At 38.7% G+C, this 57671-nt stretch carries 53 protein-coding genes and 2 pseudogenes (1 of these 55 running past the window's edge); 24 read left to right on the forward strand and 31 right to left on the reverse strand.

Features of this window, described 5'->3' with window-relative positions:
- Positions 1 to 156: 156 nt before the first annotated feature.
- The 8 genes from H5090_RS11865 to H5090_RS11900 form a co-directional block, all read right to left on the reverse strand.
- Positions 157 to 687, reverse strand: coding sequence for a peroxiredoxin-like family protein (locus H5090_RS11865; protein WP_039489283.1), 531 nt, complete (start codon positions 685 to 687; stop codon positions 157 to 159).
- Positions 688 to 800: 113 nt separating this feature from the next.
- On the reverse strand, positions 801 to 2198 hold the full coding sequence (locus H5090_RS11870) for a sigma-54 dependent transcriptional regulator (protein ID WP_082007326.1): 1398 nt from the start codon (positions 2196 to 2198) through the stop codon (positions 801 to 803).
- 9 nt (positions 2199 to 2207) lie between these two features.
- Positions 2208 to 2582, reverse strand: a complete 375-nt coding sequence (locus H5090_RS11875) for an Hpt domain-containing protein (RefSeq protein WP_039489282.1) — start codon at positions 2580 to 2582, stop codon at positions 2208 to 2210.
- 108 nt (positions 2583 to 2690) lie between these two features.
- Positions 2691 to 3431, reverse strand: a complete 741-nt coding sequence (locus H5090_RS11880; RefSeq protein ID WP_039489281.1) for a bifunctional diguanylate cyclase/phosphodiesterase — start codon at positions 3429 to 3431, stop codon at positions 2691 to 2693.
- 500 nt (positions 3432 to 3931) lie between these two features.
- On the reverse strand, positions 3932 to 4222 hold the full coding sequence (locus H5090_RS11885; RefSeq protein ID WP_182695800.1) for a hypothetical protein: 291 nt from the start codon (positions 4220 to 4222) through the stop codon (positions 3932 to 3934).
- A gap of 695 nt (positions 4223 to 4917) precedes the next feature.
- Entirely contained in the window at positions 4918 to 7728 is a 2811-nt protein-coding gene (locus tag H5090_RS11890; protein ID WP_182695801.1) for a PAS domain-containing hybrid sensor histidine kinase/response regulator, read from the reverse strand.
- A complete protein-coding gene (locus H5090_RS11895) occupies positions 7721 to 8332 on the reverse strand; it encodes an isochorismatase family cysteine hydrolase (RefSeq protein ID WP_182695802.1) in 612 nt (203 codons plus the stop codon). The genes H5090_RS11890 and H5090_RS11895 overlap by 8 nt, the downstream gene beginning before the upstream one ends.
- A 22-nt stretch (positions 8333 to 8354) precedes the next feature.
- Positions 8355 to 9392 (reverse strand): response regulator, encoded by a 1038-nt coding sequence (locus H5090_RS11900; RefSeq protein WP_024595980.1) that lies wholly within the window; start codon positions 9390 to 9392, stop codon positions 8355 to 8357.
- 258 nt (positions 9393 to 9650) lie between these two features.
- Here H5090_RS11900 and H5090_RS11905 point away from each other — a divergent pair, with 258 nt between their 5' ends.
- The 3 genes from H5090_RS11905 (at position 9651) to H5090_RS11915 (ending at position 12746) form a co-directional block, all read left to right on the forward strand.
- A complete protein-coding gene (locus H5090_RS11905; RefSeq protein ID WP_024595981.1) occupies positions 9651 to 9914 on the forward strand; it encodes a GrxA family glutaredoxin in 264 nt (87 codons plus the stop codon).
- A 160-nt stretch (positions 9915 to 10074) separates the two neighbouring features.
- On the forward strand, positions 10075 to 11919 hold the full coding sequence (locus H5090_RS11910) for a DEAD/DEAH box helicase (protein ID WP_024606656.1): 1845 nt from the start codon (positions 10075 to 10077) through the stop codon (positions 11917 to 11919).
- Positions 11920 to 12155: 236 nt separating this feature from the next.
- Positions 12156 to 12746 carry a membrane protein gene (locus H5090_RS11915; protein ID WP_024596511.1) on the forward strand — a complete coding sequence of 197 codons (591 nt, stop codon included), beginning with the start codon at positions 12156 to 12158 and terminating at the stop codon, positions 12744 to 12746.
- A 76-nt stretch (positions 12747 to 12822) separates the two neighbouring features.
- On the opposite strand, the gene H5090_RS11920 is transcribed toward H5090_RS11915, so the two are convergent.
- From H5090_RS11920 to prmB, 9 genes are all read right to left on the reverse strand, one after another.
- Positions 12823 to 14376: an AbgT family transporter gene (locus tag H5090_RS11920; protein ID WP_182693393.1), complete on the reverse strand. Its 1554-nt coding sequence runs from the start codon at positions 14374 to 14376 to the stop codon at positions 12823 to 12825.
- Between the two features lie 142 nt (positions 14377 to 14518).
- Positions 14519 to 14794 (reverse strand): YfcL family protein, encoded by a 276-nt coding sequence (locus H5090_RS11925; RefSeq protein ID WP_024596509.1) that lies wholly within the window; start codon positions 14792 to 14794, stop codon positions 14519 to 14521.
- Positions 14791 to 15954, reverse strand: a complete 1164-nt coding sequence (locus H5090_RS11930; RefSeq protein WP_154903375.1) for an ATP-NAD kinase family protein — start codon at positions 15952 to 15954, stop codon at positions 14791 to 14793. Before H5090_RS11930 ends, H5090_RS11925 begins: the two co-directional genes overlap by 4 nt.
- Complete coding sequence (locus tag H5090_RS11935; RefSeq protein ID WP_182695803.1) at positions 15944 to 16498, reverse strand: elongation factor P hydroxylase; 555 nt, start codon at positions 16496 to 16498, stop codon at positions 15944 to 15946. The genes H5090_RS11930 and H5090_RS11935 overlap by 11 nt, the downstream gene beginning before the upstream one ends.
- Positions 16499 to 16616: 118 nt before the next feature.
- Positions 16617 to 17078: a zinc-ribbon domain containing protein gene (locus tag H5090_RS11940; RefSeq protein WP_220490762.1), complete on the reverse strand. Its 462-nt coding sequence runs from the start codon at positions 17076 to 17078 to the stop codon at positions 16617 to 16619.
- A gap of 61 nt (positions 17079 to 17139) precedes the next feature.
- Positions 17140 to 17787 (reverse strand): glutathione S-transferase family protein, encoded by a 648-nt coding sequence (locus H5090_RS11945; RefSeq protein ID WP_182695804.1) that lies wholly within the window; start codon positions 17785 to 17787, stop codon positions 17140 to 17142.
- A 106-nt stretch (positions 17788 to 17893) separates the two neighbouring features.
- Positions 17894 to 18271 carry a DUF4112 domain-containing protein gene (locus H5090_RS11950; RefSeq protein ID WP_024591638.1) on the reverse strand — a complete coding sequence of 126 codons (378 nt, stop codon included), beginning with the start codon at positions 18269 to 18271 and terminating at the stop codon, positions 17894 to 17896.
- 119 nt (positions 18272 to 18390) lie between these two features.
- A complete protein-coding gene (gene aroC, locus H5090_RS11955; protein ID WP_002962170.1) occupies positions 18391 to 19488 on the reverse strand; it encodes a chorismate synthase in 1098 nt (365 codons plus the stop codon).
- 64 nt (positions 19489 to 19552) lie between these two features.
- Positions 19553 to 20488, reverse strand: a complete 936-nt coding sequence (prmB, locus tag H5090_RS11960; RefSeq protein ID WP_007377743.1) for a 50S ribosomal protein L3 N(5)-glutamine methyltransferase — start codon at positions 20486 to 20488, stop codon at positions 19553 to 19555.
- A 152-nt stretch (positions 20489 to 20640) separates the two neighbouring features.
- Here prmB and smrB point away from each other — a divergent pair, with 152 nt between their 5' ends.
- Both smrB and H5090_RS11970 read left to right on the forward strand, forming a co-directional pair.
- A complete protein-coding gene (gene smrB, locus H5090_RS11965) occupies positions 20641 to 21198 on the forward strand; it encodes an endonuclease SmrB (protein ID WP_007377742.1) in 558 nt (185 codons plus the stop codon).
- A 27-nt stretch (positions 21199 to 21225) separates the two neighbouring features.
- Positions 21226 to 22167, forward strand: a complete 942-nt coding sequence (locus H5090_RS11970; protein WP_182695805.1) for an AEC family transporter — start codon at positions 21226 to 21228, stop codon at positions 22165 to 22167.
- A 52-nt stretch (positions 22168 to 22219) separates the two neighbouring features.
- Here H5090_RS11970 and H5090_RS11975 read toward each other — a convergent pair whose 3' ends face one another.
- On the reverse strand, positions 22220 to 22570 hold the full coding sequence (locus H5090_RS11975) for a RidA family protein (protein ID WP_024604476.1): 351 nt from the start codon (positions 22568 to 22570) through the stop codon (positions 22220 to 22222).
- A gap of 18 nt (positions 22571 to 22588) precedes the next feature.
- Positions 22589 to 23059 (reverse strand): phosphohistidine phosphatase SixA, encoded by a 471-nt coding sequence (sixA, locus tag H5090_RS11980; protein WP_024593905.1) that lies wholly within the window; start codon positions 23057 to 23059, stop codon positions 22589 to 22591.
- A 191-nt stretch (positions 23060 to 23250) separates the two neighbouring features.
- On the opposite strand from sixA, the gene H5090_RS11985 reads away from it, so the two are divergent.
- Positions 23251 to 25974 carry an insulinase family protein gene (locus H5090_RS11985; protein WP_182695806.1) on the forward strand — a complete coding sequence of 908 codons (2724 nt, stop codon included), beginning with the start codon at positions 23251 to 23253 and terminating at the stop codon, positions 25972 to 25974.
- A gap of 54 nt (positions 25975 to 26028) precedes the next feature.
- The gene (locus H5090_RS11990; protein ID WP_154903373.1) at positions 26029 to 28281 is read left to right on the forward strand and encodes an EAL domain-containing protein; all 2253 of its coding nucleotides are present in this window, start codon (positions 26029 to 26031) and stop codon (positions 28279 to 28281) included.
- Here the strand turns inward: H5090_RS11990 and H5090_RS11995 are convergent.
- Complete coding sequence (locus H5090_RS11995) at positions 28278 to 28472, reverse strand: hypothetical protein (RefSeq protein WP_182695843.1); 195 nt, start codon at positions 28470 to 28472, stop codon at positions 28278 to 28280. The genes H5090_RS11990 and H5090_RS11995 overlap by 4 nt on opposite strands.
- Before the next feature lie 139 nt (positions 28473 to 28611).
- The gene (yeiP, locus tag H5090_RS12000) at positions 28612 to 29184 is read right to left on the reverse strand and encodes an elongation factor P-like protein YeiP (protein WP_002962153.1); all 573 of its coding nucleotides are present in this window, start codon (positions 29182 to 29184) and stop codon (positions 28612 to 28614) included.
- Positions 29185 to 29378: 194 nt separating this feature from the next.
- Here yeiP and H5090_RS12005 point away from each other — a divergent pair, with 194 nt between their 5' ends.
- Positions 29379 to 29765, forward strand: coding sequence for an MmcQ/YjbR family DNA-binding protein (locus tag H5090_RS12005; protein WP_024596739.1), 387 nt, complete (start codon positions 29379 to 29381; stop codon positions 29763 to 29765).
- Positions 29766 to 29800: 35 nt separating this feature from the next.
- Here H5090_RS12005 and H5090_RS12010 read toward each other — a convergent pair whose 3' ends face one another.
- The 3 genes from H5090_RS12010 to fadI all read right to left on the reverse strand — a co-directional run bounded on the left by H5090_RS12010 (position 29801) and on the right by fadI (position 33902).
- Positions 29801 to 30310, reverse strand: coding sequence for a GNAT family N-acetyltransferase (locus H5090_RS12010; protein WP_024596740.1), 510 nt, complete (start codon positions 30308 to 30310; stop codon positions 29801 to 29803).
- 74 nt (positions 30311 to 30384) lie between these two features.
- Complete coding sequence (gene fadJ / locus H5090_RS12015) at positions 30385 to 32592, reverse strand: fatty acid oxidation complex subunit alpha FadJ (RefSeq protein WP_182695807.1); 2208 nt, start codon at positions 32590 to 32592, stop codon at positions 30385 to 30387.
- Positions 32592 to 33902, reverse strand: coding sequence for an acetyl-CoA C-acyltransferase FadI (fadI, locus tag H5090_RS12020; RefSeq protein ID WP_004335629.1), 1311 nt, complete (start codon positions 33900 to 33902; stop codon positions 32592 to 32594). Before fadI ends, fadJ begins: the two co-directional genes overlap by 1 nt.
- 306 nt (positions 33903 to 34208) lie before the next feature.
- Here fadI and H5090_RS12025 point away from each other — a divergent pair, with 306 nt between their 5' ends.
- The 9 genes and pseudogenes from H5090_RS12025 to H5090_RS12065 all read left to right on the forward strand — a co-directional run bounded on the left by H5090_RS12025 (position 34209) and on the right by H5090_RS12065 (position 43502).
- Positions 34209 to 35165, forward strand: a complete 957-nt coding sequence (locus H5090_RS12025) for a MoxR family ATPase (RefSeq protein WP_007377762.1) — start codon at positions 34209 to 34211, stop codon at positions 35163 to 35165.
- Positions 35166 to 35168: 3 nt separating this feature from the next.
- Positions 35169 to 36113: a DUF58 domain-containing protein gene (locus H5090_RS12030; RefSeq protein WP_004335626.1), complete on the forward strand. Its 945-nt coding sequence runs from the start codon at positions 35169 to 35171 to the stop codon at positions 36111 to 36113.
- Positions 36114 to 36115: 2 nt separating this feature from the next.
- A complete protein-coding gene (locus tag H5090_RS12035) occupies positions 36116 to 36550 on the forward strand; it encodes a DUF4381 domain-containing protein (RefSeq protein ID WP_004335624.1) in 435 nt (144 codons plus the stop codon).
- Positions 36543 to 37529: a VWA domain-containing protein gene (locus H5090_RS12040; protein ID WP_182694054.1), complete on the forward strand. Its 987-nt coding sequence runs from the start codon at positions 36543 to 36545 to the stop codon at positions 37527 to 37529. Before H5090_RS12035 ends, H5090_RS12040 begins: the two co-directional genes overlap by 8 nt.
- Positions 37529 to 39460 (forward strand): VWA domain-containing protein, encoded by a 1932-nt coding sequence (locus H5090_RS12045; protein ID WP_004335620.1) that lies wholly within the window; start codon positions 37529 to 37531, stop codon positions 39458 to 39460. Before H5090_RS12040 ends, H5090_RS12045 begins: the two co-directional genes overlap by 1 nt.
- Positions 39454 to 41112, forward strand: coding sequence for a BatD family protein (locus H5090_RS12050; protein WP_182695808.1), 1659 nt, complete (start codon positions 39454 to 39456; stop codon positions 41110 to 41112). The genes H5090_RS12045 and H5090_RS12050 overlap by 7 nt, the downstream gene beginning before the upstream one ends.
- Positions 41113 to 41173: 61 nt before the next feature.
- Positions 41174 to 41731, forward strand: a complete 558-nt coding sequence (locus H5090_RS12055; RefSeq protein WP_032827217.1) for a sigma-70 family RNA polymerase sigma factor — start codon at positions 41174 to 41176, stop codon at positions 41729 to 41731.
- Complete coding sequence (locus H5090_RS12060; RefSeq protein WP_182695809.1) at positions 41731 to 42483, forward strand: DUF3379 family protein; 753 nt, start codon at positions 41731 to 41733, stop codon at positions 42481 to 42483. The genes H5090_RS12055 and H5090_RS12060 overlap by 1 nt, the downstream gene beginning before the upstream one ends.
- A gap of 164 nt (positions 42484 to 42647) precedes the next feature.
- Positions 42648 to 43502: pseudogene (locus H5090_RS12065) on the forward strand (Tim44 domain-containing protein).
- A 47-nt stretch (positions 43503 to 43549) separates the two neighbouring features.
- Here H5090_RS12065 and ggt read toward each other — a convergent pair.
- Entirely contained in the window at positions 43550 to 45223 is a 1674-nt protein-coding gene (ggt, locus tag H5090_RS12070) for a gamma-glutamyltransferase (protein ID WP_182695810.1), read from the reverse strand.
- Between the two features lie 98 nt (positions 45224 to 45321).
- Positions 45322 to 45864, reverse strand: a complete 543-nt coding sequence (locus H5090_RS12075) for a GNAT family N-acetyltransferase (RefSeq protein WP_182695811.1) — start codon at positions 45862 to 45864, stop codon at positions 45322 to 45324.
- A gap of 51 nt (positions 45865 to 45915) precedes the next feature.
- On the opposite strand from H5090_RS12075, the gene H5090_RS12080 reads away from it, so the two are divergent.
- Positions 45916 to 46281 carry a hypothetical protein gene (locus H5090_RS12080; RefSeq protein ID WP_024596750.1) on the forward strand — a complete coding sequence of 122 codons (366 nt, stop codon included), beginning with the start codon at positions 45916 to 45918 and terminating at the stop codon, positions 46279 to 46281.
- 101 nt (positions 46282 to 46382) lie between these two features.
- On the opposite strand, the gene fabB is transcribed toward H5090_RS12080, so the two are convergent.
- The gene (gene fabB / locus H5090_RS12085; protein ID WP_004335606.1) at positions 46383 to 47594 is read right to left on the reverse strand and encodes a beta-ketoacyl-ACP synthase I; all 1212 of its coding nucleotides are present in this window, start codon (positions 47592 to 47594) and stop codon (positions 46383 to 46385) included.
- 179 nt (positions 47595 to 47773) lie between these two features.
- Here fabB and mnmC point away from each other — a divergent pair, with 179 nt between their 5' ends.
- A complete protein-coding gene (gene mnmC / locus H5090_RS12090; protein WP_182695812.1) occupies positions 47774 to 49783 on the forward strand; it encodes a bifunctional tRNA (5-methylaminomethyl-2-thiouridine)(34)-methyltransferase MnmD/FAD-dependent 5-carboxymethylaminomethyl-2-thiouridine(34) oxidoreductase MnmC in 2010 nt (669 codons plus the stop codon).
- Positions 49784 to 49840: 57 nt separating this feature from the next.
- Here mnmC and H5090_RS12095 read toward each other — a convergent pair whose 3' ends face one another.
- Positions 49841 to 51322 carry an OmpA family protein gene (locus H5090_RS12095; protein ID WP_182695813.1) on the reverse strand — a complete coding sequence of 494 codons (1482 nt, stop codon included), beginning with the start codon at positions 51320 to 51322 and terminating at the stop codon, positions 49841 to 49843.
- A 318-nt stretch (positions 51323 to 51640) separates the two neighbouring features.
- On the opposite strand from H5090_RS12095, the gene H5090_RS12100 reads away from it, so the two are divergent.
- Positions 51641 to 51964, forward strand: coding sequence for a hypothetical protein (locus H5090_RS12100; protein ID WP_182695814.1), 324 nt, complete (start codon positions 51641 to 51643; stop codon positions 51962 to 51964).
- Positions 51965 to 52147: 183 nt separating this feature from the next.
- Positions 52148 to 52783 carry an NAD(P)-binding oxidoreductase gene (locus H5090_RS12105; RefSeq protein ID WP_182695815.1) on the forward strand — a complete coding sequence of 212 codons (636 nt, stop codon included), beginning with the start codon at positions 52148 to 52150 and terminating at the stop codon, positions 52781 to 52783.
- Between the two features lie 176 nt (positions 52784 to 52959).
- Here H5090_RS12105 and H5090_RS12110 read toward each other — a convergent pair whose 3' ends face one another.
- A complete protein-coding gene (locus H5090_RS12110; RefSeq protein WP_182695816.1) occupies positions 52960 to 53718 on the reverse strand; it encodes a sulfite exporter TauE/SafE family protein in 759 nt (252 codons plus the stop codon).
- Positions 53719 to 53904: 186 nt separating this feature from the next.
- On the opposite strand from H5090_RS12110, the gene H5090_RS12115 reads away from it, so the two are divergent.
- From H5090_RS12115 to H5090_RS12125, 3 genes are all read left to right on the forward strand, one after another.
- A complete protein-coding gene (locus H5090_RS12115) occupies positions 53905 to 54909 on the forward strand; it encodes a YHYH protein (protein ID WP_182695817.1) in 1005 nt (334 codons plus the stop codon).
- Positions 54910 to 54944: 35 nt separating this feature from the next.
- Positions 54945 to 55241: a hypothetical protein gene (locus tag H5090_RS12120; RefSeq protein WP_024596756.1), complete on the forward strand. Its 297-nt coding sequence runs from the start codon at positions 54945 to 54947 to the stop codon at positions 55239 to 55241.
- 162 nt (positions 55242 to 55403) lie between these two features.
- A complete protein-coding gene (locus H5090_RS12125; RefSeq protein ID WP_310736318.1) occupies positions 55404 to 56513 on the forward strand; it encodes a hypothetical protein in 1110 nt (369 codons plus the stop codon).
- Between the two features lie 315 nt (positions 56514 to 56828).
- Here H5090_RS12125 and H5090_RS12130 read toward each other — a convergent pair whose 3' ends face one another.
- Both H5090_RS12130 and H5090_RS12135 read right to left on the reverse strand, forming a co-directional pair.
- Positions 56829 to 57530, reverse strand: a complete 702-nt coding sequence (locus H5090_RS12130; protein ID WP_182695819.1) for a hypothetical protein — start codon at positions 57528 to 57530, stop codon at positions 56829 to 56831.
- Positions 57527 to 57671, reverse strand: a pseudogene (locus tag H5090_RS12135) (tyrosine-type recombinase/integrase); its annotated part runs 49 nt beyond the window's last position; the annotation flags it as partial. The pseudogene H5090_RS12135 and the gene H5090_RS12130, both read right to left, overlap by 4 nt.

The following is a 57671-nucleotide window of genomic DNA, read 5'->3' on the forward strand; positions in this document are numbered from 1 at the left end:
AGTATGTTCGTTAATCATAATGTGCCCTCAAACAAGATTTGAAGATCTGATCATGACATTGAGATTTAGTTCAAAAAAATCCCCGCTAATTTCTTAGCAGGGATTTGTGTATAAGAGACAGCTAAAAAGTGCCTTTTGAAACCATAAAAATAAATGTTATTTAATAAATGTGCCTCGGATTGGGTAGTCGTTTTCTCTAGAAAACTTAATTCCACCTAGCAGTTGCTCTAAATCAGGACGAACAAATGGGCTGTTTGATATATCGACCATTTGAAGCTGATTTTTTTCATTAAGTACAAAAATGCCTGGCTCAGCAAATGGATGATCAGTTTCTGCATCACTGCGAGGCTCGCTGATATGTAGCCCTAAATCGGTCATTTGTTCGATTGTTAAACCATAGTAAATTGGGAAGTTAATATCTATTTTTTCAAGATGTTTATTAAGCTGCTCATGGCTATCACCACTTACTGCAACAACTTCAACACCAGCATCTTTAAAGTCTTTATGAACTTTAGCAAGCTCGTTAAGTTGCGCAGTACATTTAGGGCAGTGCTGGCCTCGATAAACAACAATCATTTTCCAGGGAGAGTCACTTACTCTATCAACTAAATCTACCTTGTTCTCATCAACATCACTCACTACTAGTGATGGCATAATATCCGCAGGTTTTAAACTAGTGTTACTCATTGCGATCTCCTTTTACTGTTTCAGATTAAAAATTAATTTGCTCTTACCCATAGAGCTTAGGGTAACTTTTATTAATTCAACCTGAAAAGTGTAATTAAAAATCGATTATGACTTTAAGACCATCCCTTTATTTTTCTATAAATGGTAGATGCACTAACCCCTAGATAAGCAGCAGCAAGAGGAATATTGTCTTCACAGCTTTTAATTGCATTTTCAATCGCCCTTTTTTCAACTTGCCACAAAGGTTCTATATCGTGAACAGACATAGGCGATAGTTGAACACTCTGCTCGTTTGTATTGTGAACTGACTTAGCGGATATCGAATGCTTAACAGCGCCTAATCCAAATGAGCTTGGTAGCATGTCTTTTTCAATTACATCGCCATCATTAATAACGACGGTGTTTTCAATTACATTTTGTAGTTCGCGAATATTTCCTGGCCAATCGTAATTACAAAAAAGCGCCTTAACTTCATCAGAAAAACCAGTGAAATGCTTTGCATTACTATCGCTTTTTTGTTTCAAAATATACTCAGCAAGCAGTAATATATCGCCTCCGCGTTCTCTTAAAGGGGGGAGCTTTACGGGGATAACATTTAAACGGTAATATAAATCTTCTCTAAAGCGCCCTTCTGCAACCTCTATGATTGGGTTTCTGTTTGTTGCACAGACTAAACGAACATCGCTGTGTAATACTTCACTACTACCCACCTTACTAAAAATGCCTGTTTGTAAAAAGCGTAATAACTTTGCTTGTAAGTTAAGTTCCATTTCACATAATTCATCTAAAAATAAGGTACCGCCGTTGGCCACTTCAACAGCCCCTTTTCGATCGCTCAATGCCCCACTAAACGCACCTTTAACATGACCAAAAAACTCTGATTCAAATAGCTCAGCAGGTATAGCTGCACAGTTTATGGCAATAAATGGTCCTGTATTTCTCGGGCTTGTATCATGAAGGGTTTGTGCGCAAACTTCTTTACCGGTTCCACTTTCACCTGTGATAAATACACACGCTTTACTTCTAGCTGCACTATCAAGTAATCTAAAAACGGTTTTCATTGCCAGTGATTCACCAACAAAATCTTGATTTTTATCTCTGTTTTTAACCAATGGTTGAACTTTAACTTGCTCTTTTGGCGTCAACGCACTTTCTACTGAGCTAATGAGTCGTTGACTTGTGAAAGGTTTTTCTAAAAAATCAAAACCGCCTAAACGCATTGCTTCCACTGCAATATCAATAGAGCTGTTTGAGGTGATCATGACTACATTAGCAGGATTTTTCTGCTTATTTACAAATTGTAATACCTCAAGCCCACTTATATCTGGCAAGCATACGTCTTGTACTATGACCGCTGGCATTTTTTCTTTAATACCGACTAAAGCAGAGTACCCATCTGTAAAGTGTTTGCATTGGAAACCAGCCTGCTCAAGCTGACTTGCATATAAAGCACCACTGGCAATGCTATCTTCAACAATATAAACAAGACCTTTATCAATTATATCTGACACAGCTTTCTCCTAGATAGCTATACTATTACTCATTATTTGATACGCATCTCGGGTTTTATCCAAGTTGTGTTTAATAACAAGCGCTGCGTGCAAGTTTTCTTGTGTAGTTGACGGTGGCGAATCGTGTAATTGTGTTGCTAACGCAGCTAAAGCAGATGCACCATATAAAGCTGCTGAATTTTTTAAGACATGCATTACTTCTTTAATTTTTATAGTATCTTCACTACTAATTGCCGTATCTAATTGGTTAGCCATAGTAACTAATTCATCAATAAATAATTTAATTAAACGAGCTAACACGGTTGTCCCAACATCCTTTTCGAGTTGAGTTAATACATTTAGCTCGGTAATACTTTTATCGACAAACTGCTCTGATATGGGCATAGATAACCTTTGTGTAAGTTAAAACTTCGTACACTAATAATATGTAAGAGTTGTAGTTTAAGAGTAATTTGTTTTTTGCATTTTGCAAATCAAAATGAATATAAACATTTACAAAGCCCAAGTATCAATACTTTTAGTTAACGTTTGCGGCTTATCTAGCAGGTACCCCTGAGCTATATCGCAACCAAGTTGTTCTAATATTTGTAATTGCTCATTCTCTTCAATACCTTCTGCTACCGTTTGTAAACCCAATCGTTGAGCCATCGCAATAATTGCGCTACATAACGTAAAGTCTTCATTATTAGTTGCAATACCACTTACAAAACTGCGATCAATTTTTAAACCATCAATATCAAATTGACGAAGTAAACCTAAAGAGGCATACCCAGTGCCAAAATCATCAATCCACACCTTTACGCCTTCTTTATGGAAGTTTTCAAACGCCTTAGCTATTTTATCAGGACTATGAATGAGCGCTGTTTCCGTTAATTCGACTTTAATAGCCTGTGGTGGTATTTGGTGCTTTTCTAGCAAAGACATTACTTTTGAAAACACATCACCATCTAAGATTTGTACCGGTGAAATATTTAATGAAACAGCAATATCTGTCATACCAAACTGCCGCATATGCTTTAAATCAGACAAGCATTGCTCAAAAATCCAGTCACCTAATTCTAAAATCATTCCCGATTGCTCTACATGAGGGATAAACTCATCAGGGCCAACAATGCCAAAGCGCGGTGATTGGCACCTTACTAGCGACTCAAAGCCGACCAGCTTTCCAGATCCCAATGATACAAGCGGTTGATAAACCATTTTAAAATAATTATTTTGCATTGAATCAGACATGATTCTCTCTAACTCATGCCATCTTGCTAGATTGACTGGTTTTTCCGATTCTAGGTATTTAAACGCACTCATGATTTTGCTCCGGTTTCACTCTTAGTGACTTATTATATTAAAGAGCAATTTACAGGCCATTTTAAATACAAAAAAACAGAAATAAAAACCAATATATTCAGGTAGTTAAATTAGAATATTAAATGGATTTACTTCTCCCATTTCATTCGCATTTTGCAATTCAGTTTGCAATGCAGCTACATTGGCAATGTGAGCGCTTAATCGAGCTTATAAAACACAGATAAGCCAGTTAATAGATACTGACCAAAGCTAATATTAGCAATTGTATATGAGAAAAGAGAAAGCTTTGATAAAACCCTGTTTAGGTTAAGCACCATCTAAATTTAAGAGAAAATAAATAATTTTATGGGGAGGGATAAAAAATTAAATTGGTGGTAGGAACATAAAAAAACGCAGGCAACTATAAATAGTTACCTGCGCAAAAGTCTCTAGTTTGAAAGAGTGTCGTTATTTTCGTTTTTAGAAGCTGTTACATGTTGTGCATAGTTGGTATTTTGCGAGTCAAACGTATTACTCATCAACTGAGCGTTTTCAACATCAGCTTGTGTAAAAGTAATTGGCTGAATATCTGCCAGCGGTTCAATCGAATCGCTACCTCGTAAAACTGTTATACCTATTACTAAAGTGGCAACAAGCAAAATTGACAAAACCATAATTTCAGGTGTTAGTACCCAATTGTTACCTTTAGGCTGTTGTTTGGCTTTTGTGTTTGTTTGCATATTGCACCCCTTAAAAATTTAACTAAATTTGTCTTGATTTGATAATTAATATATTGCGAAAGTCGTGCCAACCAGATAACAACTTTACAAAAAAGTAAAAACCTTACAAAATCATGTCGTTAAAATAAATTAAAGGTATGATTGAGTATTTAAATAAAGTTCATAACATTTTATTTTTATTTTGAATTGCAATTTGCGAATCAAATTAAAAAAAACACACTAAAAAACACTCATTAATTACTAAAAAATAAATTTAACTTACCCCTAAAATACTAGGTTAATTTCTCCGTTTATCAAGTTTTATGCAACACAAACCCACTTTTTATATTGTCTGTTGATCTTTGCGGATTAAAATTCGTTCAAACTACAGGCGGTTTAATCGCGGCGCGAGGTTTATAACCTAGCGGGCTCGGTAACTGCTCCTGCGTTACCCTACTGACTTACATCGATGTAAGACCGAGCAAAGCTTCTGCGTTCTGCTCACGCCCCTTACCCCTTCCCTACATGCATGTTGGCAACAAAGAGTAAATAGCCCTTAGGAAGAAACCTTTGGGCAGCGCCTGTTTGGCATTAATGCTACGTTATCGCCCATTTATGGAAAATAACCACACTGCATAGGCTCAACTTTGCCTAAATACCAAACACACTGCTACAAACTTAACCCTAAACGTTTAACAAACCCTAGCCTTCATTGCTCAACTCAGCTTTTCCCACACTTGCGCTAAACGAGAGAGCTTTAAATGTTTAGATTCAATAACCTGCTCTGGGGCATATTTATCAAGTAATAAATAAAGTGTCTCACTTACAATTGGCTTAGCTAAATAGTCATTCATCCCCGCGTCTATAAATCGCTCTTTATCACCATGAATCGCATTTGCAGTGAGTGCTATTATGGGGGTGGTTATACCTAACTTTCTGATTGCTTTAGTTGCAGAAATCCCATCGAGTATTGGCATTTGGATATCCATAAAAATAATATCAATTTCACCGCTTTGCGCCTTTATTATTGCCTCTTGACCATCACTAACAATATGCACACGGCAACCTTTTTGTTCTAAAAACTGCCGAATTACAATTTGATTATTCGTATTATCTTCAGCAACCAATACCTTGGTTCCGCTTAACTGATTTAACCCTAAGGGGCTTTCTAAAGTTTCTTTTTGCTCACGATTGGTAAATATAATATCCAAATGAAACAGCTGCTCTTCTAATAAACTAATTGCCCGTAGTACATGCGATACTTTATAAGGGCCATTTAACCTAAGCTCTCTGTCGTTAATATTTTGCGGTAATAAGCTTTTACCTAGCAAATCTAGGATGAGTAAACACGGTGAATTAAGGGAGTTGTATGTATTTATACGCTCGCGTGTTTGGGCTAACATTTGAGGATCAGTTAGTACAATTGCATCAGGAAAACTATCGTACTTGGGTATATCTGGGCATACTTCGTAGTGTTCAAAAGTGATAGAAAACCGAGTGAGCGTATGCTCCAAGGCTGTTTTTAGAATTTCGTGATTTCCTACTATCCATACTTTTGGCTTTTTACTTCGTGCTGCAAACCCTTCTCTTAAAATTGAGTCAGTTGTGTCTATTTGCAGCGGGTAATTAACTATAAACTCGCTTCCTTTATTAAACTCAGAACTAACCGAAATATCTCCACCTACCACATCACAAATTTGCCTACATATCGCAAGCCCTAAGCCACTGCCACCATGCTTTCGAGTAATTGAATTATCGGATTGAATAAAAGGCATAAACATACTGTCAATTTTATTTTTTGCAATTCCCATACCCGTGTCTTTTACAAATATATAAAGGTTTAAATTATTACCTTCAATATGAGTGCACTTAACAGTAACCGTTATTACACCATGTTGAGTGAACTTAATCGCATTGGCTAATAAATTTATGACTATTTGTCTTATACGGGCATGATCACCAATTACTTGAGCTGGTACATCAGGATAAAAATCAAAAATAATCTCAAGCCCTTTTTGTAAAGCGCTTTGGGAAATTATATCTATTGCTTCTTCAATACACGTATCAATACTAAATGGCTGATTATTGAGTGTTATGGCTTGTGCTTCAAAACGTGAGTACGTTAATACATCGTCCAATACACTTAATAGCGCGTCAGAACTTGTTTTAATCATTTGTGTATAGCGCATTTGTTCAGAAGTTAAACCGGTATGATGCAAAATATCTGCAGATCCAATCACAGCATTTAATGGTGTGCGAATTTCATGACTAATATTTGCCATGAATCGGCTTTTTGACTCCGCTAGGGTTTCTGCCTGATGTTTAGCTTCAAGTAATATTTGCTCGCTTTCAATACGCTCTTGTATATCCACAAGTGTCGCAGCAATTGATGATAAATCACTTTCGTAGCCACCAACAATTGGAGTAAGTGTAATTTCGACCCAGTTATTTATACCTTGTGCATTAATTAAACGTATATCAAAGCGACGAATGTCACGCTTACCTTGTTTATAATCAAGTAAAGTGCTACTAATTTTTTCTACATCTTCTTTTGCTATAAACTTAATTATAGGTAAGCCAAGGCTCTCATCTACCTTGCTGTGTAGAACTCGCTGCCATGCTTGATTTATAAATAATAGATTGCCAAATGTATCAAGGCGTAAAACAATATCAGGGATATTATCAACGACAGAGTGATAATTATATTCTATCTCTGCCATTGCTTGTTCGGCTTTAACTCGCTGCGTAATATTAGTTTCTATAGCGATAAAGTGCTTTACTTGGCCTTCATCATCTCGCACTGGGTTTGCATCAATAGCAACCCAATAAATATTACCGTTTTTATCGTAATTTGTAGTTTCAACTTGAAAAGGAAGTCCATTTTTTACGGCATGAGACATGACCTTACGGCTTTTTTCACATGTTTTTGGCCCTTGCAGTAAATGACCAGGACTGGTGCCTATAACCTCATCACAGGTGTAACCTGTAAGTACTTCAAAACTATTGTTAACCCACTCAATTACGCCAAATTTATCTGTAATTATCACTAAGTTATTTGTATGGCTCGCAACAAGCGATAAGCGTTTTACATATTTTTGCTGTTGTGTAAGCAAAAGTTGTGAGTCTTTATGACGTTGAATGTCATAGAGTGAACCTATAAAACCGCTTTTTTCATCATAAACTAGCCTCAACTCAAACCAGTTTAAGAGTCCGTGACTATTTTTTATTTGTATTTCTACACTAGGAGTCTGCTTTCCTTCAAGCAAACAACAACTGTATGCAACAAAATGCATAATATCATCGCAATTCATTAACTTAGTAATATTAGAACCAATTAATGAATCGCTTGAGTAACCTAGTTTCTTCTCCCATGCTTCGTTAATATAGGTAAGATTTAAATGTTTATCACACTCAAAAATACATTCATCTAAAATAGCTAATAGCTTTGCTTGACGTCGATTACTATTGGAGAGCTTTTCGACCAATGCATATTGGATTTGCACTTGTAGTTCATCGTTGTTATCCATGCTCTCTCCAATGCTTAATAAAAGTTTTACTATCACAAACTCGCGCATAAAGAGGAAAAACCTCTTCACAGTAAAAAGTTTGTTCAAAAGGAGTGCGACTCGATGTACAGTCACTTAAAATAGTGACGTTAAAACCAAGTTCAACAGCCGTTCGCGCAGTTGAGTCAATACAAATAGAAGTCACCGTACCGGCTAAAATTACATTAGTGACACCATGTTCTTTGAGCTTTTGCGCTAGAGCAGTATGTGTAAAAGCATTTAAACCTCTTTTCCCAGGCACCACTTCTATAACATTGCTAAAAAAATCTAGCTCCTCAATGGTTTGAGCGCCGTACGAACCTGCTTTAAATGCGCCCACATCTGCAATAGCTTTTAATATGCCAATCGGATTTTTAAGCTCACTGTAGTTTTGTGTAAAATGAATGGGTGTATTAACAACTAGCGCAAAATGCTCTGCACAGGCGGCCAATAAAGAGAGTGTATTTTCTACCACGCCAGTAATTCTTGACGACTCTTCAACTACGTCATACAAAATACCTTTTGGTGAAAAGTAATCATTTTGAAAACCAATCAAAATAAGCGCTGTTTTAGAAAAGTCATGCATCATTGCCACCTTATTAACCAATTTAAGACGCTAATTGCCAAGGTTTAATAAACTTTTCAAGCACTGCTTTGGTCACTGGTTTTTGTAAATAGTGCGTAATACCTTTTTCAAATAACTCAGCTATCTGCTCATCCCCTGTTAGCCCAGTTAAAATAACTTTGGGTGTATCATTATTAGGGGTATTTTGACGCACCAATTGCTGTGCTACGTCACTGCCAAACATTCCTGGCATGCGCTCATCTAAGAGCAGTAAATCAAATGGTTCATTTTGAGCAAGCGTTAAGGCACTAGCGCCATTTTCTGCACATGTTACTAAGCAGCCCAGCATTTCGAGCATCACTTTTGTTGCAATTTGACTTGGTAAGCTATCATCCGCCACTAATACAGATAAACGTGTTTGCGTATGAAATGTTGTTAAAATGGTAATGAGGTCAGTATCAAAAAATGGCCAACCTAATATTTTTTTAGATAGTTTGTTCTCTTGGCTCAGCTCACTAATGTCGCTAATAGTGCATAACTTTATGTGTCTATTTATGCTGTCACCATTTAGTTTATCAGTTAGCGCATCACCACTAAGGTGACGTAAATCCTCAATCTGTACCGTTTCCTTAAAAGTGCTATTGAATAATTTAAAATTTAAGCCAAAGCGCTCATGGGTATTATCCGATGTTATTAAACAACTTTTAAATAACGCCTCACAATCAGTTAGAACGTCTATATTTTGGCTAATATCAAGTGCCAAACTAACAGACTCTTTTGTTGCTAAAAGCCCATGAAAATCCAGCGTGCTTACTTGCTCAGAATCATCAATCTGGTAATGAAGGCTAACCCCTTGTATATTTGCTTCTAGGTTAAGTAAAAAGCTCTGCTTTACAGATGCTAGCGCTGGAATCAGAAATTCCTCGCATTGCGCAATCATTTGCTCAAGAGGGATTTGCAAACAAACGTAGTTACATTGCAACTTGTTAATTAAAGTAACTGAAAAATTTCGATTTTGGGTTTTACAATATTTACCGATTACCCCTTGGATAATTTCTAAAACGTGACTATTAATATTCATAAAGTATTCTCGTTAACCCAATGTATACCTCTTAATCATCAAGTTATGTGCCACAAATTAGTTCTTGTAAACACACTTGCATTCATATACTTAAGTATTAGACAGACAGCGCTTTAGTTTCTCATTCGCATTTTGCAAATCATATTGATATGCAATATATGATTTATAGTTTTTATTAGAATGGTGTAATCGATTTTTTTTGCTTTAAATAATTTTTCAATCATTTAAACTGATTTTAATCAAATTGAGGAGAAAGCTATGTTAACTGTAATTTTTGGCCGTGAAGGTTGTCCATATTGTGTTCGTGCAAAAGATGTTGCGGAGCAACTATCAAATGAACGTGATGACTTTAAATTTCGCTACATCGATATAATTAAAGAAGGCATTAGTAAAGCCGACCTTGAAAAGTCAGCTGGTAAACCTTGCCCTACCGTTCCACAAATTTTTGTGGATCAAAATCACATCGGTGGATTTACAGAATTTGAAGCTTACGCAAAAGAAAACCTAGGCTTGTACAAATAAGCGTTGTATTAAATATGTTAACCAGTTTAATAAACCCCAAATCAAACTGGTTAAATTTCGACCAACATCAAACACATAGAAATTAGTTTCAATTTATACAAGCATTTGCCTCGCGAATCCTATATAATGCGCGCCTCTTTAAATTCGTTGAGGCGTATTAATGTCAGAACCAGTCACGTTTGAATCTCTAAATCTTTCTCCTGCAATTTTGAAGGCAGTTGAAGAGTTGGGTTACAAGACACCATCTGAAATCCAAGCTCAATGTATACCGTTATTGCTAGAAAGAAAGGACGTACTGGGACTAGCTCAAACGGGTACAGGTAAAACCGCAGCATTTGCACTGCCATTACTAAATAATATTGACCCGTCTGTGAAACAGCCACAGATCCTTGTACTCACACCAACACGTGAGCTTGCGATCCAAGTTGCTGAGGCATTCGAACAATATGCTAAACATGTTCGTGGTATTGAAGTATTGGCACTCTATGGTGGCCAAAGCTACAGTATCCAATTAAGCGCACTTCGTCGTGGCGCTCAGGTTATTGTTGCAACTCCAGGTCGTTTAATCGATCACATTAACCGTGGCACTATCAAGTTTGATGCTCTACAAGCACTTGTACTTGATGAAGCCGATGAAATGTTACGTATGGGCTTTATCGATGATGTAGAAAGCATCATGGAAAAAACACCGCGCGAAAAGCAAACATGTCTTTTCTCTGCGACTATGCCTAAGCAAATTCAAAACATCAGCAGCAAGTATATGAATAACCCTGAACAGGTTCATATTTCTGCGCGTAACTCTACAGTATCATCTGTTGAGCAAGTGTTTTGGAATGCAAGCGTACATAAAAATAAAGCAATTGTTCGCTTCTTAGAAGCTGAGCAATATGAAGGTGCTATTGTTTTCGTACGTACGCGTAACGATACAGTACAACTTGCTGAGTTATTAGAGCGCGAAGGTTTCTCTGCTGCTCCACTTAACGGTGACATGAACCAGCAAGCACGTGAACGCACTGTAGATCGCTTAAAAAGTGGCATGCTAAACATTGTTATTGCAACAGATGTAGCGGCACGTGGTCTTGATGTTGACCGTTTAAGCTTAGTTATCAACTACGATATCCCACAAGATTCTGAAGCCTACGTTCACCGTATCGGCCGTACAGGTCGTGCTGGTCGTACTGGTAAAGCAATCTTATTCGTAAAACATAACGAACGTTATTTACTTAAAAATATCATTCGTCATACGAAGTCTGAAATTGCTCAAGTTGAATTACCTACAGCAAAAATTGTTGAAGAAAAACGTATCGAAGCGTTACAAGCAAAATTAACTATTGCGCTTGAAAACAAAGACATCACGTTCTTCAATGAAGTAGCTACTAACATGGCTGAAAAACTTGATCTTCCTCTTGAAAGCTTAGCGGGTGCGTTACTGTGTTTAGCACAGCAACAATCGCCAATTAAAGTTGAAGAAGTTAAGATTCAACCTCGTGAACGTAACGAGCGTAACGACCGCAATTCACGCAACGATCGTGGTGACCGTGGACGTCGTAACGAACGTGGCGGCGAACGTGGTGGTGAACGCGCTGAGCGTAAACCTCGCGAACGTAACAGCCGTGATGCAGGTCCTATGGATACGTACCGTATCGAAGTAGGTCGTGAACATGGTGTTCAGGTTAAAAATATTGTTGGCGCTATCGCTAACGAAGCTGACATCTCAAGCAAGTTTATTGGTGATATTCGTCTACACGACAATCACAGCACGGTTCAATTACCGCAAAACATGCCTAAAGATGTACTTGATCACTTCCAAAAAGTGTTTATTTGTAAACGCCCTATGGGCTTAACAATTACAACTGATCAAGGTCCTGCTGAACCACGTGGCGAACGCTCTGAGCGTCCAGCTGGTGATAAGAAACGCAGCTTTAATAAAGATGACGGCGCACGCGGTGATAAGCGCAGCGGTCCTCGTAAAGAACGTCGCCCTGTAAGCTTCACAGCTAAATAAGCAACGACTCTTTAATAAAAAAACCTTGCCACGAAAGTGACAAGGTTTTTTTGTTTTTAAGCTGCTGCTACAGTGAAAACAAAGTAAACTTTCGCGTCAATTCAATAGCGGCTTGAGATAGTTTTTTTAGCCTGAGTTCGGGTTGCTTAATGCCTATAAATACATTTCTCTGATTTTTAAAATAACAAAAATTCTGTAAACTAGACAAAGGCTATAGTTCACGGACGAATTAAAAATTGAAAAAGATTTACGACAACTTGCTCTTTGTAGCAATAGTACTCCCCATTTTATTATGCATCACTATACCTATTTTAATGGACTTTACAGATCCACCATTCATCTCAAATGAACTATACGACGCTGTTTTCTTTATAACCCTCCCTATTATCTGTTGTGCACTATTTATCTATTTAAATATACTTATATTCAATAAATATAAACGCTGCAGTAAATATAGAGAATCACTTAAATACAATTTCTCAGATACTAAAATAAAATTAGCATCCATTTTCATGTACCCATTATCCCCTTTATTAATCTTTGGAATACTCTATGTTTTTATCTCTGATCCTATTAAATTATGGGCTTACTACACACAAGGCGACTATTGGTATAAAGAATACATCCTGACCGATGTACAAGAGTGTGGCACTGAGTATGAAGATAGCTGTACTCGTTTATACTTCAAAGACCCTAAAACGAATAAGATTCATGATTTTAGGTGGTATGACGATAAGTCTACAATAATGAACAACAAAAATGATTATGTGTATATTGTTGGAGAGGCCAGCTTATTTGGCTATATAGTGAGAGATTTAGAAAGATAACTTAGACTTACTTTTACATTACAGGACTTTTATTTAAAAACCTCACTCAAGTGAGTGAGGTTCATAAAGGTTTAGGCTAAGGCAATGCTGGATAAATGTAGCTTGCATCTAAACCTAAAGGAATACCAAGTGCCCAATAACCTAATAAAAAGATACTCCAGCCAATCATAAAGGCAATTGAGTACGGCAGCATAATAGCAATTAAAGTGCCTATACCGGTGCCTTTGACATACTTTTGACAGTACACCACCACTAATGGGAAGTATGGCATTAACGGTGTAATAATATTAGAGCTTGAGTCACCTACACGATAAGCGGCTTGAGTTAAGTCTGGCGAAATGCCAAGTTGCATTAACATCGGTACAAAAATGGGGCCAAGTAACGCCCATTTTGCTGAACTTGAACCTACAAACAAGTTAACAAAGCCAGTTAAAAAGATAATGCCTACAACCGTTACTGCACTTGGCAATTCCATCGCCTTTAATAACTGCGCACCTTCAATTGCGAGCAGTGCACCTAAATTTGATTTACTAAATGCAGCAATAAATAGCGAACAGAAAAACGCCATGACGATATAATATGCCATGCCGCTCATCGCTTTACTCATAGCATCAATCATATCTTTTGAAGTATTAAAGGTACCTACCGTAAAACCATATACAGTGCCTGGGATCCAAAAAAGTAAAAATATTAGTGGTACAATTGATTGCATTAAAGGAGAGCTAAAATTAGTAAGGGATCCGTCACTACTGCGCATTGCAGAATCGTCTGGAGCAGAGACAAATGCTAATAACGCAAGTCCAGCAATCATCACGGTACTGGCTATATAAAAGGCACGTTTTTCATCACTACGTGCATCTTCAAATACAGGTAAATCCTCTTTAGCACCATCAACTGCTGTTTTTTGTAAACGTGGTTCAATAATTTTATCGGTAATGTACCAGCCTAATGCCACAATAAATAAGCTAGATGCTGAAGCAAATGCCCAGTTATTTAACGGGTTAATTGTTATTGCAGGATTAATTATTTGCGCCGCACTTTGGGTAAAGCTTTGTAGTAATGGATCAATCCCTGATGGAATAAAGTTAGCCCCAAAACCACCACTGACTCCTGCAAATGCAGCTGCAATACCCGCAAGCGGATGGCGTCCTGCTGCATAAAATATAACACCGGCAAGTGGAATAACTAATACATAACCTGCGTCAGTAGCGGTATGGCTCACAATGGCCACTAAAATGATTGAAGGCGTTAATAGCTTTTTAGGAGTAACTTTAAGCATTAACTTAAGGCCGGTATTAATAAATCCCGAATGCTCTGCAACACCGACACCTAACATAGCTACTAAAACGACACCTAAGGGAGCAAAGCCAGTAAAGGTTTTTACCATAGAGGATAAAAAAGTAGCGAGCGAATCACTTGCCAGCATATTATTAATAATAATCGCTTCACCGGTACGTGGGTCTATTGCATCAAAGCTCACGCCTGAAAACCACCACGACAAAAACCAAATTAATAACATTGCAAATAGAAATATTACGGCTGGATCTGGAAGCTTATTTCCTACTCGCTCAACAAAATTTAAAAAACGCGCTACAACCCCTGAAGGTAAAGCGTCTTGATTATTATTCATTTTTATTGTTCCTAAAATTTATTTTAGTAACAATATCGCATAAAAACAAAACAGTAAATTAACATGGGAATGTGCTTTAAAAGTTTTGGGCACAAAAAAACACGATAGTGATAAACAAATCGTGTTTTTTTGCCACTTAGGGTTAAGCGAGGGCTTTAACTTCATCCCACAAGCGTGCAACTAATGCCTTGTCTTCTTCGTTAAGCTCGCCGTTGCGATATGCTTTAACTAAGCTTTGCTCTACAGTTTCATTTAGCTCATCTATACTGATTGTCAGCTTTTCTACTTCGGCATAACCAACTGCAAGATCAAAATGACCTCGTAAATAGCCGCCAGCAAATAACTCATCGTCAGTTGCTTTTATTACTAAATCATCGAAGTACTGCTGGGCTGCATCGATATAGTTCACTAAACTCATTTATTAATCTCCTGGTTTTGCAAAGCACCTGTATTTTCAAGGTTTTGGTGCCCTACTGCATACATAATATGGTCGTTAAATCCGGTGGTTACTTTAATATAACCGGTTAATTCATCATCTAATTCGCCATCGCCTGTATCACAAATAAGGGGGCGACCATTAAGCGCTAGTAGTTTTGTTTTTGTTGCTACTACAATAATATTTTCTTTGCCAATTGCGCGTATAAGCAAAGGACTCAATTGCTGGTTACCACGGCCAAATATATGCCCTTGCCCGCCAATGAGCGTAATGACTAACTTAGTACTTTGATCATGTGTAAGCTCAAGCAATTGCTTAGCCGTTAAATCTTGGGCAACTAAGGTTTGATCTTTTATTAAATCAACACCAAGTAACGTATTTTCAAGCCCCATTTCTTCCATTATGGCTTCAACCGTTGAGCCGCTACCCATAATATAAAATGTGTCTTCATCCATTTGCGATACAACATGCGCTGCAATGTCGGCAAGTACGAGTTCGTCGGTTTCTTTACCGCCATTTTTAACCGCTTGCATATAGCGTACTTCGCTAGGTGTTTGCATTTCGCCGTAGCGTTTGGCTTTTACTGTGCCTTGCCTGAAAGCATCTTCATCTATATCCATTACATCTGCATCGGCTAAGGTAACTAACTCCCCCTTAACCAGCATTTCGACTACGCGCCCTGCAGCCTTTGGCGTGATAGCGTAAACACCAGAATGAATTTTACAACCTGCGGGAATACCAAGTACGGGAATGGTATCCTCTATTGCATGGCAAATGTTACGTGCTGTACCGTCGCCTCCGGCAAATAAGACTAAATCAACACCGGAGTTTTTAAGTATTTTTGCGGCTTGTTCTGTGTCATCTGGGGTTGTTATTGCAGAAGTGTTATATACAACCTCTACATTAAAGCCCAAAGCTTTTGCTGTTTGCTCACCCATGTCACCGTTAACAGTGTAAATGGTTAAGCGTTCTTTATAAGGTAATAGCACCTCAAGCGCTGCTTTTGTTCGGCTATTTGCTTTTGGCTCTGCGCCTAACTCTATTGCTTTTGCCGCTGTGTGTGCGCCATCACTGCCTTTTAAAGCGACTGTGCCACCTAAACCTGCTACAGGGTTTACAATTAAGCCTAATTTAAACGCCATTACAAAGCTCCTTTGGATGTTGCCACTTAAATTGCTGCGCTGTTAAGGGCCACGGTGTATTGTAAAAATCACACACTGCTTTTAAAAGTGACTCTGTACGAGAGTTAAAGCCATTTTCGATTAGCGATAATACCCGTGCATATACTCGCTGCTGAAAATCAAACCGACACGTTTGCTCGCCGTTTAAATTATCCACCGACACATTAAAATTAAACCCTGCTGCGGTGCTTAATAACCACTCTATAGCTTGGGGCTTTATTTCTACCTTTTCAAACTCAGCTTGTTTTTGTTTGTCGCGCCCATCAGGGCAGTACCAATAGCCGTAGTCTTCTAATAACCGACGTGCATCACCGGCCACCAGCCAGTGTGCTATTTCATGTAATGCACTGGCATAAAAACCATGCGCAAATACAACCTGGTGATATGGCACCTGCTCTGTTGCTGGTAAATACACAGGCTCACAATCGCCTTTTATCAGTCGTGTATTGTGACTTTGATAAAAAGTGCGCTCAAAAATTGAAATTAGATCAGCTATTTGATGCATAAAAATTGATTAATTCGTCTCGGTTACAGCGCCATATTAGCGCACTAAAAACGAGACGAATTGTACGGGCTTTTACAACTAAAGTAAAAATAAGGCGTGATAGTAAAATATAAGCGGATTAATCTTTCACTTTATTGATATTTTTAATAATACCTAAACAGTAAAGCGTATTGGCAAGTTCTTTACGCTGTGTTTTTTCACTTGAGGTTTTATTGGCTAAGCTAGTTAACATATCGTACCGTTTACGTAGAGTTAGTATATATCTGGCATGCTTACGGCATTCAAAACAACGTGTACAGTGTGAATCGACCCAAAGATCAAGTACCTCAAACCAATATTGCTGCTCTTGAGCAAAAAAAATAAATGCCTTAGAGCAACTTTCGCACTTCTCTTCAATATCAATATAAAGTGCCCGAGGGTCAATGGCATAGTTTTGCTTTTTTATATCTGCCAATATTACCGTATTAGGGAAGTATTTAAGCCTCGAGTAACGCCAGTGCGCATTCTCTATCGCCTCTATTGTCACTGAGGTATTGGTAGTTATCGGTTTATTGCCATACCTTGGGTGATTTAGATACATAAGCAGCCTAGTTTAACCTTATGATTTTAAGGCACATAACATGCCATATGAAAAACAATAATTATACAGGCGTTCCTGCTTCATCACACTCTACAATATCGGTTTCGGTTAATGCCTGAGTGATCCATGCTTGCAATACGGGGCAACGCATAACAAAGTCACAATATTGTTGCGCCTCTGGCGATAACGTAATTTGATACGTTTTTAAACGCAATACAATAGGTACGTACATAGCATCAGCAATACTAAAGTCACCAAAAAACCACTCGTTTGGAAACACATCTTGTTGCTGTGCAAATATCTCGTCTATACGGGCTATGTCTTTTAATGCTTCGCTCGATAGGACTACTTTACGGGTAGCTCTTATATTCATTGGCACTTCGCTGCGCAGCGCCATAAAGCCTGAATGCATTTCAGCGCTTAGCGCACGCGCTTTAGCTCTTTGGGTAATATATTTTGGCCATGCAGCGCCTGATAAGTAAGCATCGTTAATATATTCACAAATTGCTAGTGAATCCCAAACCTGTAAATCGCCATCAATTAACGCTGGAACTTTTTGCACAGCAAAGGTCTTTTTTAGTTCACTGTAAAAATCAGGGGTGTCGAGTACCAGCTGGGTTTCACTAAACTCAACATCAAATTTACTCATTAAATACCATGCGCGTAATGACCAGCTGGAGTAGTTTTTATTACCGATAAATAATTGCATATTGTAAATACCAAAGTGAATAGACGCTCCTACCTTACTAGGTGATTAAACAACCAACAACATTTTGTTTAAAGTCTCTTTGCTAACGGTTACTTAAAGCTATTAATTACTCACTTAACTGCTTGTTTAAATGTTTTTTTAATAGTTGTGTATTACGCGTATTAGCTTTAAAAAACGCATCAAATATATCGCCAAAAAACGGCACTAAGCCGCCCACAAAGTCAATGAGCATATTGATAATCATCTTAGTCTTTATACGTTTACTCACACCTAAACGCTGCGCTTCTATAAGCACATAGCTTGATAAAATTAGCCCTGCGGCATCACCTATAACGGGAATTAAACCAATCACAGCCTCTAGGCCTATATTAAATTTAGTAAAAGGAATACCAATGCTGCTATCCGTTAACTTACTGAAACGTTCTAAGCGGGCTATTGCAGCCTGGGCTTTTATTTGTGAGTGTTCATTAATATTATCGTTCATGATTACTACCCTCCTTCTTGCAGTATATAGGACCTACTTGAACAACTCCTGAAAGGCTTTAAACTAAATTACAGACATAAAAAAACGCGGTAATCCGCGTTTTTTATAATTATAAATACTTAAACAGAGCCGTTAATTGGGCCGTGCTGATGATTTACATGCGGATTTTGTCCGCGTTGACGCAGTAAATGGTCCATTAATGTAATAGCCATCATTGCCTCAGCAATCGGGATTGCACGAATACCCACACACGGATCGTGACGACCTTTAGTGATCATCTCAACCGCTTCGTTGCTTGTATTAATGCTGTTACCTGGAATAGTAATGCTCGACGTTGGCTTTAGCGCAATAGAAGCAATAATATCTTGCCCTGTCGAAATACCCGCAAGTACGCCACCTGCATGATTTGATGTAAAACCCTCAGGGGTTAGTTCATCACGATGCTCAGAGCCTTTTTGCTCAACTACGTCAAAGCCATCACCAATTTCAACGCCTTTAACAGCGTTAATACTCATTAATGAATGTGCAAGTTCGGCGTCAAGACGGTCAAATACTGGCTCTCCAAGACCAACAGGTACATTGCTTGCCACTACTTTTACTTTAGCGCCAACTGAGTCACCTTGCTTTTTAAGGTCACGCATATATTCGTCAAGCGCTTCAAGCTTACTTGCATCAGGGAAGAAGAATAAGTTATTTTCCACTTCATCCCAGTCAAACGTTTCCGCCTTAATAGGGCCAAGCTGACTTAAACATGCTTTAACTTCAATCCCATGAAATTGCTTTAAGTATTTTTTAGCAATAGCACCTGCCGCTACGCGTATCGCGGTTTCGCGTGCAGATGAACGACCGCCACCGCGATAATCGCGCAAGCCGTACTTATGCCAATACGTGTAATCGCCATGACCTGGGCGAAATACATCTTTAATTTTGCCGTAATCTTGCGAGCGTTGATCGGTATTTTCAATCAATAAACCAATGCTGGTACCTGTGGTTTTACCTTCAAAAACGCCTGCTAATATTTTTATTTGATCGCTTTCACGGCGCTGCGTTGTATAACGGCTTTGGCCTGGTTTTCGGCGATCTAAATCAATTTGTAAGTCGGCCTCTGTGATTTCAAGACCTGCGGGAGTACCATCAACAACGCCGCCTAATGCAACGCCGTGGCTCTCACCAAAGGTGGACACTTTAAATAACTGCCCAATGCTATTACCTGCCATTAACTTTCCTCATTCCTAATGACTACCAATAGCCAAGCACAGGGCTTGGCTATTCATTTTTTACTTATTTTGCAAAATACTCATCTAGCTGCTTTTTACTAATTACAAATACACCTAAGCCGCCTTGTTCAAATTCAATCCATTCAAACGGCGCGCCCGGATACAGTGCATCCATATGTACCATAGAGTTACCAACTTCTACAAATAACAAACCGTTATCAGTTAGATGTTCACTCGCTTCGCTCAATATAGTACGGGTTACATCTAAACCATCGTGGCCTGATGCAAGCCCAAGCTCTGGCTCATGATGAAATTCGCGTGGTAAGTCAGCCATATCTTCTGCATCAACATACGGTGGGTTTGCTACTATAAGGTCGTATTTTTGACCTGGTACACCGCTAAATACATCAGACTGAATCGGTAACACACGATCACTCAACATGTAATCGTTAATGTTAATGTCTGTGACTTCAAGCGCTTCATACGATATATCTACCGCATCAACTTGTGCCTGCTCAAAAGCTTGCGCAAGTGCAATTGCGATACAACCCGAACCCGTACATAAATCTAATATACGGTTTACCGATTGTGGCTCTTCAAGCCACGGCGTAAAGCGGTTACTAATAAGCTCGGCAAATGGTGAGCGAGGTATAAGTACACGTTCATCAACATAAAACGGCATACCCGCAAACCATGCAATGTTTGTTAAGTAAGGTACTGGTGTGCAGTCGTTAATACGTTCTGCAATAAGACCCGCAAGTCGGTTTTTTTCTGTGCTTGTTAAACGCGCGTGCATTAATTCTTTTGGCGCATCAACAGGCAAGCTAAGCGCAGGCAGTAATAAGCTTACAGCTTCATCCCATGCGTTATCTGTACCATGTCCAAAAAATATACTACTACTTGCAAATTGGCTTGTAGTCCAACGTAACCAGTCATGTAAAGTTGACAGTTCTGCAACGGCTTCTTCGAGTGTTGCTTCTTCTATTTGTAAATCGCTCATATATTTTTACCTGTATTAGCTTACTGACTGTTTTGAGTCTTTAAGACGATTGCATTGCCTATCTGCGCTGGGCAAATTACAATTGCCCCTCATTTAAGTATTGTACCGCCTTTTGCGCTGCGTTTTTACGTTTTTTTGTTTAGGTAATAGTTATGAAAAAAGACACTCCATCACATTCGTCCCTAAGCAATGACGACATAAGCTTATTTCGTCAAACGATCACAGGCGCCAAAGTATTTAAACAAGATACTCATCGTTTTGATACAAAGCCTAAGGTGTCACAAGCTAAGCAATTTGCCCAGCAAAAAAAGCAGGCTCAATCTGAATTTTTCTTCTCAGACGTTTATATTCCCGATATAGACACCCACGGCACGGTTAAATATGTAAAACCTGGCCAAGATACTTTCCTAGCTAAACAGCTTCGCCGTGGTGACTTTGCACCCGATTTGACGCTAGATTTACACGGCTTAAATAAAGAACTTGCTAAAGATGAACTCGCTGGACTCATTCACGAATGTAAAAAGCAGCATTATTATTGTGCATGTGTAGTGCATGGTATTGGTGGCGGTGTACTAAAGCACAAAGTACCGCAGTATTTAGTACAGCACCCTGACGTAATAGCGATGCACCAAGCCCCTCTCGAATATGGTGGAAGAGGCGCTGTACTTATTTTAATTAATTTACCGCAAAGTGATGAATTTAGACGCTAACTTTAGCCATTACTAGGATGTAACTACGTGCATATTTTTTCAATTATTTTTCCGCTCATTTTTATTGTTGCGCTGGGTTATAGCTGCTGCCGATTAAAATTTTTCGACAAGCAGCATATCGCAGGCCTGAGTAAGTTTACTTTTTATATTAGTTTGCCTGCTTTTTTATTATTAAATATGTCGCAAATTAACTTACAGCAAAGTATTAGCCTTTTTGCATTTTTGAGCTTTTACATACCTGTTTTGAGTGTGTTTGGATTAGGCATTTTAATTGACCGCTTTTACTTAAATAAGCCATGTCTCAATAATAAAGCAATAAATTATCAACAACACAGCGTATTTGGTTTGGCAGGAAGTTATTCAAATATGGTGTTGGTAGGTATCCCAATTGTTATAGCGTCACTGGGTAAAGAGATGATTGCTATTGCATTTATGATCATCACCTTTCATAGCACATTGCTATTTGCCCTGACCTTTTTAATTGGGGCAAAAGGAAGTGCTGAAAACTTCTCATGGTATAACTTTAGCAAGAGTATGGTGCTAAACCCTATCGTACTGAGTATTGGTTGCGGGTTGATCATTAATGTATCTGGGCTTAGCTTATATGACAATTTAGTAAGCAGTATAGATTTACTCGCCAAACCCGCTATTCCGTGTGCTTTATTTGTACTAGGCGCAAACTTAGTATTTTATAAAATAGCCTCAAACTGGCAGCCCGCGCTTATATCTTCATTATTAAAAATTATTATATTACCGGCTGGGGTATTTGTTGCAGCAACTTATGTGTTTGAGTTAGATGAGCAAATAAGAAATGTGCTAGTTCTATTGAGTGCATCACCTGTAGGGGTAAATGCTTACTTAATTGCGTGTCAGTTAAAACAGCATCAAGCAACGCTTGCAGGGACGGTGGTACTTTCTACTATATTGTGTATGTTGAGTTTTAGCTTTTGGTTGGCTATTTTGCTTTAAACAACTATATAACTAACAAAACTGCCATGAGCTATATAATTGTTTAATCAAATTACTTTAAGGCCGCTACAACAGATATTTCTACGAGTAGTGCATCACGTGCCATTTTAGCTTCCACACAGGCACGTGCTGGTGCATAACCCTCGGGTACCCATGCATCCCATACTGCATTCATATCAGCAAAGTATTCCATGCTCTTTACATAAATAGTCGCGCTAAGCATGTGTTCTTTTGAACTCCCTGCTTCATCAAGCAGCGCCTCTACTTTATCAAGCATAGTTTGAGTTTGCTCTTTAATACCTTTTTGCGCGTCGGCGCATACCTGCCCACATAAATAAACAGTGCCGTTGTGTTTTACTATGCGGCTCATGCGCGCACCTGTTTGTAAGCGTTCTATCGTCATAATACTTTTCTCAATTATTTAAAGGTTTTCTGGGGCATTTATACTTATATAACTACTACGCTGGGTTTGCTCATCATAACTAATAACAGCAACAGCACCTGTATTAAAAATTGGCATATTACCGGGGCTTAATTGATCCACTAAATAACTTACAATAGGCATGTGTGCCACTATAAGCCATGTATTGCATTGGGGATGAGTAGCAATAAGCGTTTCAAGATAGTCAGCAGCAATTTGAGGTTTGCCTTCAGGGATAATATCGGACGTGGTTTCGCTAAATTTAAATACGTTATTTTTAGCTACACCTGCAGCTGTTTGCTGTGCACGAATGTAAGGACTAACTAACAGTGCATCAGGGCAATGTGCTTTACTGAGCCAAAGGCCCATTTTTTCAGCTTCATCGTGCCCTGCTTGGGTTAAATTTCTACCTGCATCATCAGCCTGCATGGGTGTTGCTTCGCCGTGGCGCATTATTAGGATTGTTTTCATAAAAAATCAACCGATTAAAGAATATAAAACAGTAGCCAGTTTGCCCATTTGTCAGCTATATTAACAACATAAATCTATTTATTTCTAAATAATTCTTTCATGAGATTCAGGTAAATCTTTAAGCTGTATTTCGCTTTCCTGAAGCCATCATCTGTTGTTAACAAGTAAACGTTTAGTTTCAGGAGCATCATTTGAATATCAGCCGCAATGATAACAGAGCATACCGCGCCTTTACACTGGACAATGGTCTAAAAGTACTATTAGTGCAAGATAAAGATTCTACAAAAGCGGCAGCATCAATGGCAGTTAACGCCGGGCATTTTGACGATCCTCTTGATAGGCAAGGCCTAGCACACTTTTTAGAGCACATGCTTTTTTTAGGCACAGACCAATACCCAGATTCAGGCAGTTTTAATAATTTTGTTTCGCAAGCTGGCGGGAACACTAATGCGTGGACTGGCACTGAGCATACCTGTTACTTTTTTGATATTAATAACCAAGAATTTGAACAGGCGCTTACCCAATTTAGCCGTTTTTTTATTGCGCCACTTTTAAATTCAGCCGAAACAGAAAAAGAACGCAACGCAATTGAAGCCGAGTTTAAACTAAAAATAAAAGACGATGGTCGCCGTATTTATCAAGCCCACAAAGAAACGGTAAATCCAGCTCATCCATTTGCTAAATTTTCTGTAGGAAACCTACAAACCTTAGCTGACAGAGAGCGCTGTATTAGTGATGAGCTTCGCGACTTTTTTAATAGTCAGTACCAAGCTCAGTGGATGACTTTAGTTATTTGCGCAAACGAAACATTAAACACACTACAAAGCTGGGCACAAACTTACTTTGGCGCAATTAAGGGTAATAAAAACCTCAAAAAGCCAGAGATCAGTGAGCCACTCTATCGCAAACAAGACATAGGAAAAATACTTCATATTGAGCCGCATAAGCATATGCAAAAACTTATCATAAGTTTTGCTATGCCTAATATTGACGACTTTTATCGCCACAAAACAGTGAGTTTTATTGCCCATTTACTTGGCTATGAAGGCGCGGGTTCTCTTTATTCTATTTTAAAAGAGCAAGGCTGGATAAACGCGCTTTCTGCTGGCGGTGGTATTAATGGCAGCAACTTTAAAGACTTTAATATTAGTTTAGCGCTTACCGATGAAGGTATTGAATACTTCGAAGACATTATTGAAATGGTGTTTGAATACATTTGCTTAATTAACGATAACACCGAAAAATTGCCGCGCTTATACCAAGATAAAAAAAATCTATTACAAATAGCATTCGATAACCAAGAAAAGTCACGCTTGATTGATTGGGTCAGTAATTTAAGCATTAATATGCAGCATTACGACGAAGCAAATTACGTGCAAGGCGACTATTTAATGGAAGGCTTTAAAAAAGCGACCCACGAAATGGCCATGCAGTGGTTAACGCCACATAATATGCGCATCGTACTTATACATCCAGATGTAGAGCCTGAACATAAAACCGCATGGTACAACACACCATATAAAGTAGAACATATTTCACCTAATTGGCTTGATGCACTTAGCGAGATAAATAAACCGCTGAGCGAAATGCTGCTGCCTACCGCTAATCCTTATTTGACAAAAGAAGTGGTGTTATTTGATGTCATAAAACCACAAACAAAACCCGAGTTATTAGTAAAAGAACCCGGTTTTGACTTTTGGTTTAAACAAGACAACACATTTCGTGTTGCTAAAGGTCATTTTTATTTGGCCATGGATTCTGATTTTGCCGTAAAAGATGTAAAGCATATGGCACTCACCCGCTTATTTACAGATTTATTTATGGATAGCGTAGGCGAGCAATTTTATCCTGCAGAACTTGCAGGACTTAGCTACCACTTAACCTCGCATCAAGGTGGATTAACTCTACATACCGCTGGGCTTTCATCCAGTCAGTTAGAGCTTGTTGATCAATTAATAGATGCTTTATTTAATGTAGAAATTTGTGCAAAACGCTTTGCTGAATATAAAAAACAACTTGTAAGGCATTGGCGCAATAGCAACCAAAACAAACCAGTCAGTGAGTTATTTAGTATTTTAGGCGCAAAAATAATGCCTTGGAACCCTCAACCTGGGGAGCTTGCATCGGCATTAAAAAACACCTGTTTTCAGCAATTTAATGAGTTCAGAACAGACTTTTTTAAAGCACTACATGTTGAATCATTTTTACATGGTAACTGGCAGCAAAGTGATGCATTAGCCTTTCAAAAAAAGGTCGCCGAACACCTAAAAAACGCAGCCATAATTGAAGATTTAAGACGCCCCCTTTTTGAAATTAAAAAAGTAACTCGCTACGAGTTAGAACTTCCTTGTAGCGACCATGCCATGGTAGTTTACTATCAGGCACAAACGGATTGCGTGGCCGAAAAAGTAAAAATGATGGCGTTAAATCATTTAATTAATCAAGATTACTTTAACGAATTACGAACAACACAACAGCTAGGTTATTTAGTGGGCGCAGGTTATGCACCTTTTAATACTCGTGCTGGAATAGCATTTTATGTGCAGTCACCTAAGTTTGATGCAAAAACATTATTGCATCGTCATAACAGCTTTATTAAAAAATACCTTGATAACATTGATGCACTTGATGAAAACGATTGGCAACAGCAAAAACATGGCCTTAGTACTCATATTGCAGAAAAAGATAAAAACTTGCGCCTGCGCTCACAACGGTTATGGCTTGCTATTGGTAACAGAGATCACGAATTTCATATGCAGCAGCGACTTTTAGATGCCCTAAACGCACTAACACTAAGAGAAGTAAAAGTTTATGCACTAAGCCTATTTGATGATAATAGACCAAGATATGAGCTTTTAAGCTCGGCGAAAGTCAGTAAATCTCAAAATATGCCCGTTTACTCTCAATCTCTTTGACTCTAGGTTTAGCTTGTTTTAAATTATCATTTGTAAATTAGAAGTAATCAAAAAATGATAAAAACAATAATAAAACTAAGCATGCTTGTAGTACTTGCTTACTCATTTGAGCTTTTTGCCTTTGAGTCATCACTTAATTACAACTCAGACAATATACTTATACTAGCAAGCGCCATTATATCGCTTGCTTTGCCCTACCTGTTATTTGTAATCCATAAACTTAGACGTTCACGCCGCCAACTTCGACTTTCGGAAAAACGCCTTAAAAGTACCGTAGAAGGTAGCGGCGATACACTTTGGGACTGGAACATAAAAACAGGCGAAGTTATTCGTATTAACGATAAGTATTTAATGGACTCAACTACGTTAATGGGGTTTCCACCAAATAAAGGCCTTATCCATCCTCACGATATTAATAACGTTGAGCACTTGCTAAAAGTGCACTTTGCAGAGCAGTCTGCTTTTTTTGAAGCCACCTACCGAATCAAAGATACTTTTGGTCGTTGGCACTGGGTGCTCGATCGCGGAAAAATAATTGAAAAAGACGCCAACTTATCCCCCCTTAGAATGACGGGTACCGTTCGCGATATATCACAGTTAAAATCAACTGAAGAGCGCTTAAACCTTTTTGCAAAATGTGTTGAGTCGCTTACTGACGCCTTAGCAATTTACGATAAAAACTTTAAACTGGTTGATATAAACCCTAGCTTTTTAACCTTGTTTGGTGGCGTACGCGAACAATACTTAGGAAAAGATTTTAGCCTATCTGGGTATGAGCCAAGCTACACAAACAGAATTATTGAAATAGTAAAAGAGCGCGAACATATTCAACAAGAAGTGAAGCTTCGTAATAGTGAGCGTATTTTATTACCGATAGAAATATCCATAGATGAAATTAAAAACGATCAAAATCAAATAACTAATTATGTCGTTGTATATTCAGATTTAACAGAGCGTAAAAAAGCAGAATCGCAATTACATAACTTATCGAATCGAGATCGCACAACCAGTCTGCCTAACCGAAATTTATTTTTTACTGATTTGCATAAACTAGTAAAACTCAATTCGCATCACGCCTTGCTTGTATTCGATTTAGATAACTTTAAAAAAATAAATGACTCGTTAGGACATCAGCTAGGTGACAGCTTATTAGCTAAACTAGCAATGCGCTTAAATAAACTAACCCGCGAAAATGATGTGTTTTATCGTTTAGGCGGCGATGAGTTTGCTCTGGTAATGTCTGACACTAACGACATACATGTAATTACACGCATGGCTAAACAGTTTTTAGCAGCCATTGCTACACCATTTAAAATGGCAGGGCACGAACTGGCAATCACCTCAAGTGTAGGTATTGTATTATTCCCTGAAGACGGTAATACGCCTGAACTGCTTTTAAAAAATGCAGATACCGCCATGTATCATGCTAAAAAGAAAGGTAACAGCTACTTATTTTTTAACGACACGATGAACCGTCAAGCCGTTAAACGACTGCAAATTGAAAACCTCATGCGCTTTGGTTTAAAAGAAGACCATTTTGAAGTGTACTACCAACCAAAAATGAATATTCGCACAGGCAAGCTAACCGGAATGGAAGCGTTAGTGCGCTTTATTACACCCAAAAAAGGCATTATTAGCCCTGGTGTATTTATACCTATAGCCGAGGAAACGGGCCAAATAATTGAAATTGGTGAAGTGGTATTAAACAAAGCCTGCAGAGACGTAAAAGAATGGCTAGATAGCGGTTTATTTAGCGGCCGAGTAGCTGTCAACTTATCAGCAAAGCAATTTAGCCTCCCCGATTTAACCTCTCGTATTGACGTTATTTTGCAAAAAAACGAATTACCTTCATACTTTTTAGAGCTTGAAATAACAGAAGGTACTGTAATGGATGACCCTAAAGAAGCCATTGCAATTATGCGTTCGTTAAGTGCCCGAGGTATTCATTTAGCAATGGATGATTTTGGTACTGGTTATTCATCATTAGCGTATTTAAAGCAATTTCCGCTTAATACACTTAAAGTAGACAAAGCATTTATAGATGACATGACCAACGAACGTGGCCGTAATATGGTCGACTCAATAGTCACTATTGCACATAACCTTGATTTACATGTAGTGGCTGAAGGTGTAGAACAAGCCCATCAAATTGATATACTCAAAAAGCTTAATTGCGAAACAGTACAAGGTTATTACTATTCTAAGCCTCTATCAAAAAGTGAATTTACTGAATTTTTAAAGCAACAACAAACTAAAGCAGCCCCAAGCTTAATTAGAAAAAATAAAAATGTGGCGTCGATAAATTAAGGGCGCCATATACACGCATTTATTCCTACATTTCTAACTAAAGCACGACGATAATGTAGATTAAACAAGCACCAGGCTACTGGTCCAAATAAACCGCCTAAAATCAGCCATCGTTTAATTGGCATGCCTTTTTTAATGGTTTCTAAATACATTAAAGCTATAAATGCACTGCTTAGTAAAACTATAAACAAAGCTACCCCTTAAAGTTGCTCAAAAATACGGCGCTTATTCTAACGCTAATGTGATTAAATTTAAAGCAACAAATCCCCGCGCACAAAAAAGCCGAACCTGTTAAACACAGATTCGGCTTTTAAAATTATAATTTACGCGTTACTTTTCAGCACGACCCATAAATTTGTGTTCAACAGTATTAATACGGATACGGTCACCTGTTGAAATATGCTCTGGCACAGAAATATTTAAGCCAGTAGACATACGTGCAGGTTTTGAACGAGCACTTGCAGATGCACCTTTAATAGATGGGTCTGTTTCTTCAACAACAAGTTCAACACTTGATGGTAAATCAAGTCCTACTGGCGCGCCATCAATAACAATGACGTGTACGCCTTGCGTTTCTTCATTAACAAATAAAATTTCTTCGCTAATAGCATCTTTGTTTAAGTTGTAAGGCGTGTAATCTTCATTATCCATGAACACATACTCGTCGCCATCAATGTACGATAGCATTACTTCACGGCGTGTTAAATCAGCCAGCGTTAGCATGTCACTGTCTTTAAATGTTTCGTCAACTTTACCACCGGTTACCACATCGTATAAACGCATACGGTATAAACTACCACCAGCACGACCTTGCGGCACAGAGCGCACAATATCTTTTACAACTAAAACGCGGCCATTGAAGTCAATAGCAGTACCTTTTTTAACATCACTCGCCTTTGGCATGTGTGAATTCCTATTATTTTTTTGATTGGCAGAAACATACCATGAACTGGATTTTGTTCAACTAAAATTACGTTGGTTTTACGCTACATGTTGTATTAGCTTGTAAAATTTTAATTTATACTAAAATACATATAATCAAATGTGAAAAAAACTGCTATGGTAGCTTTACCGAGTATGACTTCAAGGAATGGATCATGGACCAGAAAAAAGTACATGAGTATTTAGTTAAAAAACCACTTGTTCAGGTTACAAAACCATTTGCGCAAGAGGTTGATGTATATAAAGTGAATCATAAAATGTTTGCGACTCTTGCTATTGGCAATGACGGTCAAACTAATGATGATGGTGAGGTTATTTGGTGGCTTAACTTAAAATGCGATCCTGATGAAGCAATATCATTGCGTGATACTTTCCCGGCAGTGATCCCTGGTTACCATATGAATAAACGCTTATGGAACACAGTAATTTTAGACGGCACAATTGCACAAAGTGAAATTGAGAGAATGATTGATAACTCATTTAATTTAGTCGTAGAAAATATGCCAGAAAAAGACCGCAAAGCTATCGCACTTCACTTGTAGCACTTTTTGGGCTAGGCTACTAGCCCATTAAAACCTTAAACCTTAAGCGTATAAATTAAATCGTCATATAACTTTTCGCCTATTGTATGCACTTTAAAAAGTGTATCGGTATGGGTTAAGCCACACTTACTAAGCACCTTTTCAGAACCAATATTGCCACGCGTTACGACAGCTTTAAACTGCCTAATACCACATTCTTTCCAAGCCCAATCAATCACAGCTCTTAAAGACTCTGTCGCGTAGCCTTTATTAAAATACTCTGGCAATAATAAATAACCAAGCTCTGCGGTTTCTCCGTCATAGGCAAAGCCTGTAACACCCACTGGTTGTTTTGTTTTATTATTAATAATGAGTAAGCACAGTGGGTGGCGTGATTTAGTATTCCACTTAGGTAAGCGTATCTCAAAGCGGTTTCTTATCAGTGACTCCATTGGCATATCAAAACAATACTTAAGGACTTGAGGATCGCGATGAAGCGCTAGAAAAAGAGGCCAATCAGATTCTTCCATTTGGTACATGCTCAATCTTTGTGTAAATAATGTCATTAAGCTCCTCATTTAAATATTAAAAATCATAAAAAAACCGCATCTAAATGCGGTTTTTATAAACAGTAGAAACTTTATTCTTTTGTTTCAATCTCTTTAGTAACTTCAGGCTCAGTGACACTTTGCTCTTGTGGCTCAGTGCTTTGTACTTCAGGAGCTACAACCTCAACAGTTGCTGCATTATAAAAAGTAGTACCAGAGCTTGCCATTGTTACCAGTGACTCACATGGAGCAAAGTTAGCATCGCTGTTAGCTAATGTAGACATATCAGAGCTTATTTTACTTGCGCCTAATTTATCCATATAGCTAAACGGGCCACCTAAAAATGGTGGGAAACCAATACCAAATATTGCACCAATGTCGCCATCACGAGGGCTTGCAATAATGCCATCATCTAAACAGCGTACTGCTTCGTTAAGCATTTTCGATACACATCGCTTAGCAATTTCGCTTTTGTTTAAACGTGGAGCTGGGGTAACACCCAATAGTTCGTAAACTGACTCATCAACCTTTTTGCCTTTTTTGTCGTATTCATAAAAACCACGACCGGACTTACGGCCAAGGCGTTTTGAATCAATCATACTCATAAATGCATCAGGGCCTTTAAAACGCTCACCTAATTCTTTTTCAAGAATTGGAGCAATTTTAGAGCCAATATCAATCCCTACTTCATCAAGTAGAGCCAGCGGTCCTACCGGAAAGCCAAACTCAACTAGGGCTTCATCAATCTTTTCAATTGGCTCACCCGCAAGCATTAAATTAGCAGCTTCGTTTAAGTAAGGCGCTAAAATACGGTTTACGTAAAAACCGGCCATGTCTTTTACAACAATTGGCGTTTTGCCTTGCTTACGTGCAAAGTTAACAACGCGAGCAATAGTCTCTTTAGATGTACCTTCGTGTGGAATAATTTCCACTAATGGCATTTTTTCTACTGGTGAAAAGTAATGTAAGCCAATTACATTTTCAGGACGTGCTGCCTGCGCTGCAATTTGCGAAATTGGTAATGATGACGTGTTACTAGCAAAAATTGTATTTTCTTGGCATTGCTGCTCTACGTCGGCAACCATACCTTGCTTAAGCGCAAGATCTTCAAACACAGCTTCTATTACTAAATCAATGTGTTTAAAGCCGCTGTAGTCTGTTGTACCTGTAATACGGCTCATTGTTAACTGCATATCAGCTTTAGACATAATACGGCGCTTAAGGCGCTTGTCTAAAATTTTGTAGGTGTAGCTCATTGCATTACTAATGCCCTGCTCTGCTACATCTTTAATACGTACCGGTACTTTAGCTTTAACAGCACTTACGTGCGCAATACCTGCGCCCATTAGTCCACCACCTAAAACAGCAGTTTTGCTAATTGCGGGTGCGTCATCATTGCGCCACTCTTTTTTCATTTCAGTGGTTGCAAAGAAAATACCGCGAAGCGCTTTCGATTCGTCACTCATTACAAGTGTTGCAAAGCTTTCAGCTTCTGTTTTATACGCTTTTAGCTCATCAAGCTCTACACTAGCACGCACAGCTTTAATAATAGCGAGTGGTGCTGGGTAGTGCCCGCCCGTTTTTTTAAGTACGTTTTCTTTAGCTTTTTTAAAGATAAAGTTACGGCCAAACGGGTTTGACTCTAGTAATTTACTAATATTGTCGAGCTTTGGCTCTTTTGCTTGTGGCTTTTTCTTAGTCGCAAATTCTTTTGCAACTTTTAGCAGCACACTGTGTGGTACACAGTCATCAAGCACGCCTGCTTTTTTAGCTTGCTTAGGGCGAATTTGTTTACCTGTTAGCATCCACTCAAGTGCTTTTTGAATACCAACAATTTTAGTTAAGCGCTGCGTACCGCCGCCACCTGGTAGTAAACCAAGTTGCACTTCTGGTAAGCCAATTTTTGTTAAATCGCTGTCGGTACCAACACGGTAGTCACACGCTAAAGCAAACTCTAAACCACCACCTAATGCAGCGCCATGAATCGCACTTACTGTTGTGTATGGCAATTTTGTCATATCAAAAAATGCCTGATGGCATAGTTCGCTAATAGCTAAAGCATCATCACGCTTTTGAACGCTATCAAGCATTTTTACATCGGCGCCCGCGATAAAGTTATCGGTTTTTCCGCTTATAAATACCATGCCTTTTACATTTTGCGACTTAGCGTCTTCTAATAATGCTTTTAAGTCATCGGCAAAACTACTGCGCAGGGTATTCATTTTCTCCCCTGGCACATCAATCGTTACTACGGCAATTTTGTTTTCATCTACCGCTAAATTAAATACTGAATCTGTCATTACGCGCTCTCCAATACAAAGGCTGCACCTAAACCACCAGCAGCACACGCTGTTGTTAATGCCAAACCGCCACCACGACGTTTAAGCTCGTGTAAGCTTTGCGTAATTAAGCGTGCACCTGTTGCTGCAAATGGGTGACCATATGCTAAAGAGCCGCCGTTAACGTTAAACTTATCCATGTTAATTTCGCCAATTGCTTTGCTGCGACCTAAATGCTCTTGTGCAAATTTGTCTGAGGCAAACATTTTCATATTGGCAAGTGTTTGCGATGCAAACGCTTCGTGCATTTCAATTAAATCTAAATCAGCAAGCGTAATACCCGCTCTATCTAGTGCAATAGGCGTTGAATGAGCTGGGCCCATTAACATGTCTTTTTCTACGCCAATTGCCGAAAATGCAAAGCTACGTACGTAACCTAGTATTTCATAGCCAAGTGCTTTTGCTTTGCTTTCGCTCATCATAAGTACGGCCGCTGCACCATCAGTTAATGGTGTTGCATTTGCAGCGGTAACAGTACCGTGCTGACGGTCAAAAACAGGTTTAAGCTTGGCGTAGCCTTCAACCGTTGAGTTTTTACGAATATTGTTGTCTTCTGAAATAAAGCTTTTATATGGCGGTAAATGCGCCGTCATTACTTCATCTTTTAACTTACCATCAGCCCATGCTTGCGTTGCAAGTGAGTGAGAACGATGCGCTAACGCATCTTGATCTTCACGGCTAATGTTGTGTGTTTTAGCCATTTGCTCAGCAGTTTGCCCCATTGAAAGGCCTGTTGAGTACTCTGCAACTGCAGGAGGCACTGGTAATAAGTCTTTTAAACGCAGTTTTGAAAATATTTTTAAACGTTGACCAAGCGTACGCGCTTTATTTAAATCAACTAAGCTGCCTGCTAGCTTTTTACTTACACCAATTGGCAATACTGATGACGAATCTGCGCCACCTGCAATACCTACACTTACAGATCCCGCCATAATAGACTCAGCTACATTAGCAATAGCCTGAAAGCTGGTAGCACATGCGCGCGATACAGAATATGCATCAACCGATACAGGCATACCTGTGCCCAATACAATTTCACGTGCAATATTTGGCGCTTCTGGCATTTGTACTACTTGACCAAATACAAGTTGATCAATTTCTGACTTATTGAAATTTAATCGTTCAAGCATTTCGTTAACCACCAATTTACCCATATCAAGTGCTGGTACATGGTGAAACGCTGTTGCTTGTTTTGCAAAAGGTGTACGTAAGCCGCTAACGATGGCAATACGGTCGCCCTTTGGTGTTTTTAGTATGTTTTGCTCAGACATTTATGCTCTCCCGCTGACAGGTCTGACCTGTTTGTTTTCCTCGATTCTAAACAACCCGTGCCCTAAAGCCAATAGATAAACACAAATTTATATAAACAGTGTTTAATTACGACTATCACAATAGGCTTTTTTAGACGCATTTACAAAGTTTTGTGGTACGCTAAAATTCGTTAAAAAATAACGAACTATTTTAAAAAATAAAGTCTAACTCTTGAGTTACCCAATTATAAACCTTATAAATAGGTCTGTATTTATCACCTAACACTATTAGGTACAAACCCAGCTGACGAGGACAGTCCACTTATTATGGCAGCTAACGCATTTTCACAATTAAAAACGTACTTAGATACACAAATTATTGGCCAGCCAGAGCTTACTCAAGCGCTACTTATTGCAATTTTAGCTGATGGTCATTTATTAGTAGAAGGTCCCCCTGGCCTTGCAAAAACACGTGCAGTTAATGCACTTGCAAAAGGCATTGAAGGCTCATTTCAGCGTGTACAGTTTACGCCAGATTTATTACCAGCTGATGTAACAGGTACCGATATTTACCGCCAACAAACTAGTGAGTTTGTATTTGAAAAAGGCCCTCTTTTTCATAACCTAATTTTAGCTGACGAAATTAACCGCGCACCAGCCAAAGTACAATCAGCATTATTAGAAGCAATGGCTGAACGCCAAGTTACCGTGGGTAAAAATACCTATCCGCTTAGCGAACTGTTTTTAGTTATGGCAACGCAAAACCCGCTAGAGCAAGAAGGGACTTACCCGTTACCAGAAGCCCAGCTGGATCGCTTTTTACTGCACCTAAGTATTGACTACCCTGGCGCAGAGCATGAGCTTGATATACTGCGTTTAACGCGCGGCGAAGCGCTTAACGAGCAACAACCAGTAATGCAAAAAATTAGTCAAAGCGATTTATTTGCAGCGCGTAAAGAAATATTAGGCCTTTATTTAGCAGAGCCACTTGAGCAATATTTAGTACAACTTATTATTGCCACTCGTGAAGGCGCTAAATTAGACGCGCAACTAGGTAGCTGGATTGAGTTTGGTGCAAGTCCGCGTGCAACAATAGCACTTGATAAATGTGCTCGTGCTCATGCATGGCTTCAAGGCCGTGACTTTGTAGCACCTGATGATATTCAAGCTGTTGTGCATAACGTACTGCGTCATCGCATTATTTTAAGTTACGAAGCCCAAGCCGATGGCATTACTAAAGATCAAGTAATAAGCCGTATAGTTGAACTTGTAGCCGTACCATAAGTTATGCAAAAACAATTAGAAACCCAAGCATGGCTCAAACAGAGCCATAGCCACGGTGTTAATTTAGCACTCAAAGAGCTGATGTATTACAAAGCCAAAGCGCAATTGCTTGAACTTGCCCCTAAGGTAAAAATAAAAAACACCTTAACAGGGCAATACCTTGCACCGCACAAAGGCCGAGGAATGGAATTTGCCGAAGTGCGACATTATCAGCAAGGTGACGATATTCGCTCTATTGATTGGCGAGTTACTGCGCGTACCGGCGAGACTCACACAAAGCTCTTTCAAGAAGAAAAAGAGCGCCCTGTGTTTGTGTTCACTGATTTTTCTAACTCAATGCTGTTTGGCTCAAAGTTACTGTTAAAGTCGGTGCAAGCTGCGCATATAAGCGCTCTTGTTGCATGGTCGGCGTGTCAGCGCGGCGATAGAATTGGCGGTATTGTGTTTAATCAGCACTCGCATTTAGAGCTAAAACCCAGCGCCCGTGAAAAAGCCGTGCTTAAGCTTTGTCATAATTTATGCGACAACCACCAGCAAGCGCTTAACAATATTGATAAAACAGCCACTAACAACTTTAGCGATAACCTAAAGCGCCTTAACCATTTAGCAAAACCAGGCAGCTTAGTATATTTAGTGTCTGATTTTAATGCTCTGGATGATGCCAGCTTTAAGCAACTTGAAATATTAAGCCGCCACTGCGAGCTGATTGGTTGCCACATAAGCGATCCATTTGAGCATCAGTTACCTGCGTTTAAGCAAGCCGTTACCGTTAATGCAAATGGTCAAGACTTTGCCCTACCATTAATGGATAACAGCTTTAGAGAACGCTTTGCTAAAAATGCTGAGCAAGCATTTAGCGCGCGCTTTAATCGCCTAACTAAATCGGGTCTTAATTTAATATCATTCAATGCAGCAACACCGCTTGAGCTGCAATTAGTGAGAAAATAACCATGCAAACCAATCCACTCGATGGCCTGCACGATATAATAGCGCCAAGCCAAGTTAATTGGTGGCCACTCGCCCCTGCTTGGTGGGTTATTATTGCACTGCTGTTTTTAGCACTGTGCGCAGCTATTTATATATTTTATAAAAAACATAAATTTAAAAAGCCTAAACGCTACGCAATACAATTGAGCCAAAGTGAGCAAAACCCTCAGCAACTGCATATTATTTTAAAACGTTTAGTGATTGAATATTACGACAAGCGACTTGCTGCGCAATCTACCTCTAAATGGTGCACAACACTTAATACACTCACCGGTTTAAGCTTTACAGAACAAGAAATACTAAGCTTGTATAACCCCAGCCAAAAAGATACAACACTGTGCGAAAAATTTCGCCAAGGTATTAAGCAATTTAAAATAAAGGAGTCAGTAAATGTTTGAATTTAGCTGGCCATGGTTATTTTTATTACTACCCTTGCCTTTATTACTTTTACTATTAAAACCCGCTGCAAGTAATGCCAGTACGCGTTTACGTATACCCAGTTTTGCAAAGCACAATTTAACCAGTCAAAGCATTGAGCCACACGCACGACGTTTAAACCCTTTCGAGTGGATAATTTGGTTATTACTTGTTACTGCCGCTGCCAATCCAACATGGTTAGATGAGCCAATCTCATTACCAAATGAAGGACGCGATATAATGTTAGCGGTCGATTTATCAGGCTCGATGACCGAACAAGACATGGCTTATAATGGCCAATATGTTGACCGCCTCACCATGGTAAAAGCCGTACTCAGTGATTTTATAGAACAGCGTCAAGGCGACAGGCTTGGGCTGATATTATTTGGCGACACCGCGTTTTTACAAACCCCGCTCACCCGCGACGTTAAAACAGTAAGTAAAATGCTCAGCGAAGCGCAAATTGGTTTAGTAGGGCGCGCAACAGCCATTGGTGATGCATTGGGTCTTTCGGTAAAACGCTTTGCCAATAAAGATGAAAGTAACCGAATTGTGGTGCTATTAACCGACGGACAAAATACCGCTGGTAATTTAAACCCAGAAGATGCCCTACTGCTAGCTCGCGAAGAAGGGATTAAAGTGTACACCATTGGTGTTGGCTCAGATAATCCGCGCGGCTTTAGCCTCTTTAATGTGGGTGGCTCTAGTGGCAGTAATTTAGATGAAAGCTTACTTAAAAAGATTGCCGATCAAACTGGCGGATTATACTTTAGAGCCAAAGATGTAGCAGGCCTTCAACAAATTTACGCAGAGCTTGATAAACTTGAACCTATTAGCGCTGATGAACAAACATTTCGCCCACAAAGCTCATTATTTTACTACCCGTTACTTATCGCTATTTTACTTATTAGCTTAAAAGTAATGCTTAGTACACTGCGTGCATTAAAGGAGCCAAACTAATGGATTTTGAATTTATTCGCCCCGCTCTTTTATGGTTACTCATACCTGCTGTGGCATTATTTTTTGTTGCCTTAATTAAGCATAAAAAAACGACTAGTGAGCAGCTAATTGCACCTCATTTAGCACAGTTTATAATGAGCGAAGCAAACACTAAAGCCAGCCAGCCACTTTGGTTAGTTGCTTTGTTTTGCAGCCTTGGCATTTTATTTAGTGCTGGGCCTAGTTTTGAGAAAAAACAAGTTCCTGTATTTCAAAGTAAAAGTGCCCGTGTAATTGTTATGGATATGTCGTATTCAATGTACAGCACCGATATTTTACCAAATCGTTTAATGCAATCACGCTTTAAAGCGCTTGATATGATTGAGCTATTTAAAGAAGGTGATACCGCGCTTGTAGCTTACGCAGGCACGGCCTATGTAATTTCACCACTAACAAACGATGCCACAACACTCAGTAATTTAATTCCAAGCTTAAGCCCTGAAATAATGCCAGACAAAGGCTCAAACGTTTTAGCGGGTCTTGATATGGCCAAAGAGCTATTAACACAAGCGGGTTATATTGATGGCGACATTATTTTAGTGACCGACGGTATTGACCAACAAGAACAAAGCGACGTTAGTAGCTTTACCAGTAACACCCAATATAGATTAAATATATATGGTGTAGGTACCGCTCAAGGCGCACCAATTAAGTTACCTGAAGGCGGCTTTTTGAAAGACAGATACGGCCAAATCGTAGTACCTACAATTAATGCCTCTCAGCTTAAAAATTTAGCATCAAGCAGCGGTGGTAAATTTGCTAGTTACCAACCTAGCAATAACGACATAAATACGTTTGCCCCAAATGCGCAGAGTGAATTATTGAAAGACGAAAAACAAAGCCATGCGCTTTGGCGAATAGATGCAGGTATTTACGGACTCTTGTTATTACTGCCATTTGGTTTGTATTTATTTAGACGCGCTGCCTTGCTAGGCGCATTTTTAGCTTTTGGTTTTTTACCGCAGCAAAATGCGTATGCCGTAGAGCTCCCTACTCTTTTGCAAAATGCAGATCAACGTGCATTAGAGGCTTACAATAATAAAGAATACGATGCAGCAACACAGGCGCAATCGAGTGAGTTAAAAGGCGCGGCGCTATACCAGCAAGGTAATTTTGATGCTGCACTTAATGAGTTTAGTAATGATAAGTCGGCTACCGGTTTATACAACTACGGTAATGCCCTTGCCAAAGCTGGCAAACTTGAGGACGCAATTGAAGCGTACAAACAAGCCCAAACCTTACAAGATGACTTTACGCAAGCAGCCGATAACCAAGCCTTAGTTGAGCAATTACTAAATCAACAAGAGCAACAAAACCAGCAAGATCAGCAAAGCGACGGCGACGACTCTCAAGACCAAGATGATAGTCAGAAAAAAGATGAGCAAAACCAAGGGCAGAATTCTGATGAGTCAAAACAGGATCAGCAACAAAATGGTGATAAAAGCGATTCTGAAAAAGGCGAAAACGAAAGTCAAAGCTCAAGCGATGAAAAATCAGATAAAGAATCTGAACAATCAAAAGATCAACAAGGTGAGCCTGGCGAGCAATCAGATAAGCAAAATGAGCCTGATATGCAAGCCCAGCCACAAAGCGAACAAGGGCAAAATAAAGACGCTGACCAGCCTAAAGAGGATGAGCAGCAACAAAGTAAGCCACAAGCAATAAGTGAGCAACCTGCCACTGATGAGCAAAAACAAAATGCTCAGCAACAAGCGATGCAAGCCCAAGCAAGTGAGCTCACTAATGAAGAAAAAGAAAAAGCACAACAGCTTAATCAACTACTTAGAAAAGTCCCGGACGATCCGGCTATTTTATTACGGAATAAAATGCAATTAGAAGCCCAAAAAAGACAATATAAACGTCGCCCTACAGGAGTCGAAAAATCATGGTAATGCGATTATTTTGCTGTTTATTGCTATTAAGTGCGATGCCTTCGTGGGCTGCCACCAAATTAGAAGCCAGCGTAGATAAAAACCCTGTATTAGCGGGTGAATTTTTTATGCTTAATATATCGGTAGACGATACAGTTAAAGGCGAGCAACCAGACACCTCATCGCTGTTAAAAGACTTTGTTGTAGGCCCAACAAGCTTAAGCTCTCGTACCAACATTATTAATGGCAGCATTAATAAACAAACTACGTGGTCAGTTAAACTAATGACCCGTACAGAGGGTGATTACACGATACCAGCATTTAGCGTTGCAGGGTTAACCTCACAACCTATTAAGTTAAAAGTGGCAAAACGCTCAGTTGATGCAGATAAAAATAACGAAATATTTTTAAAAACGTCGCTCTCGAGTAATTCATTATTTGTGCAAGAAGCCGGTGTTTACACTGTTAAGCTCTACCTTGCCAAAGAACTGCTTGATGGCAGCTTAAGCACACCAAGTATGGAAGATGCTCAGCTAACCCAATTAGGTAAACAAACTGAGAGTTATGAGCTAGTTGATGGCAAACGCTACCTTGTTATTACTCGTGAGTATTTAATTCAGCCACAAAAAAGTGGTGCCTACACGATTGCAGGCCCCGCTTTTCAAGGGCGAGTACAGCAAAATTACCGCCAACTGGAGGTATCTGCTCTTGGCGATGATCAGCAAGTAGAAATAAAACCAATCCCGAGTGATTATAAAGGCGCATGGTTACCAAGCGAATTGGTTAACCTTGATGAAGAATGGCAACCTAACGACAACACAGTAGAAGTAGGTACGCCTATAACACGTACTATTACGCTTACCGCGCTTGGAGTTACAAAAGAGCAATTACCTGAAATCTCTATGCCTACTATTGATGGCATACGCAGCTACCCTGATCAAAAAGAAAATAACAATGCAGTGCGAGACGGACGCGTTGTGTCGCAGCAAACTGCATCGTATGCCTTACTGCCGCAAAAACCAGGTACTTATACTTTGCCTGAAATAAAGCTGCCTTGGTTTAATACCAAGATGAACCGTATTAGCGTAGCTACATTACCAAAGCGTACTATTACAGTAACGCCAAGTACTACCGCGCCTAATACAGCCATAGCAAACCCACAACCCAGCACAAATAATTCACCTACTCTTGAAAATATTTCGAATCAAGCAACTGGCACACAACCTATTGAAACTAAAAGTGATACTCCTCTTTGGTTAATAGTTGTTGCCGCTTTAGGGTATATTTTATGGATTGGTACTGTAATTTTTTACTTAATAAGCCGTTCTACTAAAAATACGACTGAAAAATTACAGCTAAACACCCGTGGTACTTCTCAGCCAAGCTTAAATGAGCTTAAAGCATTAGCCAAAACACACGATGTGAAAGCCTTTTACACCGCATTAAATAACTTTTCTGTAAAGGTGACCCATAAAAATGTTGGCGCGATTGATGAGCTCTGCATCCGCGTAAACAGCAGCGAGCTTAATGGTCTCATTAGCCAATTGCAGGCACAACTTTATAGTAATAAAGGCGCAAACACGGATCTTAATGCTATTATTAAAATTCTTGAGATCTATCAAACTCAGGCATCAAAGTCGCAACAGGCTGTATTAAAAGACCTTTATGATTAATAACTACGAACCTTAGGTCTTTTTTTGCAATAACTAATAATTTTTAATTAAAAAAGTGCTTATGCTTGGAAAGAAAAAATCAAACAATCAGGTCTTAATCGATATGGCAGAGAAACAAAAGCGTTATGAAGCCTTGGTCCACGTTTACAATAAAGAGCTTTATCGCTTTGCTTATTGGTTATGCCGTGATCCGCACATAGCAGATGATTTAGTACAGGAAACGTTTTTACGCGCATGGCGTTCACTCGACTCTTTACTTGATCAAAAGGCAGCTAAACCTTGGCTGCTTACTATATTACGAAGAGAAAACGCACGCCGATTTGAACGTAAACAGTTTGATTACAGCGACGTAGAAAACGATACGCTTGTTGATGAAACCAGCCATTCATTAGACGATGAAATGGAACAAACGGTAATTCAACGCCAGATTGCACTGCTATCTGATGAATACCGAGAGCCATTATTACTGCAAGTTGTAATGGGCTGCTCTGGTGAAGAAATTGCAGGCATACTCAATTTAAATAAAAACACGGTAATGACTCGTTTATACCGTGCCAGAAATCAACTTAAAGAGGCTTTAAGCCGTGATGATGAACAACTTAAAGGGGCATCAAAATAATGGATGAACTTGAGTTTCGTCGCCGCACTATTGCGCAGCCAAACGACATTGACAAGGAGCTTATGGAGTTTGCTGACAATAACCCAGAGCGACAAAGTTTTATTAACGATATGAAAGATTTTGATAAATTCATTCAAGATTCTTTAGATATACCTGTGCCTGAAAATCTTGCAGACCGCATTCTTTTAAACACATCGTTAAAAGAAAAAGCACTCCAAGAAGAACAAGCAACTGGTAAAAACGTGGTTGATGCTCGATCGCGTTTTAAGTTTGATCGTGTACATCTTGCGTTAGCAGCGTCTTTTGTAGTGGCGATTAGTGCCTTCTTTTTTAGTACAGAGCAAAATATTGCACACGAAGCAGGTGAGCATGCGCTTGCCCATGTGTACTACGAAATTAATGCGCTTGATAAAAAAGAGCCCATTAGCCTACAAAGCGTCAACGACAAGCTTGCAGTATTAGGTGGTCATCTTGATGAACTTCCTGGCGCTGTAACTTATGCCATGTTTTGTGATTTTAAAGGCGAAAAAGGACTGCATTTAATATTTGAGTCTGACTTTGGTCCTATGACGGTATTTATAGTGCCTTCTGAAAATAAATCATTCGGTTTTGGGGATGACAACTTCCGCGATGAGCGCTTTGAAGGTCACATTAATCGTGGCTCACAAGCTGATACTATTTTAGTGGCAAGTCTTGGAGCACCTCTAAATACATATAACGAACGCGTTACTGGCGCAATTCGTTGGCTTTAAAATAGACAAATTTACCGCTTAGTTTCTACTGAGCGGTTTTTTGATTGTATACTCACCAACAAAGCGTTTCTTCACTCCCCAAAACCTCTGATTTTTAAAGTAATTAATTAAATTCCTAAAGAAAGTAAATTATAATCGCGGCTCGATTTTAATTAGGGAATTTCATGAAGAACATCATCGTTATTTTTTCATTATTGGCATTGTTATGTACAGCCAGTTTTGATGCACATGCACGTAAAAAGTTTGGCAGCAGTAAACGCGGACAGACACCTGCAACACAACAAACAGCGCAAAAACAACAAACAGATACAACAACACCTACAGCTGCACCTAAAGCCACATCGAATAAAAAAGGCATTATGGCAGGCGTTTTTGGGGGACTTTTAGCGGGTGGCTTAATTGCAGCAATGCTAGGCGACGATTTTGAAGGTTTTCAGCTATTAGAAATGATTTTATTAGCTGGCGCACTCTTTATTTTATTTAAGCTAGTAACGGGCTTTTTACGTGCTAATCGTGCCCCACAACTTGCCAGTGCAAATACACGTGCTCAGCAAAATGCTTTTAAATAAGCACCTATCGAGCAACCAACAAGTACCGGCTTTGCAAGCAGCGCCCCACAAGGTGAAAGTGTGCCTTTTAATTTACCACCTAACTTTGACGTTAATGGCTTTTTGCAAGGTGCCCGTAGTCATTACCATACGCTACAAACTGCATGGAACAATGCCGATTACACCACAATGGCTGAATACTTAAGCCCTGCACTTGTTGCCGAGTTTAAAGCTGAACGTGAAGCTATACAAAGCGTAGAAACAGAAGTGATGTTTATTGATGCCGAACTTGTGCGCGCAGATACAAACGCGCAATCGTGGCAGGTTAGTGTTCGCTTTAAAGGTAAGTACCGTGATTTAGGCGATAAAAAAGAAGAGCCTATTTTAGAAATCTGGCACTTAGAGCGTCTAATTTCAGACGACGCTCCATGGCTAATAGTGGGTGTTGAAGATTTAATTGATACTCAATAATTTTGTATTGTTTAAAGCACCGCGCTTTTAGCGCGGTGTTTTTTTATTTAAAAAACAATTGATTTACCACGTCCTGATGCTTCAGAAGCGGCATCTAATTGGCCCTCTTTATTAATAATAACGTGTAAGTCACCAAAGTGATTCTCATCTATGGTGTAGCCCATTTTTGTAAGCTCTGCTTTTACGCTATCGGTTAAACCTATGTGTGTTCTAATTATATTTTTAGGCCACAGTTGATGATGAAAACGAGGGCTATTTACAACCTGCTCTGCAGTCATATCAAACTCTACCGCATTTAAAATAGACTCGTACACAGAGCTAATAATTGTTGTGCCACCAGGCGAGCCGGTCACCATTTTAACGGTGTTGTCTTTAAGGAGTATTGTAGGCGTCATAGAGCTAAGCATACGCTTGTGCGGCTGTATTTCGTTAGCTTTGCCGCCTATTGCACCAAACACATTCATAACGCCTGGTTTGGCACTAAAATCGTCCATTTCATCATTTAAAATAAACCCTGCACCTTCAACAACTACACCGCTACCAAACCCTAAGTTTATTGTGGTGGTATTTGCGACAGCGTTACCCATTTTATCAACGATTGAAAAGTGTGTAGTTTGCTCACTTTCTTTAAGGCCCGGTTTAATATTTTCGGTAGTCGAGATAGCGGTTAACGAAATGCCATTACTGCGCTCTTTGAGGTAGTTAATATTAGTTAATGCGTTGACTGGTACATCAAAAAAATCAGGATCGCCTAAATACTCCGCCCTATCTGCAAATACACGTTTACCTATTTCAGAAAGTAAGTGTACATACTGAGTAGAGTTATGCGCTAAGCCCGCATCTGGTTTTTGTAGCTCATACATTTTAAGCCACTGTAAAATAGCAATACCACCTGAACTCGGCGGTGGAGAAGTAAGTACTTCATAACCATTCCAACTCGCTTTAATAGGTGTACGTGATTTAGCGGTGTAACCTTTTAAATCATCTTGATTAATTATACCGCCATGTTGGTGCATAAATTTAGCAATAATATTTGCAGTTTCGCCTTTATAAAACCCATCTTGGCCGTTATCACGGATACGCTTTAGCGTTGCCGCTAACTCGGGTTGCTTAAATACTTTATTAGCTTTTACATCAGCAAAGTATTTTTCGAAGTTTACATTTATTTTTTGCTCTTTTAGGTGGGCTATATAATTGCTCACACCTTTTGCTAACTTAGGCGGAACTACAAACCCTTGCTCAGCCAACGTTACCGCTGGTTGTACTAATTCTTCCCACTTTAAAGTGCCATGTTTTTGATGGGCAAGCCACATGCCCGCTACACTGCCAGGTACACCGCTTGCGTGAATGCCATATATTGATTTGTTTGCAATAACATTACCTTGCTCATCTAAATACATATCACGATGAGCTGCTGTTGGCGCTGTTTCGCGATAATCTATAAAATCACCCTTGCCATCTTTTTGAATAAGCATAAATCCCCCGCCACCAATATTGCCGGCTTCAGGAAGCGTTACTGCAAGTACAAATTGTGCCGTAATAGCCGCATCAACAGCATTACCGCCTTGCTCTAATATACTTTTAGCAGCATCGGCACTGAACGAGTCAGGCATTGCTACCGCGCTTTGCGATAAAGGCTGCGCTAAAACACTAAAAGCAGCGAACTGTAAAACCAGCACACTTTTGACGATTAATTTACTTGGTGAAAAAAGCAATCCCATACAACATCCTTAATTTATTATTTTTTAGTTACGCATTCTTATTAATGCACGTCACTTAAGGACAGGTCAATCTTTATACTGTTGATATTTAATCATCTTTAAACACTTTTTGAATAAAGCACCGCAGGTAAGTCGCCTTGCTCGTCTGTATGTGTATAATTTTTTATAAATTGCAGACCTAGCTTTTTCATTATATTTATAGAAGCCGTATTATCTTTTAGTGCCGTTGCACTTATCGCCTTAACGTCATCTTGCTTTATAAGTTCATCACATAATGCTAAAGCCGCCTCGGTTGCATAACCATGCCCCCAACTTGCTTGCTTAAAGCGCCAGCCTATTTCAATATCACTGTAGTTTGGTGCATCAGTAAAAAAGCACATAGGCCTTATTAATACCCAACCTATAAATGTATTGGTTTGCTTTATAGTGATACTCCACAGCCCCCAGCCTTTTAGATCATTTCGATATGCGAGCATACGAGGCACACCCTCATTTTTTATATGCTCTAAAGAGGTAGGTTCACCTCGTGTTAAATACTGCATTACAGCTGGGTCTTGGTCGAGTTCAAATAATTGAGGCCAATCATGCTCATTCATTAATTTAAAATTTAATCGTTTTGTTACGGGGGCGTTCATTTTCATTGTTGTATAGTCTGCCTCGAATTAATTATCAGTCTCTAAAGGAGATAGCACATGAATAAATTAGCAGGTTTAGCTTTATTAGGCACTTTAATTACATTAACTGGTTGTGAAGATGCCAACGAAGTTAAAGAAGATGCAAAAGATAAAAGCGCACAAATGCAAGAAAAGCTTGGTGATGCATGGAACGACGTTAAAGAGACAACTAACGATCTTAAAAATGACGAGTCTTTAAACGAGCTATTAGAGCAAAGTAAAGCAATGGGCTTAGACATGTACGACGACGGCAAAGAGATTGCGGTTGACGCATGGATTAAAAGCAAAGAAGCTGCTGGCGAGTTAACTGAAAAAACTAAGCAAAAAGCGCAAGAAATTGCAGACGAAATTGAGCAAGCGCGTCAAGAACATAACGAAGGTTAATTAAACTTTCGATAATAAAAAAGGAAAGCCTCGGCTTTCCTTTTTTGTTTTGGACTATTTAGCCCAGTTATGCGTTTGCATATAGGGCTTATAAGCTCAAATTAACCTTTGTACTTACTCATAACTAAAGTCGCGTTTGTGCCACCAAAGCCAAAGCTATTAGACATTACAGTATTTAACTCAACATCACGACGCTCAGTAATAATATCTAAACCTGTCGCTTGCTCATCTAGCTCATCAATATTAATTGAAGGTGCTACAAAGCTGTGCTCTAGCATTAATAATGAGAAGATAGCTTCGTGAACACCTGCAGCACCTAGGGCATGACCCGTCATTGCTTTAGTTGCGCTGATCATTGGTGATTTACCACCAAACACTTCTTGTATCGCACCTAGCTCTTTAACGTCACCTACTGGTGTAGATGTACCATGCGTGTTTAGGTAATCAATACTATCTACATCTTGCATAGCTTGGCGCATACAACGTGCTGCACCTTCGCCAGATGGAGCAACCATGTCGTAGCCATCTGATGTTGCACCGTAGCCAACAATTTCAGCGTAAATGTGCGCGCCACGTGCAAGTGCATGTTCAAGTTCTTCAACTACAACAATACCGCCGCCGCCAGAAATAACAAAACCATCGCGATTTGCATCGTATGTACGAGACGCTTTTTCAGGTGTTTCATTGTATTTAGTAGAAAGTGCGCCCATAGCGTCAAATTCCATTGCCAATGTCCAGTGTAGCTCTTCACCACCACCAGCAAACACAACGTCTTGCTTGCCAAGCTGGATTTGCTCTACTGCATTACCAATACAATGCGCAGATGTTGCACATGCAGAGCTAATTGAATAGTTAACACCTTTAATTTTAAATGGTGTTGCTAAACAAGCAGATGTAGTGCTCGCCATAGTGCGTGGCACCATATAAGGCCCTACACGTTTTACGCCTTTTTCACGTAAAATATCAGCAGCTTCTACTTGCCATTTAGACGAACCACCGCCAGAGCCAACAATAATACCCGTGCGCTCATTTGATACTTGGTCGTCAGACAAACCTGAGTCTTCAATTGCTTGCGTCATTGAAATATAAGAGTAAGCAGCAGCATCTCCCATAAAGCGCATTGCTTTGCGGTCAACGTGTGCTTTAACGTCAATATCAATTTTACCCGATACGTTACTACGTAACTTATAATCGGCAAATTCTTGATTAAAAGCGATGCCGCTTTTGCCCGTTTTTAACGATTCTAATACTTCTTCTTTGTTGTTACCTATACTTGATACAACACCGATACCTGTAATTACAGCTCTTCTCATGGGTAATTCCCTTAGCTTAATACTTAATTGCATTCTATTTTACGCGAATTTAATCACCTAAGTGGTCAGCTTTCTAGCGTACACTTGTACTCTGAACTGCTAGCTTATAAATAACGCCAGACTATTTCAAAGAAAACCCGTAAAATAATTAAAAAATATATCTATAAAATTAAAAAATCATGATCAAAAATGCACATATACACTTTAATAATTTAGGTACACCTTTCGCTAATGACTTCGGTGATATTTATTTTTCTAATGACGATGGCTTAGCTGAATCGCATTATGTGTATTATGAGCAAAATAATATAGATGCACGATTACAAAATCATGACCAGCCACATTTTGTTATTGCCGAAACCGGCTTTGGTACAGGTTTAAACTTTTTAAATACATGGCAACGCTTTACTGACCACCTTGCACGTCAACAAGTTCAAAATCAATTAGATAATGGTGTTAAACGCTTACACTTTATTTCATTTGAAAAATATCCACTGCACATAGACGATTTAAACAAAGCACTACAGGCATGGCCATCATTAAGCGCCTTTAGTAACAAATTATCTAAACAATACCCAATTAATTTAGAAGGATGCCACAGACTCGAATTTGACAATGGGCTTGTTGTTCTCGATTTATACTTTGGAGATGCACTTGAATCAATACAAGCAATGAGCTATCCGCAAACAGGAATTGTTGACGCTTGGTATTTAGATGGTTTTGCGCCAAGTAAAAACCCCGAAATGTGGCAGCAAAGTTTATTTAATTCTATGGCCAATATATCAAGGGCAAGTGCAACCTTATCAACATTTACTTCAGCAGGTTTTGTTCGCCGTGGATTAATTGATGCAGGCTTTAATACTAAAAAAGCCAAAGGCTTTGGCCAAAAAAGAGATATGCTTGTTGGCCAACTAGAGTGCGTAAATGATGCTCAATCAGCTCCTGCATATTTTCATCAAGATAGCAGTGCTTTAAAAAATGTAGCGGTCATTGGCGGCGGTATAGCCAGTAGCTGCATTTTATATAGCTTGGCTAAACGAGGCATAGCAAGCCAATTATTTTGCCAAGATGAAAAACCAGCTATGGGGGCATCGCACAATGTGCAAGGCGCTATTTACCCTCACCTACAAGCAAAAAACTCGCCGCACAGTGAATTGTTCGCACATAGCTTTTTATACGCTAAACGCCTATATAACAACTTACTTAGCAGTGGTTTTAATTTTGATTACGATTGGTGCGGCGTATTACAACACGCAGTAAAAAAAACTCTGGCCGATAAACATGAAAACTTAGCACAAAAACAACTGTGGCCAACCCAGCTAATGCACAACGTAACCGCAGAGCAAGGCGACGAAATAGCCGGCGTAGAAACAGGTTATTCGGGCATGTTTTTTGAGCAAGGCGGCTGGGTTAACCCTCCGCAATTAGTAAACGCCATGTTAAGCGCTGCAAATAGCATAAACCCATTTAAAAGCGTATTTAACTGCAATATAAAACAGCTTAAAAAAACTGACAGCGGTTGGTTTTTATTAACGAATGATGAGCAGTTAGGTCCTTTTAGTGATGTAGTTATTTGTGCAGGCGAGCACAGTGATGCATTTGAGCAAACAAAAGCGCTACCAATAGTAGGCGTACGCGGGCAAGTTTCACATATAGAGGCAAGTGAGCAATCACGCAAACTTAAAACAGTGCTGTGCCATAAAGGGTATTTTACCCCAGCCTATTTAGATCATCACTGTATGGGAGCCACGTTTGAAAAAAACACCAAAAGCCGTCAAGTTACAGCGCTCGACAACCAATTAAACCAAGAGCAACTACTTAGCTTTTATCAGCAAAGTGAATTTGCCTCAACCCTTGGCAATATTACCTCGGCAAAAGCAGCTGTACGATGCACATTTATAGATCACCTACCAATGGCAGGGCAATGGTGCGAACAAAGTGATTATACAATGGCCTTTGCTAACTTACGCTTAGGAAAACGCTATCAATATGAGAAACTTAATAAGCCACAACAAGGCCTGCATATTTTTACCGGCTTTGGCGCCCGCGCTTTATGTAGCGCACCGCTAAGTGCAGAACATCTCGTAAGCTGTTTAAATAACGAGCCTCGCCCATTAAGCGAACGTGTAAGCCAAGCTATTCACCCTGCTCGGTTTATAGTACGAGATTTAATTCGTAATAAAATTTAAATGAGGTATACACATTAAAATAATAGATCTAATGTGCATATAAATTAAAAACGTAAATTATTTTGAACTAGACAACCTTTCAACTAATTCAACACGGCGGTTTAGTTCACGACCTAAATCATTTTTATTAGTTGCAACGGGTGAATAAGGACCCGCTCCTTGAGCTAATAACCTTTCTTTAGCTACCCCATAATCAGCAATTAATGCGTTAACAACCGCATCAGCACGGCGCTTTGAAAGGTTTATATTATAATTAGGCGAGCCTTTATCATCGGTATGACCAACAACATATAAACTCAATTTTTTATTTTTTTCCATAACTTGAGCAATAACATCTAACGCCTCTTTAGATTCAGCTTTAATAGTGGCTTTATCATAATCAAATAAAATACCGTAAATAGACGCCTTTCCTTTTTGCTCTAACTGCTCAAGAACTTTATCACTATTCGTTTCTATTAAGCCTGTCACTAAGGGCTCTGTACGAGCAATAACAAGCTGAATACGAGAATCGCCATTATAGTTACCTATAAAAAAGGCAACGTAGGTAGTTTGCTCATTTAGAGTGTTTTTCATAACTTGATATCTAGGTTGGTGAAAGTAGTTATAAACAGGTTTGATTGCCAGCTTATCGCCTAATGCTTGAATCTCTTTTCTTTTTGTACCGCATTCATTTTTTTGACAAGAAAATACGGTTTCAAAACCTTCTTTAGTCAAAGCACTCACATAGTTATGATAAATTTTTAACGTCGATACTTTATTCGCAATATAAGTAATTCGCGTTAAATCTCCTGTAACATCAAGCATAGGTGAAGTACTCGTTTTTTTATCAGACTTGCCAATTGGGATACTAAACTCCTCATAATCAATATTTTGATAATCCTCGATATAGCTACCAGGGTAACGACTTAATAAAGGATGATCTGCAGAACCTTTAAGATCTTCATGTGTAGATTTTTTTATTTTATTATTAACTTTTTTCTTGAATGCTTCAAAATCAGCTTTTATTAGTCCAGTTTCAATTTCTTTAATATTGGTCGTAGTCAAAAGCGCTTGTGTCGTATTTTTATATTGTCCAACAAATAACGAAATGGCAGCTTCAGGAGCCTCTCCTTTTGTTGCGTAAATATAATGTGGTTGTCCGTAATAACTAGATACGTTGAAATAGCTCGACTCTTCAGCCAGCAATTTATCCTCTCGCTTTTCATAACAATCGTTTAAAGAACATGTATACAAAACTTTAAATCCAGCATCATTTAAAGCGTCTTTGTAGTTTTCTATTACCTTTAAAGAAGCAACATTCTTTATTTGATAAGAAAAATGACTTACATCACCAATAAATGTCTTATATTCAAATTTTTGAGATTTTTTTAGCGCAGGGTTAAAGACTGATACAAACTGTGCTTCTTCACCCGCTAAAGTGACTTTTTCTTCTAATTTCGCATCGGGGTAAGCCGTTAGTAATAGCTTTGCTTGCAGGTTAAACGCGCAGCACAGGTAGGCAGTACAAATTAAAAGTACTTTGATAATACTATTTTTCATGGAAATTCCTTTTAAAGTATTAGTTTACATTAGCACTATGCCTAATGAGCAAACTTAATTCAACGATCCTTATTTGTGTAACTTTTTCACACTTCAGCGTATAACTGAAGTGCAGCCATATTAAGAGTTGTATAATGCGTCGGTTAATAAGTTGTTTAAATAACGAGCCCCGCCCATTAAGCGAACGTGTAAGCCAAGCTATTCACCCTGCTCGGTTTATAGTACGAGATTTAATTCGTAATAAAATTTAAATGACAAAGGTGCTTATTGAGGTAAAATGAGTACCAATAAATGGAATTTATTATTTAAAGGACTTTAATGAAAATTTTAGCATTTTTAATAATACTGCTATGCACTCTATCGTTTAATGTACTTAGCCAAAACGTCACTGAAATCCCACTTCCTGAAGAGTTTGTTACATCAATGGATGTAGCCGGCGAATATCCAATGGTTCGCACTGGTTATTTAACAGATTCAATTTCTGATATCGCTCGCTTTTATCAGCAAAAATTAGGTGAGCCGTTAAAAACAAACGGCAATAATACATATCGCACTTTGTTTTATAATTACCATGAACATAAGGTTCGTATTAGTCTATATCGCCGTAGTTATGTGACCGAAGTGAGTATAATGGTTGAATAAAAAGTTCTAAAAAAACACGCCAAAAGCAGCTAATTTTAATGCTCAGTTAAGTATTGAATTTTAATTAAAGTATTTTTTGAAATTAGCTCATTTAAACTCTTTTTTACCCTTTAAAAATTATCCCCTACCCCAAGGTCTGTTTGTAAGCACATTACTTTTACTATTTATTGGAAGGAGTTAATTATGAGTAAGACCCTAATTATTGGCGCAAGCGGACAAATAGGTAAAATGGCAACTGAGCTACTTTTAAAAAATGAGCAAAATGTTGTGGCATTAGTGCGTGACAAAAATAAGCTAAGTGATTTAAACAGCTCTTTTTTAACTATTGTTGAGCAAGATCTTGAAGGCGATTTTGGCGAAGCAATAAAAGGCTGTGACCAAGTGATTTTTGCTGCAGGTTCTGGCGGAAGTACGGGCGATGATAAAACTGTACTTATTGATTTATGGGCTGCAACTAAAGCAGCTACCTTTGCTAAAGAACATGGCGTTAAACACTTTATTATGGTCAGCTCAATTGGTGCAGACGATCCAGATTCGATTCAAGGTGATTTAAAACCTTACTTAGTTGCCAAGCACATGGCTGACGAGCACCTAATAAATAGTGGTTTAAATTATACCATTGTTCGTCCTGGTACACTGACTGATGATAGCGCTTCAATGCAAGTAACGACGCAGCGACCAAGTGATCGTTCTGAGGCTAAAATTAGCCGCGAAAACGTAGCCAATGCATTATTACATATTGCGACTAACTCATTTATTAGTAACCGCATTTTTGAGTTATTTGATGGCGACAAACCAATTAAAGCCGCTGTTAAATAAGCTTTAATATCAATTTAATTAAACGTATAAACAATTATTGCAGATTAGTATAGTTCATCGATAAGCCAAAAAATTACAGTGTAGTCGCTCTGCATCGGTAGTTTTTAGGCAATGAATTGTTTAATTCGCTTAAGTGATTTATGTTTAATAAAATTAAATTTACTCCACTAAGTAAATTAGTGGAGTAATATTTTAATACCTTGCCAACCGAGTTGTAGCGTTAATAACGTTAAAACGACTCTAAAAATACGCTTAAATTTATCCCCGGCCATACTTTTAAGTAATTTAATTCCAAACCAAGTACCTACAGCACCACTTATTACCATAGCAATTACAAGCGGCATCCATTGCCAAAAGCTAAAGCCAACAGCACCATAAATTACCGCTTTTAATAAATGCTGCACACTCATAATGCTCGAAAACGTTGCCGTAAATTTTAACTTTTCGTAATTATTTATATATAAACAGCTACCAACTAATGGCCCGCTCGCCCCCACAAACATAGAAATAAAAGTCGTTATGCCACCGGCGACCATACGCCATAGCTTAGAGGTTAATTTTACTGGCGGTGTTTTACCCCACAGTAAATAAATAACAAAAATAGCGACCACTAACTTCATAGCATCAAGCGATATATCATCAATAACAAAACTTGATAACCCCGCCCCTACTAAGCCGCCTAACGCAAAATATACAAACATGCTTTTATCAATATGCTTAAAGCTGAGTAATAACCTATTTGCATTAGAGCCAAGCTGTACTAAACCATGCACAGGCACAACAACTGCCATAGGCATAAACGACGCCATAACAACAAGCAACATTAGCCCGCCACCCGCACCAAATGCAGCAGATATAAAAGAAGTAAAGCCAGCGGTGATCATCATTAATAAAAACAAAAATAAAGACATACTGTCGGGAAATAAAAAGTCCATAAAACTCCACTGCCTATTTAGGTACTTTAAAGTCGCAGTATTTTAAACAATAAAAGGTACAACATACACCTATAGCAAGCGTTATAAGCCTCTATTTCAGGCAATGTATTATGTTGCGTTGTTTTTGCACTTTGTTTGCACATTTAACAAATATTATACATTCAACTTCATTACCGGATATTTCTGATGAGAAAACTTAACGCACCAATTTTAGCACCGCTTACAGTGTGCATACTTGCACTGGGCTTAGCTGCCTGTAACGGTAGCGATACTCAAAGTACCGTCGTAACTGAAACAACCACCGATGAGGGCACTACAACAGATACTTCAACCGATTTCGTTGTAGAAGTTGACCCTTTTAACTTTGAAAGCGATGCGCTCATTTCATCAATTACCACTCAAACATGTACGCTAAGTAATGGCGATGAAGCTTCATGCTACAAAATTGATATTGCCGGTGCGCCTTCAAATTACGAGATTGGTGTATTTTGCCCTAGAAATATCACATCAACAGCAGACGAAGCCGGTATTTGGTTTGACGGCACCGGTGAGGTTTACGATATAACTGGCGACTTTATTTTAAATCTACCAACATTATATAACGATAGCCATTGGCAGCTATACGACGAAGGTACAGGCCTTGTAAATGTAACCGATACACAAGAATCGTGTGATGGTGCTGCACGTCCAAACGTAGAGGAGCAATACCAAAACCACTGCGTAGAATGCTCTATTGATTATGTTGATGGCGGTATATCAGAATCATTTTTAATTCCAATAACGCCTGTTGCAACCACTCAAAATAGCAGTATTGGTAACACTAATGTAGGTGTTGCTCTAAATGGTGTTGTACTTGCTGCACCCGCCCCTGTTGAGGCTATTTTAGGCGCATACACTATTGCAGCCTTTGATGATTGCGCCGGGCATATTAACTTAGTAGCAGGTTATCACTACCACGGTGAAGCAGGCTGTAGCCAAACACAAATCCAATCAGACGGTCATGCCGCCATGATGGGTTATGCACTCGATGGATTTGGTATATTTGGCATGCTTAACGAAGATGGATTAGAACCCACTGATTTAGACGAATGTAGAGGCCACACCGACGATACACGCGGATACCACTACCATGCAGCCGATGTATCTGAAAACATGTTTATTGGTTGTTTTAAAGGTGCTACCGCAAGATAACTCGCATTCTGGCCAAATAATTAACTGAGATACTAATGAAAATATTTAACGTAATAAAAGCACTAACCACTGGCTTTTTACTTGCTACCTCATGCTCAGCGCTAAGTCATGCAGGCCACGGCTCAAACGCGCCTTGGGAAGCATGTGAAGAAAAAGCCATTAATGAAGGTTGTAGCTACACAAGCCATGATAAAAAAGCGACAGGCACATGCCAAGCAATGAACAAAGTACTTATGTGCGTTCGAAATAAACCACTTGAAACATTAATAGACAAAGCAACTCAACCTGCCAGTGATCAAAAGCAATCTGTAAAATCACTCGCAAAACGATAAAGTAAAGTAACAGCTACACGCCAAAGTCTTAACGCTGTTTGTTAAGGCTTTTTTTAATCACAAATCATTAGAAAGCATACCCTTTATCTGTTAAATTAGCTTTGTGTATCAAATAATAAAAATAAAATTCCAAAAATGGAATTACACAAGCAAGGTACTAACGTGAGCGCTACATTTAAAATTGTTTTTAATGGTCAGTTATATCAAAATACTGACCTTACCTCTGCCCAAGAAAAACTTAGCCAACTTCTAAATATTCCTCATAATATTGTTGTTCAGTTATTTGATGGAAAAGCTTACGCTTTAAAAAAAGACTTATCGAGTATTGATGCTGTTAAAACAGAATCCTCACTAAAAAAGCTAGGATTAATTACTAAAGTAGAACCGCAACTCTCTACAGCAACCTCTCAATCTAAAAATAATCAAATAGCACTCACTGAGCATAACAAAAATACAGATAAACACATTAGTGAAAGTACTGACGGCAAAAGTATTTCAATACAAAACAAACATCTAGATACAAACGAAGCTTCAAATACAGCTGCAGCTGTTAAGCAAAGTTATAATAAATATAAACTACTGCGTAACACTTTAAAAAGCGCATTGTACTTTTGCTATTGCGCACTTTGTATTATTACCATAATAGGCGTAGGGATCAGTGTTAATGCACTTAAAAACAATTTTGGCACTCTAAATAATGGAACCACAAATAACACAACTACAAACAGCTTAAGTTACCAAAACTATAAACAATATTTGATTGATCAAAACAGCCTAAATCAACCAAAACAAAAAGTAACAAACGAGCAAGCAGCTAACCCTACACAGCAAAAAAGTAATGAGTACTTTAGTCGCTTTTCATCGCTAATAAATAGCTACGCGCAAAGTACAGGACAAGCTGATATAAAAACGATGGGGGGCGATAAATTACAACAGCACCTGCAAGAAATAGATGACCTAGGCCCTAAAAATGAATTTTGGCAGCAACTGGTAAAACTTTCAAAAAGCTTAGATAACGATAAGCACGCAATAGGGATGCTCAATAATACTGACCCCGCCAAAGTACAATGGATAAACGCGATAGATTGGATCAGCCAAAGCTATATTAGGCAACATCAAAACTCGCAAACTACCAACACCTCCCCAGCCAATGCGGATGAGCAAAGCAGCAACCCAATACTTAATCTAACGTTGTTAATAAGTATGTTGTCGTTATTCAGTATTTTTATAATTGCGATAAAAATGAAGTTACGCGCAATTAGAAATACTTAAACTTTATTTTATGATTTTCGAATAACGAGTTCAAAAACCTTTATTGGTGGAGCTGGGAGGGAGAGCCCCGCCCGAAAAGTTCGAACACCAAAATAAGTCATTAAAAACAAAATCTTAGTTAAAAATAAAGATGTTAGATTCTATTGTAATCTAGTCGAGACTTACTTTAACTTTTATTTATGGACATACGTTGGACAAATTATTTACTCTCTTTTCGAGGAGGCGGCATTCTCGGCGGTGGTGGTGGTGGCACACTACTTTTGCTTCTTTCAACAGGATTTTGGCTTTTATCTGACATTGCTATTTCCTTTTTGATTATTTGGTTTCCTTGGAGGAGGAGGCGGTGGTGGTGTTTGTATTCTCCGATCTTGTTCTTCCATTATTTACTTCCTCTTTATTAATAATATGAGTTGAATTTATAACTTTGTTTAATGTAGGTTTTATTTGACCATTTGTTTTGCTAGATTCACTTAAATTAAACGCGAAGTAGATTCCTACTAATAAGATTCCTATAATCAAAAAAATTGGCGAACTATAGTGGAATATTCTTGTAAAAAAACCCAAAACTTTTGGTTCTTTAAATTTGATTTTATCTAATTTTACTTTCTTTATTTTAAAATTGCTTTCTTTTCCAACTTCTTCATATTCATATAGTTCTCTAATCAAGTTCGATCTTTCTCTTAGAATTGAGTCAATTCTTTTTCTATTTCTTGATAGCATTACCCCACTAAAATACATGCTAATTATTACTAATGTCATTGAACCTGCTATAAAAAACCAACCACATATCAATAATAAGTTATTGATTTGGCTATCAATAGAACTATAATTTTTACTGTAGTTAAATAGAAGACCTATAGCTACGCTTGAAATTGTTAATATAGCTTTATCAGATGCTTCTGAATTTTTTAGCTCACTCTCGTCAATTCCACTTCTATATTTTAAATAATGGTCATGCTCATCATAGCAATCATCAATTTCTTTTTCGTATTTAACAAATACTTTATCATCACTCATCCACAAATCCTTGAGCCTAATCTAATAGCATCCTCTAAATGGCTTGGCGCAAAATGAGCGTAAACCATAGTTTGTTCAATCTTTGCATGACCCAGTATTTGTTGCAAGACTAAAATATTACCTCCGTTCATCATAAAATGA

The sequence above is a fragment of the Pseudoalteromonas sp. SR43-5 genome (genome assembly GCF_014163835.1).
Taxonomy (GTDB): Bacteria; Pseudomonadota; Gammaproteobacteria; order Enterobacterales; family Alteromonadaceae; genus Pseudoalteromonas; species Pseudoalteromonas distincta.

Excerpts from the sequence above, each read along its gene's own strand:
- ggt (WP_182695810.1), bottom strand. The coding sequence starts at position 45,223 with ATGGGATTGCTTTTTTCACCAAGTAAATTAATCGTCAAAAGTGTGCTG.
- H5090_RS11945 (WP_182695804.1), bottom strand. The coding sequence starts at position 17,787 with ATGCAATTATTTATCGGTAATAAAAACTACTCCAGCTGGTCATTACGC.
- H5090_RS11975 (WP_024604476.1), bottom strand. The coding sequence starts at position 22,570 with ATGACGATAGAACGCTTACAAACAGGTGCGCGCATGAGCCGCATAGTA.
- H5090_RS12105 (WP_182695815.1), top strand. The coding sequence starts at position 52,148 with ATGAGTAAGACCCTAATTATTGGCGCAAGCGGACAAATAGGTAAAATG.
- H5090_RS11875 (WP_039489282.1), bottom strand. The coding sequence starts at position 2,582 with ATGCCCATATCAGAGCAGTTTGTCGATAAAAGTATTACCGAGCTAAAT.
- fabB (WP_004335606.1), bottom strand. The coding sequence starts at position 47,594 with ATGAGAAGAGCTGTAATTACAGGTATCGGTGTTGTATCAAGTATAGGT.
- H5090_RS11885 (WP_182695800.1), bottom strand. The coding sequence starts at position 4,222 with ATGCAAACAAACACAAAAGCCAAACAACAGCCTAAAGGTAACAATTGG.
- H5090_RS11865 (WP_039489283.1), bottom strand. The coding sequence starts at position 687 with ATGAGTAACACTAGTTTAAAACCTGCGGATATTATGCCATCACTAGTA.
- aroC (WP_002962170.1), bottom strand. The coding sequence starts at position 19,488 with ATGGCAGGTAATAGCATTGGGCAGTTATTTAAAGTGTCCACCTTTGGT.
- H5090_RS12005 (WP_024596739.1), top strand. The coding sequence starts at position 29,379 with ATGGACCAGAAAAAAGTACATGAGTATTTAGTTAAAAAACCACTTGTT.
- H5090_RS11910 (WP_024606656.1), top strand. The coding sequence starts at position 10,075 with ATGTCAGAACCAGTCACGTTTGAATCTCTAAATCTTTCTCCTGCAATT.
- H5090_RS12095 (WP_182695813.1), bottom strand. The coding sequence starts at position 51,322 with ATGAAAAATAGTATTATCAAAGTACTTTTAATTTGTACTGCCTACCTG.
- sixA (WP_024593905.1), bottom strand. The coding sequence starts at position 23,059 with ATGAAAACAATCCTAATAATGCGCCACGGCGAAGCAACACCCATGCAG.
- H5090_RS11925 (WP_024596509.1), bottom strand. The coding sequence starts at position 14,794 with ATGAGTTTAGTGAACTATATCGATGCAGCCCAGCAGTACTTCGATGAT.
- H5090_RS12110 (WP_182695816.1), bottom strand. The coding sequence starts at position 53,718 with ATGGACTTTTTATTTCCCGACAGTATGTCTTTATTTTTGTTTTTATTA.
- prmB (WP_007377743.1), bottom strand. The coding sequence starts at position 20,488 with ATGAGCGATTTACAAATAGAAGAAGCAACACTCGAAGAAGCCGTTGCA.
- H5090_RS12120 (WP_024596756.1), top strand. The coding sequence starts at position 54,945 with ATGAAAATATTTAACGTAATAAAAGCACTAACCACTGGCTTTTTACTT.
- H5090_RS11890 (WP_182695801.1), bottom strand. The coding sequence starts at position 7,728 with ATGGATAACAACGATGAACTACAAGTGCAAATCCAATATGCATTGGTC.
- H5090_RS11940 (WP_220490762.1), bottom strand. The coding sequence starts at position 17,078 with ATGTATCTAAATCACCCAAGGTATGGCAATAAACCGATAACTACCAAT.
- H5090_RS11950 (WP_024591638.1), bottom strand. The coding sequence starts at position 18,271 with ATGAACGATAATATTAATGAACACTCACAAATAAAAGCCCAGGCTGCA.
- H5090_RS11935 (WP_182695803.1), bottom strand. The coding sequence starts at position 16,498 with ATGCATCAAATAGCTGATCTAATTTCAATTTTTGAGCGCACTTTTTAT.
- H5090_RS12055 (WP_032827217.1), top strand. The coding sequence starts at position 41,174 with ATGCTTGGAAAGAAAAAATCAAACAATCAGGTCTTAATCGATATGGCA.
- yeiP (WP_002962153.1), bottom strand. The coding sequence starts at position 29,184 with ATGCCAAAGGCGAGTGATGTTAAAAAAGGTACTGCTATTGACTTCAAT.
- H5090_RS12030 (WP_004335626.1), top strand. The coding sequence starts at position 35,169 with ATGCAAAAACAATTAGAAACCCAAGCATGGCTCAAACAGAGCCATAGC.
- smrB (WP_007377742.1), top strand. The coding sequence starts at position 20,641 with ATGAAAAAAGACACTCCATCACATTCGTCCCTAAGCAATGACGACATA.
- fadJ (WP_182695807.1), bottom strand. The coding sequence starts at position 32,592 with ATGACAGATTCAGTATTTAATTTAGCGGTAGATGAAAACAAAATTGCC.
- H5090_RS12115 (WP_182695817.1), top strand. The coding sequence starts at position 53,905 with ATGAGAAAACTTAACGCACCAATTTTAGCACCGCTTACAGTGTGCATA.
- H5090_RS12025 (WP_007377762.1), top strand. The coding sequence starts at position 34,209 with ATGGCAGCTAACGCATTTTCACAATTAAAAACGTACTTAGATACACAA.
- H5090_RS12060 (WP_182695809.1), top strand. The coding sequence starts at position 41,731 with ATGGATGAACTTGAGTTTCGTCGCCGCACTATTGCGCAGCCAAACGAC.
- H5090_RS11880 (WP_039489281.1), bottom strand. The coding sequence starts at position 3,431 with ATGTCTGATTCAATGCAAAATAATTATTTTAAAATGGTTTATCAACCG.
- H5090_RS11895 (WP_182695802.1), bottom strand. The coding sequence starts at position 8,332 with ATGCATGACTTTTCTAAAACAGCGCTTATTTTGATTGGTTTTCAAAAT.
- H5090_RS11905 (WP_024595981.1), top strand. The coding sequence starts at position 9,651 with ATGTTAACTGTAATTTTTGGCCGTGAAGGTTGTCCATATTGTGTTCGT.
- mnmC (WP_182695812.1), top strand. The coding sequence starts at position 47,774 with ATGATCAAAAATGCACATATACACTTTAATAATTTAGGTACACCTTTC.
- H5090_RS12040 (WP_182694054.1), top strand. The coding sequence starts at position 36,543 with ATGTTTGAATTTAGCTGGCCATGGTTATTTTTATTACTACCCTTGCCT.
- H5090_RS11990 (WP_154903373.1), top strand. The coding sequence starts at position 26,029 with ATGATAAAAACAATAATAAAACTAAGCATGCTTGTAGTACTTGCTTAC.
- H5090_RS12075 (WP_182695811.1), bottom strand. The coding sequence starts at position 45,864 with ATGAAAATGAACGCCCCCGTAACAAAACGATTAAATTTTAAATTAATG.
- H5090_RS12100 (WP_182695814.1), top strand. The coding sequence starts at position 51,641 with ATGAAAATTTTAGCATTTTTAATAATACTGCTATGCACTCTATCGTTT.
- H5090_RS11900 (WP_024595980.1), bottom strand. The coding sequence starts at position 9,392 with ATGAATATTAATAGTCACGTTTTAGAAATTATCCAAGGGGTAATCGGT.
- H5090_RS12045 (WP_004335620.1), top strand. The coding sequence starts at position 37,529 with ATGGATTTTGAATTTATTCGCCCCGCTCTTTTATGGTTACTCATACCT.
- H5090_RS12050 (WP_182695808.1), top strand. The coding sequence starts at position 39,454 with ATGGTAATGCGATTATTTTGCTGTTTATTGCTATTAAGTGCGATGCCT.
- H5090_RS12080 (WP_024596750.1), top strand. The coding sequence starts at position 45,916 with ATGAATAAATTAGCAGGTTTAGCTTTATTAGGCACTTTAATTACATTA.
- H5090_RS12130 (WP_182695819.1), bottom strand. The coding sequence starts at position 57,530 with ATGAGTGATGATAAAGTATTTGTTAAATACGAAAAAGAAATTGATGAT.
- fadI (WP_004335629.1), bottom strand. The coding sequence starts at position 33,902 with ATGTCTGAGCAAAACATACTAAAAACACCAAAGGGCGACCGTATTGCC.
- H5090_RS12010 (WP_024596740.1), bottom strand. The coding sequence starts at position 30,310 with ATGACATTATTTACACAAAGATTGAGCATGTACCAAATGGAAGAATCT.
- H5090_RS12035 (WP_004335624.1), top strand. The coding sequence starts at position 36,116 with ATGCAAACCAATCCACTCGATGGCCTGCACGATATAATAGCGCCAAGC.
- H5090_RS11920 (WP_182693393.1), bottom strand. The coding sequence starts at position 14,376 with ATGAATAATAATCAAGACGCTTTACCTTCAGGGGTTGTAGCGCGTTTT.
- H5090_RS11930 (WP_154903375.1), bottom strand. The coding sequence starts at position 15,954 with ATGGCGTTTAAATTAGGCTTAATTGTAAACCCTGTAGCAGGTTTAGGT.